The sequence below is a fragment of the Methylobacterium sp. M6A4_1b genome, from assembly GCF_053345175.1.
This window is the reverse complement of record NZ_JBKEZQ010000025.1, coordinates 1-54,542: the sequence shown is the minus strand read 5'-3', so window position 1 is coordinate 54,542 and position 54,542 is coordinate 1. Positions and strand designations below refer to the sequence as shown.

General features: G+C 69.9%; 56 protein-coding genes, 1 tRNA gene and 1 riboswitch (1 of these 58 running past the window's edge). Of the genes, 25 read left to right on the top strand and 32 right to left on the bottom strand.

What is annotated here, in order from left to right; translation table 11 throughout:
• Positions 1–2, bottom strand: a riboswitch (cobalamin riboswitch) (its annotated part extends 144 nt beyond the left edge of the window). This riboswitch is flagged as partial in the annotation.
• 73 nt (positions 3–75) lie between these two features.
• Positions 76–387, bottom strand: coding sequence for a hypothetical protein (locus ACLBWX_RS19125; RefSeq protein WP_447678575.1), 312 nt, complete (start codon positions 385–387; stop codon positions 76–78).
• Between the two features lie 294 nt (positions 388–681).
• Between ACLBWX_RS19125 and ACLBWX_RS19120 the strand changes: the two genes are divergently transcribed.
• Together ACLBWX_RS19120 and ACLBWX_RS19115 are read left to right on the top strand one after the other, a co-directional pair.
• Positions 682–2,979, top strand: coding sequence for an FdhF/YdeP family oxidoreductase (locus ACLBWX_RS19120; protein WP_447678574.1), 2,298 nt, complete (start codon positions 682–684; stop codon positions 2,977–2,979).
• Positions 2,976–3,281, top strand: coding sequence for a hypothetical protein (locus tag ACLBWX_RS19115; RefSeq protein ID WP_447678573.1), 306 nt, complete (start codon positions 2,976–2,978; stop codon positions 3,279–3,281). The genes ACLBWX_RS19120 and ACLBWX_RS19115 overlap by 4 nt, the downstream gene beginning before the upstream one ends.
• Before the next feature lie 31 nt (positions 3,282–3,312).
• Here the strand turns inward: ACLBWX_RS19115 and ACLBWX_RS19110 are convergent, their stop codons facing one another.
• The 9 genes from ACLBWX_RS19110 to ACLBWX_RS19070 form a co-directional block, all read right to left on the bottom strand.
• Positions 3,313–4,197 carry an HpcH/HpaI aldolase/citrate lyase family protein gene (locus tag ACLBWX_RS19110; RefSeq protein WP_447678572.1) on the bottom strand — a complete coding sequence of 295 codons (885 nt, stop codon included), beginning with the start codon at positions 4,195–4,197 and terminating at the stop codon, positions 3,313–3,315.
• A gap of 145 nt (positions 4,198–4,342) precedes the next feature.
• Entirely contained in the window at positions 4,343–4,681 is a 339-nt protein-coding gene (locus ACLBWX_RS19105) for a hypothetical protein (protein ID WP_447678571.1), read from the bottom strand.
• A 42-nt stretch (positions 4,682–4,723) separates the two neighbouring features.
• Complete coding sequence (locus tag ACLBWX_RS19100; RefSeq protein WP_447678570.1) at positions 4,724–5,095, bottom strand: tRNA-binding protein; 372 nt, start codon at positions 5,093–5,095, stop codon at positions 4,724–4,726.
• A gap of 5 nt (positions 5,096–5,100) precedes the next feature.
• On the bottom strand, positions 5,101–5,925 hold the full coding sequence (locus tag ACLBWX_RS19095) for an FTR1 family iron permease (RefSeq protein ID WP_447678569.1): 825 nt from the start codon (positions 5,923–5,925) through the stop codon (positions 5,101–5,103).
• Between the two features lie 49 nt (positions 5,926–5,974).
• Entirely contained in the window at positions 5,975–7,324 is a 1,350-nt protein-coding gene (locus tag ACLBWX_RS19090) for a 4Fe-4S binding protein (protein WP_447678578.1), read from the bottom strand.
• A 142-nt stretch (positions 7,325–7,466) separates the two neighbouring features.
• Positions 7,467–7,805, bottom strand: coding sequence for a cupredoxin domain-containing protein (locus ACLBWX_RS19085; protein ID WP_447678568.1), 339 nt, complete (start codon positions 7,803–7,805; stop codon positions 7,467–7,469).
• A 5-nt stretch (positions 7,806–7,810) separates the two neighbouring features.
• A complete protein-coding gene (locus ACLBWX_RS19080; protein ID WP_447678567.1) occupies positions 7,811–8,374 on the bottom strand; it encodes an iron transporter in 564 nt (187 codons plus the stop codon).
• A 186-nt stretch (positions 8,375–8,560) separates the two neighbouring features.
• Positions 8,561–9,934 (bottom strand): MATE family efflux transporter, encoded by a 1,374-nt coding sequence (locus ACLBWX_RS19075; protein ID WP_447678566.1) that lies wholly within the window; start codon positions 9,932–9,934, stop codon positions 8,561–8,563.
• Positions 9,935–9,965: 31 nt separating this feature from the next.
• Positions 9,966–10,439: a gamma-butyrobetaine hydroxylase-like domain-containing protein gene (locus ACLBWX_RS19070; protein ID WP_447678565.1), complete on the bottom strand. Its 474-nt coding sequence runs from the start codon at positions 10,437–10,439 to the stop codon at positions 9,966–9,968.
• 212 nt (positions 10,440–10,651) lie between these two features.
• On the opposite strand from ACLBWX_RS19070, the gene moaA reads away from it, so the two are divergent.
• A complete protein-coding gene (gene moaA / locus ACLBWX_RS19065; RefSeq protein WP_447678564.1) occupies positions 10,652–11,689 on the top strand; it encodes a GTP 3',8-cyclase MoaA in 1,038 nt (345 codons plus the stop codon).
• A gap of 76 nt (positions 11,690–11,765) precedes the next feature.
• Positions 11,766–12,632, top strand: a complete 867-nt coding sequence (locus ACLBWX_RS19060) for an NAD(P)-dependent oxidoreductase (RefSeq protein ID WP_447678577.1) — start codon at positions 11,766–11,768, stop codon at positions 12,630–12,632.
• 276 nt (positions 12,633–12,908) lie between these two features.
• Here ACLBWX_RS19060 and miaA read toward each other — a convergent pair whose 3' ends face one another.
• The gene (gene miaA / locus ACLBWX_RS19055; RefSeq protein ID WP_447678563.1) at positions 12,909–13,883 is read right to left on the bottom strand and encodes a tRNA (adenosine(37)-N6)-dimethylallyltransferase MiaA; all 975 of its coding nucleotides are present in this window, start codon (positions 13,881–13,883) and stop codon (positions 12,909–12,911) included.
• 18 nt (positions 13,884–13,901) lie between these two features.
• On the opposite strand from miaA, the gene serB reads away from it, so the two are divergent.
• Entirely contained in the window at positions 13,902–14,798 is an 897-nt protein-coding gene (gene serB, locus ACLBWX_RS19050; protein ID WP_447678562.1) for a phosphoserine phosphatase SerB, read from the top strand.
• Between the two features lie 246 nt (positions 14,799–15,044).
• Here the strand turns inward: serB and ACLBWX_RS19045 are convergent, their stop codons facing one another.
• The 6 genes from ACLBWX_RS19045 to ACLBWX_RS19020 all read right to left on the bottom strand — a co-directional run bounded on the left by ACLBWX_RS19045 (position 15,045) and on the right by ACLBWX_RS19020 (position 21,284).
• Positions 15,045–16,583: a DegQ family serine endoprotease gene (locus tag ACLBWX_RS19045; protein ID WP_447678561.1), complete on the bottom strand. Its 1,539-nt coding sequence runs from the start codon at positions 16,581–16,583 to the stop codon at positions 15,045–15,047.
• Positions 16,584–16,689: 106 nt separating this feature from the next.
• On the bottom strand, positions 16,690–17,643 hold the full coding sequence (hflC, locus tag ACLBWX_RS19040; RefSeq protein WP_447678560.1) for a protease modulator HflC: 954 nt from the start codon (positions 17,641–17,643) through the stop codon (positions 16,690–16,692).
• Positions 17,640–18,812, bottom strand: coding sequence for an FtsH protease activity modulator HflK (hflK, locus tag ACLBWX_RS19035; protein WP_447678559.1), 1,173 nt, complete (start codon positions 18,810–18,812; stop codon positions 17,640–17,642). Before hflK ends, hflC begins: the two co-directional genes overlap by 4 nt.
• A 259-nt stretch (positions 18,813–19,071) precedes the next feature.
• Positions 19,072–19,569 carry a dihydrofolate reductase gene (locus ACLBWX_RS19030; protein WP_447678558.1) on the bottom strand — a complete coding sequence of 166 codons (498 nt, stop codon included), beginning with the start codon at positions 19,567–19,569 and terminating at the stop codon, positions 19,072–19,074.
• On the bottom strand, positions 19,569–20,363 hold the full coding sequence (locus ACLBWX_RS19025) for a thymidylate synthase (RefSeq protein ID WP_447678557.1): 795 nt from the start codon (positions 20,361–20,363) through the stop codon (positions 19,569–19,571). The genes ACLBWX_RS19030 and ACLBWX_RS19025 overlap by 1 nt, the downstream gene beginning before the upstream one ends.
• A 93-nt stretch (positions 20,364–20,456) precedes the next feature.
• Positions 20,457–21,284 (bottom strand): CPBP family intramembrane glutamic endopeptidase, encoded by an 828-nt coding sequence (locus ACLBWX_RS19020; protein WP_447678556.1) that lies wholly within the window; start codon positions 21,282–21,284, stop codon positions 20,457–20,459.
• A 360-nt stretch (positions 21,285–21,644) separates the two neighbouring features.
• On the opposite strand from ACLBWX_RS19020, the gene ACLBWX_RS19015 reads away from it, so the two are divergent.
• Positions 21,645–22,304 carry an SspB family protein gene (locus tag ACLBWX_RS19015; RefSeq protein WP_447678555.1) on the top strand — a complete coding sequence of 220 codons (660 nt, stop codon included), beginning with the start codon at positions 21,645–21,647 and terminating at the stop codon, positions 22,302–22,304.
• A gap of 133 nt (positions 22,305–22,437) precedes the next feature.
• Here the strand turns inward: ACLBWX_RS19015 and ACLBWX_RS19010 are convergent, their stop codons facing one another.
• Positions 22,438–23,847: a cytochrome P450 gene (locus tag ACLBWX_RS19010; RefSeq protein WP_447678554.1), complete on the bottom strand. Its 1,410-nt coding sequence runs from the start codon at positions 23,845–23,847 to the stop codon at positions 22,438–22,440.
• 153 nt (positions 23,848–24,000) lie between these two features.
• Here ACLBWX_RS19010 and fumC point away from each other — a divergent pair, with 153 nt between their 5' ends.
• From fumC to ACLBWX_RS18985, 5 genes are all read left to right on the top strand, one after another.
• Positions 24,001–25,413 carry a class II fumarate hydratase gene (fumC, locus tag ACLBWX_RS19005; RefSeq protein ID WP_056467216.1) on the top strand — a complete coding sequence of 471 codons (1,413 nt, stop codon included), beginning with the start codon at positions 24,001–24,003 and terminating at the stop codon, positions 25,411–25,413.
• 14 nt (positions 25,414–25,427) lie between these two features.
• Positions 25,428–25,619 carry a DUF4169 family protein gene (locus ACLBWX_RS19000; protein ID WP_447678553.1) on the top strand — a complete coding sequence of 64 codons (192 nt, stop codon included), beginning with the start codon at positions 25,428–25,430 and terminating at the stop codon, positions 25,617–25,619.
• Between the two features lie 160 nt (positions 25,620–25,779).
• Entirely contained in the window at positions 25,780–26,001 is a 222-nt protein-coding gene (locus tag ACLBWX_RS18995; RefSeq protein ID WP_447678552.1) for a ribbon-helix-helix domain-containing protein, read from the top strand.
• Complete coding sequence (locus tag ACLBWX_RS18990) at positions 25,998–26,258, top strand: DUF4258 domain-containing protein (protein ID WP_447678551.1); 261 nt, start codon at positions 25,998–26,000, stop codon at positions 26,256–26,258. Before ACLBWX_RS18995 ends, ACLBWX_RS18990 begins: the two co-directional genes overlap by 4 nt.
• Positions 26,141–26,455 (top strand): DUF2283 domain-containing protein, encoded by a 315-nt coding sequence (locus ACLBWX_RS18985; protein WP_447678576.1) that lies wholly within the window; start codon positions 26,141–26,143, stop codon positions 26,453–26,455. Before ACLBWX_RS18990 ends, ACLBWX_RS18985 begins: the two co-directional genes overlap by 118 nt.
• A gap of 5 nt (positions 26,456–26,460) precedes the next feature.
• Here the strand turns inward: ACLBWX_RS18985 and ACLBWX_RS18980 are convergent, their stop codons facing one another.
• From ACLBWX_RS18980 to ACLBWX_RS18965, 4 genes are all read right to left on the bottom strand, one after another.
• Positions 26,461–27,843, bottom strand: coding sequence for a heterodisulfide reductase-related iron-sulfur binding cluster (locus ACLBWX_RS18980; RefSeq protein ID WP_447678550.1), 1,383 nt, complete (start codon positions 27,841–27,843; stop codon positions 26,461–26,463).
• A gap of 164 nt (positions 27,844–28,007) precedes the next feature.
• A complete protein-coding gene (glcE, locus tag ACLBWX_RS18975; RefSeq protein WP_447678549.1) occupies positions 28,008–29,195 on the bottom strand; it encodes a glycolate oxidase subunit GlcE in 1,188 nt (395 codons plus the stop codon).
• A gap of 100 nt (positions 29,196–29,295) precedes the next feature.
• Positions 29,296–30,750: a lipopolysaccharide biosynthesis protein gene (locus ACLBWX_RS18970; RefSeq protein ID WP_447678548.1), complete on the bottom strand. Its 1,455-nt coding sequence runs from the start codon at positions 30,748–30,750 to the stop codon at positions 29,296–29,298.
• An 88-nt stretch (positions 30,751–30,838) separates the two neighbouring features.
• Complete coding sequence (locus tag ACLBWX_RS18965) at positions 30,839–31,849, bottom strand: magnesium transporter CorA family protein (RefSeq protein WP_447678547.1); 1,011 nt, start codon at positions 31,847–31,849, stop codon at positions 30,839–30,841.
• A 212-nt stretch (positions 31,850–32,061) separates the two neighbouring features.
• Here ACLBWX_RS18965 and groES point away from each other — a divergent pair, with 212 nt between their 5' ends.
• Both groES and groL read left to right on the top strand, forming a co-directional pair.
• A complete protein-coding gene (gene groES, locus ACLBWX_RS18960) occupies positions 32,062–32,349 on the top strand; it encodes a co-chaperone GroES (RefSeq protein WP_018042554.1) in 288 nt (95 codons plus the stop codon).
• Positions 32,350–32,433: 84 nt separating this feature from the next.
• Positions 32,434–34,077, top strand: a complete 1,644-nt coding sequence (gene groL / locus ACLBWX_RS18955) for a chaperonin GroEL (protein WP_447678546.1) — start codon at positions 32,434–32,436, stop codon at positions 34,075–34,077.
• A gap of 107 nt (positions 34,078–34,184) precedes the next feature.
• On the opposite strand, the gene ACLBWX_RS18950 is transcribed toward groL, so the two are convergent.
• From ACLBWX_RS18950 to ACLBWX_RS18940, 3 genes are all read right to left on the bottom strand, one after another.
• Positions 34,185–34,700, bottom strand: a complete 516-nt coding sequence (locus ACLBWX_RS18950; RefSeq protein WP_447678545.1) for a hypothetical protein — start codon at positions 34,698–34,700, stop codon at positions 34,185–34,187.
• Complete coding sequence (locus ACLBWX_RS18945) at positions 34,690–35,706, bottom strand: ParA family protein (RefSeq protein WP_447678544.1); 1,017 nt, start codon at positions 35,704–35,706, stop codon at positions 34,690–34,692. The genes ACLBWX_RS18950 and ACLBWX_RS18945 overlap by 11 nt, the downstream gene beginning before the upstream one ends.
• A 407-nt stretch (positions 35,707–36,113) precedes the next feature.
• Positions 36,114–36,746 carry a 2OG-Fe(II) oxygenase gene (locus ACLBWX_RS18940; RefSeq protein ID WP_447678543.1) on the bottom strand — a complete coding sequence of 211 codons (633 nt, stop codon included), beginning with the start codon at positions 36,744–36,746 and terminating at the stop codon, positions 36,114–36,116.
• 153 nt (positions 36,747–36,899) lie between these two features.
• On the opposite strand from ACLBWX_RS18940, the gene ACLBWX_RS18935 reads away from it, so the two are divergent.
• Both ACLBWX_RS18935 and ACLBWX_RS18930 read left to right on the top strand, forming a co-directional pair.
• Positions 36,900–37,235, top strand: coding sequence for a hypothetical protein (locus tag ACLBWX_RS18935; RefSeq protein ID WP_447678542.1), 336 nt, complete (start codon positions 36,900–36,902; stop codon positions 37,233–37,235).
• Positions 37,236–37,371: 136 nt separating this feature from the next.
• Positions 37,372–39,483, top strand: a complete 2,112-nt coding sequence (locus ACLBWX_RS18930; RefSeq protein WP_447678541.1) for an ABC transporter ATP-binding protein/permease — start codon at positions 37,372–37,374, stop codon at positions 39,481–39,483.
• Position 39,484: 1 nt separating this feature from the next.
• On the opposite strand, the gene ACLBWX_RS18925 is transcribed toward ACLBWX_RS18930, so the two are convergent.
• The 3 genes from ACLBWX_RS18925 to ACLBWX_RS18915 are packed head-to-tail and all read right to left on the bottom strand — an operon-like array spanning position 39,485 to position 41,083.
• Entirely contained in the window at positions 39,485–40,201 is a 717-nt protein-coding gene (locus ACLBWX_RS18925) for an LrgB family protein (RefSeq protein ID WP_447678540.1), read from the bottom strand.
• Positions 40,198–40,596: a CidA/LrgA family protein gene (locus ACLBWX_RS18920; RefSeq protein WP_447678539.1), complete on the bottom strand. Its 399-nt coding sequence runs from the start codon at positions 40,594–40,596 to the stop codon at positions 40,198–40,200. Before ACLBWX_RS18920 ends, ACLBWX_RS18925 begins: the two co-directional genes overlap by 4 nt.
• A gap of 13 nt (positions 40,597–40,609) precedes the next feature.
• On the bottom strand, positions 40,610–41,083 hold the full coding sequence (locus ACLBWX_RS18915; protein WP_447678538.1) for a tellurite resistance TerB family protein: 474 nt from the start codon (positions 41,081–41,083) through the stop codon (positions 40,610–40,612).
• 214 nt (positions 41,084–41,297) lie between these two features.
• Here ACLBWX_RS18915 and ACLBWX_RS18910 point away from each other — a divergent pair.
• A tRNA-Thr gene (locus ACLBWX_RS18910) sits at positions 41,298–41,373 on the top strand.
• 192 nt (positions 41,374–41,565) lie between these two features.
• Positions 41,566–41,775: a hypothetical protein gene (locus tag ACLBWX_RS18905; RefSeq protein WP_447678537.1), complete on the top strand. Its 210-nt coding sequence runs from the start codon at positions 41,566–41,568 to the stop codon at positions 41,773–41,775.
• A gap of 75 nt (positions 41,776–41,850) precedes the next feature.
• Here the strand turns inward: ACLBWX_RS18905 and msrA are convergent, their stop codons facing one another.
• Positions 41,851–42,369: a peptide-methionine (S)-S-oxide reductase MsrA gene (gene msrA, locus ACLBWX_RS18900; protein ID WP_447678536.1), complete on the bottom strand. Its 519-nt coding sequence runs from the start codon at positions 42,367–42,369 to the stop codon at positions 41,851–41,853.
• Positions 42,370–42,825: 456 nt separating this feature from the next.
• On the opposite strand from msrA, the gene ACLBWX_RS18895 reads away from it, so the two are divergent.
• The 3 genes from ACLBWX_RS18895 (at position 42,826) to ACLBWX_RS18885 (ending at position 44,730) form a co-directional block, all read left to right on the top strand.
• Entirely contained in the window at positions 42,826–43,023 is a 198-nt protein-coding gene (locus tag ACLBWX_RS18895; RefSeq protein ID WP_447678535.1) for an energy transducer TonB, read from the top strand.
• A 329-nt stretch (positions 43,024–43,352) separates the two neighbouring features.
• On the top strand, positions 43,353–43,589 hold the full coding sequence (locus ACLBWX_RS18890) for a DUF2171 domain-containing protein (protein WP_447678534.1): 237 nt from the start codon (positions 43,353–43,355) through the stop codon (positions 43,587–43,589).
• A gap of 193 nt (positions 43,590–43,782) precedes the next feature.
• The gene (locus ACLBWX_RS18885) at positions 43,783–44,730 is read left to right on the top strand and encodes a lipase/acyltransferase domain-containing protein (protein WP_447678533.1); all 948 of its coding nucleotides are present in this window, start codon (positions 43,783–43,785) and stop codon (positions 44,728–44,730) included.
• Between the two features lie 318 nt (positions 44,731–45,048).
• Here ACLBWX_RS18885 and dps read toward each other — a convergent pair whose 3' ends face one another.
• On the bottom strand, positions 45,049–45,600 hold the full coding sequence (gene dps / locus ACLBWX_RS18880; RefSeq protein ID WP_447678532.1) for a DNA starvation/stationary phase protection protein Dps: 552 nt from the start codon (positions 45,598–45,600) through the stop codon (positions 45,049–45,051).
• A gap of 677 nt (positions 45,601–46,277) precedes the next feature.
• On the opposite strand from dps, the gene ACLBWX_RS18875 reads away from it, so the two are divergent.
• Both ACLBWX_RS18875 and ACLBWX_RS18870 read left to right on the top strand, forming a co-directional pair.
• Positions 46,278–47,540 carry a glycosyltransferase family 4 protein gene (locus tag ACLBWX_RS18875; RefSeq protein WP_447678531.1) on the top strand — a complete coding sequence of 421 codons (1,263 nt, stop codon included), beginning with the start codon at positions 46,278–46,280 and terminating at the stop codon, positions 47,538–47,540.
• 26 nt (positions 47,541–47,566) lie between these two features.
• Positions 47,567–48,391, top strand: a complete 825-nt coding sequence (locus ACLBWX_RS18870) for a WecB/TagA/CpsF family glycosyltransferase (RefSeq protein WP_447678530.1) — start codon at positions 47,567–47,569, stop codon at positions 48,389–48,391.
• A 19-nt stretch (positions 48,392–48,410) separates the two neighbouring features.
• On the opposite strand, the gene ACLBWX_RS18865 is transcribed toward ACLBWX_RS18870, so the two are convergent.
• Positions 48,411–49,535, bottom strand: a complete 1,125-nt coding sequence (locus ACLBWX_RS18865; RefSeq protein WP_447678529.1) for a glycosyltransferase family 4 protein — start codon at positions 49,533–49,535, stop codon at positions 48,411–48,413.
• Complete coding sequence (locus tag ACLBWX_RS18860) at positions 49,532–50,311, bottom strand: polysaccharide deacetylase family protein (RefSeq protein WP_447678528.1); 780 nt, start codon at positions 50,309–50,311, stop codon at positions 49,532–49,534. The genes ACLBWX_RS18865 and ACLBWX_RS18860 overlap by 4 nt, the downstream gene beginning before the upstream one ends.
• 221 nt (positions 50,312–50,532) lie before the next feature.
• On the opposite strand from ACLBWX_RS18860, the gene ACLBWX_RS18855 reads away from it, so the two are divergent.
• The 3 genes from ACLBWX_RS18855 (at position 50,533) to ACLBWX_RS18845 (ending at position 54,312) form a co-directional block, all read left to right on the top strand.
• The gene (locus ACLBWX_RS18855; protein WP_447678527.1) at positions 50,533–51,534 is read left to right on the top strand and encodes a lipid II:glycine glycyltransferase FemX; all 1,002 of its coding nucleotides are present in this window, start codon (positions 50,533–50,535) and stop codon (positions 51,532–51,534) included.
• 22 nt (positions 51,535–51,556) lie between these two features.
• Positions 51,557–52,861 carry a lipopolysaccharide biosynthesis protein gene (locus tag ACLBWX_RS18850; RefSeq protein ID WP_447678526.1) on the top strand — a complete coding sequence of 435 codons (1,305 nt, stop codon included), beginning with the start codon at positions 51,557–51,559 and terminating at the stop codon, positions 52,859–52,861.
• Between the two features lie 245 nt (positions 52,862–53,106).
• Positions 53,107–54,312 (top strand): IS701 family transposase, encoded by a 1,206-nt coding sequence (locus tag ACLBWX_RS18845; RefSeq protein ID WP_447678234.1) that lies wholly within the window; start codon positions 53,107–53,109, stop codon positions 54,310–54,312.
• Positions 54,313–54,542 lie beyond the last annotated feature (230 nt).

Below are 54,542 nucleotides of genomic sequence, written 5' to 3'. Positions count from 1 at the left end.
CCCGATGCGCCCTGGCGGCGTCAATGTCCGCGCGGCGATTTCAAAGTCATGTGCCCTGTGCGCGACAGGTCGGTCTCAGACCCGGCCTTCCGGCTTCCGGGCCGGCTCGCGGCGATGTCCGGTCCCGGCCAGGACGGCGCCCCCGGCCGCGAGGCCGAGGAGGATCCACTTCAGCGGAAGCCGCTCCGCCCCTTCGCTGCGCTGGGGCTCGGTCACCATGTGCCCCGGCGACAGCTCGACGCCGGGCTTGCCGTAGGCCTGCGCGTCGGCGATCTGCTCGGCCGACACCGCCCATTCGGCGCCGATCTGGCGATCATGGGCCATCACCGCGACACCGACCGCGAGGGCGACGGCCGTGGCCGCGAAGATCCTCACCGGCGTCCTCATGTCCCGCGCTCCCGCGTTTCGCGCATCCGATCCGGCCAGAGGGTTAGGCGATCCCCCGACGCTTCACCAGGGCGCACGACCCGCGCATCGCGCCCCGCCTTCGGACCTGCGGCCTGGAACGATTTCAACCCGCGCCCAGCGGGCTCTGCAAAAAACGCATGGTACCCCGAACGGCATGACTGGCCTGCGTTCTCGCGCGATTGCGCCCACTCCCCATCGCGATATCGCTGGGGCGCCACGGCCCCGTTTCGCGACCGATCCCCGGGCGCGGGTGCCGCGTTCCAGGACCTGTTCATGGACCATCCGGTCGCGTCTCCCAAGCGTTCGTCCGCCGCCGGCGGCTGGGGGGCGCTGAAAAGCTGCGGCAAGCACCTGCTGGGCAGCCGGGCGCCGCTGTCGGGCGCCCGCGCCATGCTGAAGGCCAACCAACCCGACGGCTTCGACTGTCCGGGCTGCGCCTGGGGCGACCCGGAGCACGGCTCCTCGTTCGAGTTCTGCGAGAACGGCGTGAAGGCGGTCTCCTGGGAGGCCACCGACAAGCGCACGCCACCGAAGTTCTTCGCCCAGCACAGCGTGACCGAACTGCGCGGCTGGACCGACTACGCCCTGGAGGGCGAGGGCCGCCTGACGCATCCCATGCGCTACGACGCGGCGAGCGACCGCTACGTCACCACGACCTGGGATGCCGCCTTCGCGGAGATCGGCGCCACCCTGCGCGGGCTCGACCACCCGGACCAGGCCGAGTTCTACACCTCGGGCCGCGCCTCCAACGAGGCGGCCTACCTCTACCAGCTCTTCGCCCGTCACTACGGCACCAACAACTTTCCCGACTGCTCGAACATGTGCCACGAGGCCAGCGGCATCGCCCTGCAGGCGGCCATCGGCGTCGGCAAGGGCACCGTGCTGCTGGAGGATTTCGAGAAGGCCGACGCGATCTTCGTGGTCGGGCAGAACCCCGGCACCAACCATCCGCGCATGCTCGGCGATCTGCGGCGCGCCGCCCAGCGCGGGGCGAAGGTCGTGGTGTTCAACCCGGTGCGCGAGCGCGGGCTGGAGCGCTTCGCCGACCCGCAGAACACCGTCGAGATGCTGCGCGGCGCCAGCGCCCCGGTGGCGAGCCACTACTACCAGCCGCGGCTCGGCGGCGACATGGCGGCGTTCCGGGGCATCGCCAAGGCGGTGTTCGCGGCCGACGACGCGGCGCGCGCCGCGGCCGGGCCGTCGCTCCTGGATCGCACCTTCCTGCGCAACCACACGGCCGATCACGAAGCCTACAGGGCGGCGGTGGACGCCACGACCTGGGCGGCCATCGAGGACCAGTCCGGCCTGACCCGCGCCGAGATCGAGGTCGCGGCCGCGGTCTATCTCGCCGCCGACAAGGTGATCTGCACCTGGGCCATGGGCGTGACCCAGCACCGCCACTCGGTGGCCACCGTCCGCGAACTCACCAACGTCATGCTCCTGCGCGGCCATGTCGGCCGCCCCGGCACCGGCCTGTGCCCGGTGCGCGGCCATTCCAACGTGCAGGGCGACCGCACGGTGGGCATCAACGAGAAGCCGCCGGCCGCCCTCCTCGACGCTCTGGAGCGGGAATTCGGCTTCACCGCGCCGCGCAAGCACGGCCACAACGTGCTGGCCGCCATCGGGGCGATGCGCGACGGCGCGTCGAAGGCCTTCATCGGGCTGGGCGGCAACTTCGCCCGCGCGACCCCGGACACCACCCTGGTGGCCAGGGCCCTGGCCTCCTGCGAGCTCACGGTCCACATCGCGACGAAGCTCAACCACTCGCACCTCGTTCCCGGCCGCATCGCCTACCTGCTGCCGTGCCTGGGACGCACCGAGATCGACCGCAACGCGAAGGGCAAGACCCAGATCGTCACGGTCGAGGATTCCATGAGCATGGTCCACGGCTCGGGGGGCATCAACAAGCCGGCCTCGGCGGAACTCCGCTCCGAGATCGGCATCATCGCCGGCATGGCGGCGGCGACCGTCGGATCCGCGCGGGTGGACTGGGCGGACCTCGCCGACGATTACGACCGGATCCGCGACCTGATCGAGCGCACGATCCCGGGCTTCACCGGATACAACCTGCGCGTCCGGCGTCCGCGCGGCTTCATGCTGAAGAACCTCGCCGCCGAGCGCAGCTTCGAGACGCCGACCGGCCGGGCCACCTTCTCCGCCGGCCCGCTTCCGGAGGCGACGGAGCACCAGCGGGCGAAGCGCGCGACCGACACCTTCGTGCTCCAGACCTTCCGCAGCCACGACCAGTACAACACCACGATCTACGGCCTCGACGACCGCTACCGCGGCGTCTACGGCGAGCGGCGTGTGGTCTTCGCCCATCCCGACGACCTCGCCGAGATCCGTGCCCGGGCCGGAGACCGGGTCGACATCGTCGGCACCCATGCCGACGGCGTGATCCGGGTGGCAGAGGATTTCCGCCTCGTGCCCTTCGACATGCCGCGCGGATCGCTGGCCGGCTACTACCCGGAGCTCAACGTCCTCGTGCCGCTCTCGACCTTTGGCGCGGAGAGCGACACGCCGACCTCGAAGTCGGTCCTGGTGCGCCTGCGCGCGGCGGCCGCCGCATGAGCGAGCCGCCCGCGGACGCCGAGACGTTCCTCGCGGTCACCGACTCGGTGGCTGCCCTCCAGCCCGGCCTCTCGACCCTGGAGGCCGGCATCCTCGCCGCGCTCCACCTCGAACTCGCCCGCGACAGCCGCAGCTTCGCCCGGGTGTTCGGCATCGAGCACGCTCTCGTGCTGCGCGCGGTCGAGACGCTGGCCGGCGAGGCCGGCCTCCTCGCGCCGCAGGCGCGCAACCCGCGGACCCAGCGCACCCGCTACGTCGCCAGCTCGGCGGGGATTGCGGTGCTGGCGCACCTGCACGGGTGAGCGCGCACGCCCGCGCGCGCGAACCCGCCGCTCAATACCCCTTGGCGGCGATCGCCTCGCGCCAGTTCACAGCCCGGCGGGCCATGCCGATGTGCTGGCGCTCGTACATGCGGCCCTCGATCTTGATCGCACCGCGCTTGGCGTTCTCCTCGCGGTCGAAGGCCTCGATCACGAGGCGGGCGCGGCGGACCTCCTCGTCGGAGGGGGCAAAGCAGGTGTTGGCCGGCTCGAGCTGATTGGGGTGGATGAGGGTCTTGCCGTCGAAGCCGAGGTCGCGCGCCTGCTGGCACTCGGCCCGGCACCCGGCCACGTCCTCGATGTCGTTCCAGACGCCGTCGAGGATGGTCAGGCCCTCGGCGCGGGCGGCCGCCAGGGTGAACATCATCCACGGCAGCATCGGCACGCGGCCGGGGACGAGCTGGGCCCAGGTGTCCTTGGCCAGATCGTTGGTGCCGAGCACGAAGCAGGTCAGGCGGGTGCGCCGGTCCCGTTGCGCCTTGGCGATGTCCTGGATGTTCAGGATCGCGGCCGGGGTCTCGATCATCGCCCAGACGGCGATGCTTTCCGGGGCGTCGAGGGCCTCGAGGTGATTGGCGATGCTCTCCAGCACGGCCGGCGAGGACACCTTCGGCATCAGGATCGCGTCGGGGCGCGCCTCGATCGCCGCCTTCAGGTCGGCCTCGCCCCAGGGCGTCTGGGGGGCGTTGACGCGGATGATGATCTCGCGCTCGCCGTAGCCGCCGCCCTTCACGGCGGCGCAGACCTGCTCGCGGGCGACCTCCTTGGCGTCCGGCGCCACCGCATCCTCCAGGTCGAGGATCAGCGAATCGGCCGAGAGGGTCTTCGCCTTGTCGAGGGCGCGCTGGTTCGAACCGGGCATATACAGCACGCTGCGGCGAAGGCGGAGGTCGGACATGAGGTATTCCCGTGATTTGCGCTGAAGCTTAGTGCAACACGCCGACGGAGACACCCCGAGGATGCCGGAATGGCGTGGCATTCCAGCGATTCTGTTGCACCGCACTGGCCCGAAACGGACGAGACCTTTGCGCCGTCCGACCGGATCAGTGCCGCAAGGGCGCGGTCACGCTGAAGGTCACGGTGTAGTCCGGGTCCTCGATCAGCGCGTCCGCCTCGGTGAGCTGGTAGTGGCCGGGCGAGGCCGGCTCGATCGCTTCGAGGACGGGCGCCACGACGTAGGGCTCGCCGGTGTCGCTGCGCAGGAGGGTGATCCCGATCTCCGCATCGACGGCGGTCACCGGCCCGAACACCTGCTCGCGCCGCAGCAGGGTGCCGTCATGCTGGAGGTGGGTGATGCCGACGAGGAGCGTCGCGCCGATCAGCTGGTCGGCGAAGTCCTGGTCCCAGGCGAGGCCACCCTCGTCGTCCGCCGGCTCGGTCATGCCGCAGGAATGGCGAAAAACCGCCCGCCCGGCAACCCGGCCTCAGAACAGGCGGCTGCCGTTCGGCACCGCCCGGTCGGGGCGGAACAGCACCACGGCGCCCTGGGTATCGGCGAATCCGAGGGTCAGCACCTCGGACAGGAACTTGCCGATCTGACGCGGCGGGAAGTTCACCACCGCGGCGACCTGCCGGCCGGGCAGGTCCTCGGCCCGGTAATGCTCGGTGATCTGCGCGCTCGACCGCTTCGTGCCGATCGCCGGCCCGAAATCGATGACGAGCTTGAGGGCGGGCTTGCGCGCCTCCGGGAAGGGCTCGGCCGGCACGACGGTGCCGACCCGGATGTCCACGGCCAGGAAGGCGTCGAAGCCGATCGCCGGGGCGGCCGGCGCATCGGCCGCGTGGGTGACGTGCATGGCGGTCAGGCCGTGCGGAGCTGGCGGCGCTTGCCGGCGGAGGAGACCTGCATCAGCGCGACCATGACCAGGATGGTGCCGAGGTAGACCAGCACCTGCATGCCGCTCGGACGGTCGGTATAGCCGACGAGGGCATGGAGCACGCGGCCGACGAGGCTGTCCTCGCGCAGGATGGCGGAGGTGTTCCAGAGCGGCCGGTCGAGCACGGTGATCAGGCCCGCATTGGTCAGGAACTGCGCCGCCTGCGCGGCGAGGCCGGCCGCCAGCAGGACGATGAGTCCGCTGGTCACCGAGAAGACGTAGCGGGTCGGGATCGCCGCGAGGCCGAAATAGCTGACCGAGGAGGTCGCGGCGCCGACGGCGACGCCGGCGAGCGCCCCGAACTGGATGTCCGGCCCGGAGGTGCCCGAGGCGACGAGGCCGTAGAGGAACAGCACGAGCTCGGCGCCCTCGCGCAGGATCGCGGCGCCGACGACGAGGGCGAGGCCGGCGGCCGTACTCTGGCCGGTGCGCACCGCCTCGCCGGCCGCGCGCAGCTCGCCCGCGAGTTCGCGCCCGTGCTTGGCCATCCAGGTGTTGTGCCAGATCAGCATCAGCACGGCGACGATCAGCACGCCGGCGTTGAGGATCTCCTGGCCCGCGCCCTCGAAGGCATCGGAGATCTTCTCGGCGAACAAAGCCACCAAGGCGGCGCCCGCGAGGCCGCCGAGGACGCCGAGGCCGATCCAGCGGCCGCGCCCGGCGATGCCGCGCGTGGCGGCCAGCACGATGCCGATGATGAGGCCCGCCTCGATGACCTCGCGGAAGGCGATGACGAAGGCTCCGATCATGCGGAGGTTTCCTTTTCGCGTGTTCGCAGTCGCGGCCGTGACGGCCGCCCTACCAGATCCAGAACAGCAGCGCCCAGCCGGAGACCGAGAGGGCGCAGGCGGCGGCGACGCCCAGCGTCGCCCCGATGCGCCGCAGGCCCCGCGCCGAGAGCCCGGCCACCGACCAGGCGAGCCAGACGCTCCACAGGCTGGTGCCCAGGAGCAGCGCGGCGCGCATCTCGGAGACGTATGGGATGAGGATGCCGTCGCCCCGCAGGAACGTGACGGTGAGGGCCGAGAGGCCGAGGAAGACGCCGCAACCCGCCACCGGGATCAGCGTCTGGGTGAGGTGGTGGAAGCGCGCCCGCGACCAGCCGAGGGACAGGGTGGCCAGCGCCACGAGGCCCGAGAGGGAGAGGCCGAGCACGATCGCGGCGGCGGCGATGTAGCCCAGCAGCAGCCCGCCGTCGAGGACGCTGAGCACGTCATTGTGCTCGGGATAGTTCGTCAGGATGTACCAGGGCAGCGTGGTCTCGAGGGGCCAGGTCGTGCCGCGCTCGATCAGCCAGGTGGCCAGCGCCTGCTTGACGTCGATGAACCAGGGGCTCGACGACCACTGGAAGGCGCCGACGGCCAGGCCCATCATGCCGAACAGGATGAGCATGGTCTGGTCGAGGCTCGGCTCGCCGCCGGCGACGTGGACGATCTCGTGGGTGGGCGAGCGCCGGGCGAGGCGCACGGCGCCGCGATAGCCGGAGCAGCGCCCGCACATGTGGCAGGCGCCCGCGCCGTTCATGGTCTTCACCGGCACCAGGGGCGCGCAGTTGAACGCGTCGCCGCGGGGCTCGGACGCGGTCGCCCCGCGGGGCTTCGGCGAGGCCGCCCAGGCGGCGTGATCGACCTGGAAGCTCACTGGCGCGAGCTTGGCGAGCACGGCGAAGACGCCGTTGACGGGGCAGAGATAGCGGCACCAGACCCGCTTGTTGCGGCCGTAGAGCAACCCGACGAGGATCGCTGCCACGGTGGAGCCGCCGAGCACCGCGAGCACCGGCTTTGGATAGCCGTAGACGCTGACCATCTGGCCGTAGACCGTGGTCCCGGCGAAGGCCACGAAGGGCCAGCCGCCCCAGGTGATCCAGCGCGGCACGGCGCGGCCGAGGCTCCAGCGGCTGGCGAACTCGGTCAGCGCTCCCTCGGGGCAGAGGATGCCGCACCAGGCCCGCCCGACCACCACCATGCTCACCAGCACGAAGGGCCACCAGATGCCCCAGAAGGCGAACTGGGCGAAGACGGTCAGGTTGTTCCACAGATGCGCGCTGCGGTCGGGCAGCGGCAGGAAGGCCGGGACCGCGACCAGCACGAGGTAGATTGCGACCACGCCCCACTGGATGGTTCGGATCGTGCCGCCATGGCGCTGCATCCAGGCCCCGAGATCGGCGAGCTTCGCGTCGATCCAGGCGTCACCCGGCGTGCGGGTGTCGCGCGGCGGGCGGACGTCGTGCGGCTTGAGGGACGTCGAGGCTGCCATTCCGGTTGGATTCGCCAGGGTTACGGGTGCCGCTTCACTTCGCCACCAGGGTGGCCTTGGAGTTGGGGTGGAAATCGTCGAACACGTCGTAGCTGCCGGGATCGACGGTGCGGAAGACGATGGAGGAGGTCGCGCCCGCGGCGAGCGCCTTCTCGCGCTTCAACTCCACGCTCTCGAACTCCACCGGGCTGGTGCCCGTGTTGGTGATCTCGAGCTTGAAGCGGGTGTTGGCAGGGACCTCGATGACGTTCGGGGTGATGGTCCCGTCCTTCATCTCGACCTTGATGACCGGCAGGTCTTCGGCGCACGCCGGCGTGGCGGCGAGGAGACCGGCCGCGAAGGCGCAGGCCAGGATTCGGCGGTGAACGGCCATGGGGCTCAATAGGCTCCCTTCTTGCCGATGCCCGCGAAGGTGAAGTCCTGGATCAGGTCGAAGGGCTTGAACCACTCGGCGACGCCGGTCTCCTTGTCGACGTGGCGGCCGAAATGGCTGTGCGGGCCGGGGGGCGCGACGGTGAGCTTGAGGCGGTAGCGGCCGGGGCCGGAGAGCTTGACGTTGTCGCCGTAGTGCGGACCGTCATTGGCGACCATCGGCATCAGCGATCCGGAGACCTTCGGGCCGGTGGCGGCCTCGCCCTCCAGCTTGGTGATCTCGAAGCTGACCGTCAGCGACGGGACCCAGTCGCCCTCGGCGAAGCCGTTGCGGTTGTCCTTGGCGGCGTGGATGTCGGCCTCGAGGTGGATGTCGGACGCGGACGCGGCGCGCATCATGTCCGGCGGGTCCATCTCGATCGGCTGCAGGTAGACGGCGCCCACCTCGATCCCGTTCTGGATGACGTGCGGGCCGATCGGCGTCTCCTTCGCCTCTGCGCCACTCCCGAGGGAGACGGCGCCGGCGAGCAGGAGGGCCAGGGCGAAGGAGGAGCGGAGATTCTTGCGCATCGTGGCTAGCGCGTAGACCAGACGATAAACCAAGCAAAGAGGCTTTTTCGTCACGTTCCTTAATGAGAACAATTCCAAACTAAGGTTCTACCTGAAGCGCCAAGTAAATCCCGCCCGATGTCCCAGTCTTTCGTCTTGCGCGCGGCCGGGTCCGCAAGTGCCCGCGCGCATGGCGTCCGCCCCGCGTCACGCAGGCGTGAATTCGGCGGCCGGCTTGTCCAGAGGGCGTTCGCCGGCCCGGGAGAAGGTCCGGCGCGTCAGCCCCGGATAGGCCAGCGCCTGGCTGATCCCGCGGCCGGCCAGCAGAATCAGGAAGGAGAGCCACAGGCCCCCGTTGCCGAGGCCGGCGGTATGGGCGGCGAACAGGGCGAGGCCGTAGAGCGCGCTCGCGGCGAGCATCAGGTTGCGCATCGCCCGCGTCCAGGTGGCGCCGATGTAGATGCCGTCGAAGGCGAAGGGCACCGCCGCCAGCAGGGGCGCCAGCGCCGCCGGCAGGAGGTAGAGCCGGGCCATGGCGCGCACCTCCGGGCTGGTGGTGACGGCGTCGATGAAGGCGTTGCCGGCCAGGAGGAAGCCGCCCGCGATGGCGGCTCCGAAGGCGAGGCACCAGAGCAGGCTTAAGGTGGCGGCCCGGCGGAAGCGGGCTTCGTCCCGGGCGCCCACCGCCTGTCCGCACAGGGTCTCGGCGGCGGTGGCGAAGCCGTCGAGGAAGAAGCCGCCGATCATGAAGAGATTCCACAGGACGGCGTTGGCGGCGAGCACCACGTCGCCGGAGCGCGCGCCCAGCGCCGAGAACAGGGTGATGCAGCCCACCAGCAGCAGGGTCCGGATCATCACGTCGGCGTTGACGCTCAGCATCCGGGCGAGCGCCAGGGGATCGCGCACCACCCGGAACGGCACGGCGAAGGGCCGCGAGCCGAGGCGCGCCAGGAGCACGAGCCCGAGGACGGCGCCGGCCGCCTCGGCGATGAGCGTGGCGAGCCCGGCCCCGGCGACGCTCATGTCCGCGTAGAGGACGAAGGCCAGGGTGAGGACGATGTTGGTCAGGTTGATGGCGACCTGCAGGATCAGCCCGAGATCGGTCCGCCCGCGTCCCAGCACCGATCCGAGGATCGCGTAATTCGCCAGGGTGAAGGGGGCGGCGAAGATGCGGATGTGGAAATAGGCCGTCAGCGCCGCGATCACGGCGGGGCTGGCCCCGCTCAGGGAGAAGGCGGCGCGGCCGATCGGCCCCTGCAGCACCACGATCACCAGCCCGACGAGCAGCGCCGCCGCGAGGGCGCGCGCCAGCGTCCGGTCGACCTCGGCGGCGTCGCGGGCGCCCACCGCCTGCGCGGTGAGCCCGGCGGTGGCCATGCGCAGCGACCCGAACGACCAGAAGATCGCGTCGAAGATCACCGCGCCGAGCGCCATCGCGCCGAGGAGCGCGGCATCGCCCAGCCGGCCGATCACGGTCGCGCCGACGAAGCCCAGCAACGGCGTCGTCACGTTGGCGAGCGTCATCGGCAGGGCGAGCGCGAGGACGCGCCGGCTGGTGGCCGGTGGGGCTGAGGGCGTCATGAAGGGGCCTTTCGGACGGCGGTCGATCCGATCAGTGGCAGCCGCAGCCGCTGCCGCAGCTTCCGCCGGAATCGCTCGGCGGTGCGGCCGGCTTCGCGCTCCGGCGCACGGGATCGCGGCTCAGGCCCCGCTCCTCCAGCTCGGACAGGTAGGTCGCCCAGCGGTTCCGGTACTCGCGCCCGAGATCGTAGAGGTAGCCCCAGCCGAAGAGGCCGGTATCGTGCATGTCGTCGAAGGTCAGCTTCACCGCGTAGTTGCCGATCGGCTCGACCTTGAGGATCGCCACGTCGCGCTTGGCCGCGACGACCTTGCGCTCGGAGGGCGAGTGGCCCTGCACCTCGGCCGAGGGGCTCGAGACCCGGAGATACTCCGCCGGCAGGGCGAAGCGTCCGCCATCCTCGAAGGCGACGTTGAGGGTGCGCTTGTCGCCCGAGAGGCGGATCTCGGTGGGCCAGCGCTCGGGAGCGGCCGGGGCCGCGTGCGGATCGACAGCCTGTTGGGTCATGGTGGCTTCCTTCCGGCCGCGTCGGCCGCCGGCCTCGACGCAGATTCCCTTGCACGACGCTGGGCATGTTCGCACGACGCCTGGCATGCATGGCGCCTGCGACCTGCGCAAACTTGCCCGCGACCGTGCGAGACCTCATATGACGTGTCATGCTAGGTTCGTCACGCGACCGCGCCAACGTTTCCCCACCCCGACAGAGCACAGAAATCCGCATGTGGGGTCCCCGCGTCACCGACGATGCCGCTCCGGTCGCTCCCGCGCCCCTGATCGACCCGTTTCAGCGGGCGATTACCTATCTGCGCATCTCGGTCACCGATCGCTGCGACCTGCGTTGCGTGTATTGCATGTCCGACGACATGCAGTTCCTGCCAAAGCGCGACCTCCTGTCCCTCGAAGAACTGGACCGGCTCTGCGCCGTCTTCATCCAGCGCGGTGTGCGCAAGCTCCGCATCACCGGCGGGGAGCCGCTGGTCCGCCGCGACATCATGCACCTGTTCCGGCGCCTGTCCCGGCACCTCGGCACGGGCGCCCTCGAAGAGCTGACGATGACCACGAACGGCACGCAGCTCGGCCGCTTCGCGCCGGAACTCGCCGAACTCGGCGTGCGCCGCGTCAACGTCTCCCTCGACACCCTCGACCCGGACAAGTTCCGCGCGGTGACCCGCCGGGGCGACCTCAAGGTGGTGCTCGACGGCATCGAGACGGCGCGCAGGGCCGGCATCAAGGTCAAGATCAACGCGGTGGCGCTGAAGGGCGTCAACGAGGACGAGATCGCCGACATGATCGCCTGGGCGCACGGCGACGGCATGGACATGACCCTCATCGAGGTCATGCCGCTGGGCGAGATCGAGGGTGACCGCACCGACCAGTTCCTCCCCCTCTCGGTCGCCCGTGCCCGGCTCGAGCACCGCTACACGATGACCCCCCTGCCCGACCGCACCGGCGGCCCGGCGCGCTACGTGCGCATCGCCGAGACCGGCGGACGCCTCGGCTTCATCACGCCGCTGACCCATAATTTCTGCGAGAGCTGCAACCGGGTGCGCCTCACCTGCACGGGCAAGCTCTACATGTGCCTCGGCCAGGAGGACGCCGCGGATCTTCGCGCGGCGCTGCGCGCCTCCCCCGACGACGCCCTGGTGACCCAGGCGGTGATCGACGCCATCGCCCGCAAGCCCAAGGGCCACGACTTCGTCATCGAGCGGGCGCGGCCCGCCGCCGTGCCACGCCACATGAGCGTCACCGGCGGATAAGTCTCCGCATCGGTTTGACGCTCGCAAGCATCGCTCCTAGACCCCGCTCGTATTCAGGATACGAGCGGAGATGATGATGGCGAAGGTCGCGTTTCTGGGCCTCGGCGTGATGGGCGGCCCGATGGCACGCCACCTCGCCGCCAAGGGCCACGAGGTCACCGTCTACAACCGCACCACGGCCAAGGCGGAAGCCTGGGTGGCGGCCCATGGCGGCGCCTTCGCGGCCACGCCGCGCGAGGCCGCGAAGGGCCAGGCCATCGTCTTCGCCTGCGTCGGCAACGACGACGACCTGCGCAGCGTCACACTGGGCGCGGACGGGGCGTTCGCCGGAATGGAGACGGGCGCGGTCTTCGTCGACCACACCACCGCCTCGGCCGAGGTCGCCCGCGAACTCGCCGACGCGGCCAGGGCCGCCGGCCTCGGCTTCATCGACGCCCCCGTCTCCGGCGGACAGGCGGGGGCCGAAAACGCCGCATTGACCGTGATGTGCGGTGGCGAGGCCGAGACCTATGCGGCTGTCGAGCCCGCCATCCTGTGCTTTGCCCGCGCCAGCCGCCTGATGGGTCCGGCCGGCTCGGGCCAGCTCACCAAGATGGTCAACCAGATCGCCATCGCGGGCGTGGTCCAGGGCCTGTCGGAGGCGGTGCACTTCGCCAAGCGGGCGAATCTCGACGTCGAGGCGGTGCTGGAGGTGATCTCCAAGGGTGCCGCCGGCTCCTGGCAGATGGAGAACCGCGGCAAGACCATGAACGCCGCCAAGTTCGATTTCGGCTTCGCGGTCGACTGGATGCGCAAGGATCTCGGCATCCTGCTGGCCGAGGCCCGGCGCAACGGCGCCCAGCTGCCGGTCACCGCCCTCGTGGACCAGTTCTACGCCGACGTGCAGGCCATGGGCGGCAGGCGCTGGGACACGTCCGCGCTCATCGCCCGCCTGGAGAAGTGAGGCGCTTCGCAGGACACGCCCGCACCTAAATGACGTGCATCGAAACGTGGAGACCTCGCACGGGCTCCCCACCTTCCCGGGCAGGGTGATCGCGTAGGCCGATTTGCCCATCGGAAACCCTCGTGCAGCGCTGCGTCATCCCGGGGCCGCGCAGCGGGACCCGGGATCCAGAAATGCGGGTGGCGCAAGACTTCACACCGTCAGCGGTTCTGGATTCCGGGCTCGCCTACGGCGCCCCGGAATGACGGCGCCCCAGCATGTGCGATGCCCCTGCCTTCAAGGCGACGAAGCCCATCCGCGATTTGATTCGAGGCGTGCGTGTATGCGCTCCAGAGCCTCCTCGGGCGGCGTCCAGAGCCAGTCCGTGCCCATCTGGTGCCGGAACCAGGTGAACTGGCGCTTGGCGTAGCGCCGGGTGTCGGCCTGTCCCCGCCGGATCGCCTCTTCCCGGGACAGGTCGCCGTCGAGATGGGCGATCAGGCCCGGCACGCCGTGCGCGCGCATGATCGGCAGCATCGGGTCGAGGCGGCGGTCCCGCAGAGCCGCGACCTCGTCGAGGGCCCCCGCGGCGATCATCGCGGTGAAGCGCGCGTCGATGGCCCGGCGCAGCGCCTCGCGCTCGGGCGCCAGGAACAGCTTGAGGAGCGGCAGGCCCGCGAGCGGGCCGGGCGTGCGGGCGCCGTGGAAGTCCGCGATCGGACGGCCCGTGGCGGCGAACACTTCGAGGGCGCGCATCACCCGCGCCCGGTCGCTGGGGCGCAGGATCTCGGCCCCGGCCGGGTCGAGCGCGGCGAGATCGGCGTGAAGGTCCTCCGTCGCCCGGCCCTCGGCCCGCGCGCGCAGGGCCGACCGGACGTCGTCCGGCACCGGCGGCAGTTCCGACAGCCCCTCCTCCAGCGCCCGGAAATACAGGCCGGTGCCGCCGACGAAGATCGGCAGGCGGCCCGCCGCGCGCAGCGTCCGGATCAGCGGCTCCGCCTCGCGGGCGAAGTGCCCGGCCGAGTAGTTCACCGCGCCGTCGACATGGCCGTAGAGGCGGTGGGGCGCCAGCCCCTCCTCGGCCGCGCTCGGCCGGGCGGAGAGCCGGCGCAGGTCGGCATAGACCTGCATCGAGTCGGTGTTGATCACCGCGCTCCCGAGTTCGCGCGCCAGCGCCAGGGCGAGACCCGACTTGCCCGAGGCGGTCGGCCCTGCGATGAGGATCGCCGCCGGCAGGGTGTGCGCGTGCGCGCGTTGCGTGACCGGCGGCACTGCGTGGAAAGCTCCCGGATGACCCTCGTCGCGATCCTGATAGCAAACGAGAGCCGCCCCGCCATCACCGATGCGGTGCTGGCCGAGACCCGCGCGGTGATGCGCACGGAGCACCAGCCCCGCATCCTGCATGGGGAGGTCGCCGCCGAAATCCTGGTGCCGGGCGCGGAGGCGGATGCGCCGGCCCTCACCCGCCGCCTGCGCGCCGCCCTGGGCGCCGAGCCGATCGACGTCGCGGTCCTGAGCGCCGGGCCGCACCGGCGCAAGCGCCTGTTCCTGGCCGACATGGACTCGACCATGATCGAGCAGGAATGCATCGACGAGCTCGCCGACACGATCGGCCTGAAGGACCACGTCGCCGAGATCACCGAGCGGGCGATGCGGGGCGAGATCGCCTTCGGCCCGGCCCTGCGCGAGCGCGTCGCCCTCCTGCGCGACGTCCCCGTGGACAAGATCGCCGCGCTGATCGCCGAGCGCATCACCCTGACGCCGGGCGGGCGCACCCTGGTGCAGACCATGAAGGCGCACGGCACCCATACCTGCCTGATCTCGGGCGGCTTCACCCTGTTCACCGGGCCGGTTTCCGTGAAGATCGGGTTCGACGAGGCCCACGCCACCACCCTCGGAATCCGCGACGGACACCTCACCGGCGAGGTGATCGAGCCCATCGTCGACCGGGAGACCAAGCGCGCGACCCTGATCGCCCTGCGCAGCCGCTTCGGCCTCGACCCCGCCGACACCCTGGCGGTGGGCGACGGCGCCAACGACCTCGACATGATCGGCGAGGCCGGCCTCGGCGTCGCCTTCCGGGCCAAGCCCAAGGTCGCGGCCGCCGCTCAGGTCCGGATCGACCACGGCGACCTCACGGCCCTGCTCTACCTGCAGGGCTATGCCTCGGCCGAATTCGTGGGCTGATCGGCCCCGGCATGCCGGGGCGCCGCAGGCGAGCCCGGAATCTCGAACCGCCGACCCTGCAAGACCTCGCGCCGCCTGTGTTTCCGGATCACGGGCTCCGCTGCGCGGCCGCGGGATGACGGGGAGCGACGGGACATGCTTCGGCTGGCGAATCGGCCGGATGCGAATCGGAGTAGCCCCACCAAGCAAAACAAAACCGCCGCCCTCTCGGGCGGCGGCTGGATGTGTCCGAATGGCGTCTGGGGATCAGTCGATCCCGAGGGCCACGAAGCGGACGTCGCCGGAGGCGCTGGCGACCAGGAGCAAGACGGATTTGCGGCCGTCCTTCTTGAGCTGGTCGATGCGCTTGCCGACGTCGGCGGGCGCGTTGACCGCCTCCTGGCCGACCTCGACGATGACTTCGCCCGGCTTGATCTGCTTGTCGGCCGCCGTGGAATTGGGATCGACGCGGGTGACGAGGACGCCCTTGAGGCCGTCCTTCAGGCTGTAGCGCTTGCGCGCCTCGTCGGTGATCCCCGAGAGGTTGAGGCCGAGCACCTGACGCACGGCGCTCTCGGCCTCCGGCTGCTTGACGCTGGCGAGCGTCGGCTTCTCGGTGTCCTCGAGGCGGCCGAGGGTGACGGACTTGGTGGTCTCGGCGCCCTTGCGGATGACGAGCACGTCCACCGTCTTGCCGACCGGCGTCGAGGCGACGATCCGCGGCAGGTCGCTGGACGACTTCACCGCCGTGCCGTTGAACTTGACGATCACGTCGCCGATCTCAAGGCCGGCCGTCTTGGCCGGGCCCTTCTCGTCGACGCCCGCGACCAGGGCGCCCTTGACGCCGTCCTTCATGTCGAGGGCTTCCGCCGTGGTCTCGTCGACGTTCTGGATGCGCACGCCGAGCCAGCCGCGGCGGACCTCACCGAACTCGCGCAGCTGGTCGATGACCTGCGAGGCGTTGTTCGACGGCACCGCGAAGCCGATGCCGACCGAGCCGCCGGTGGGCGACAGGATCGCCGTGTTGATGCCGATGACCTCGCCGTTCATGTTGAACAGCGGACCGCCGGAATTGCCCTTGTTGATGGCCGCATCCGTCTGGATGTAGTTGTCGTAGGGGCCGGACTCGATGTTGCGGCCCCGCGCCGAGACGATGCCGGCCGAGACCGAGCCGCCGAGGCCGAACGGGTTGCCGATGGCGATGACCCAGTCGCCCGGCCGCATCTTCTCGGAATCACCGAACGGCACGGCCTTCAGCGGCTTGCCCGCCTCGGGCTTCACCCGCAGCACCGCGAGATCGATCTTGGCATCCTTGCCGATGATCTCGGCCTTCAGCTTGGTGCCGTTGTGCAGGATGACCTGAATGTCGTTCGCGTCGCCGATGACGTGGTTGTTCGTCACCACGATGCCGGAGGCGTCGATGATGAAGCCGGAGCCGAGGGAGTTGGACTTGCGCTGCTGCGGACGCGGGCGGTCCGCTTCGCTGCGGTCGCCGCCGCCGCGCTGTCCGCGCTTGTTGAAGAATTCCTCGAAGAGGTCCTCGAACGGCGTGCCCTGCGGAAGCGGCGAGCCGGAGCGGGCGTTGGGGCGCGCCTCGACGGTGGTCGAGGCCGAGATGTTCACCACCGCGTCGGTTACCTGGTCGGCGAGATCGGCGAGGGATTCCGGCCCCTTGGCGAAGGCCGGCGCCGGGAGGCCGGCCACGGCGACGGACGTCGCCAGCGCCGCGGCGGCGAGGGCGGAGCGCAGGCTGCGCTGGAGCGCTCGGGAACGGGGCGCCCGGACGGCGCTCGCAACGGGAACCATGGTCGACCTCATCTGTGTCAGGACGGTCTTAGATCGTCCGCGCCGTTCCCCGATCAAGAGTCCGGCGGCGAACCAGGGTCCGCCGCCGGCATGGGATCGCGGTCCGTCAGCGCATGCTGCCCGTCGTGCCGGGCTCGGCCGGCGCCCGCGTGCGGGCGGCCGGGCTCGTCGGGGACCGGCCCTGGGGATCGCTGAAGTAGCGGAAGAAGTCCGATGACGGGCTGATCACCAGCCGGGTGTCGGAGCCCTTCAGCCCGGTCTCGTAGGCCTGCATCGAGCGGTAGAAGCTGAAGAAGTCCGCATCCTTGCCGTAGGCCTCCGCCAGGATCCGGTTCTTGTCGGCGTCGCCCTGGCCGCGCAGGGTCTCGGCCGTCTGGTTGGCCTCGGAGAGCACCACCGTCACGTCACGGTCGGCCTTGGCCTTGATCGTGACCGCGATCTGCTCGCCGTTGGCGCGGATGTCGGCGGCCTCGCGCTGGCGCTCCGTCGTCATGCGCTTGTAGACGGCGGAGCTGTTCTGGGCCGGCAGATCGACGCGGGTCATGCGCAGGTCGACGATCTCGACACCGAGTTCCTTCGCCTGCCGGTTCACGTCGGCCTGAATCTGGTTCATCAGCTCGGCGCGCTGCGTCCGCACGATGGCGTCCCGGGTCGAGCGGGCGAGCAGGTTGCGCAGGGCCGAGTTGGTGAAGCTCGCCAGCAGGGTGTTGGCGCGGGCGATGTTGTTGGCCGACTGGTAGAACTTCAGCGGATCGATGATCCGGTAGCGCGCGAAGGCGTCCACCTCGAGGTTCTGGCGATCGGTCGTCAGCAGGGTCTGCACCGGCAGGTCGAGGTCGAGCACGCGCTTGTCGAACACGACCACGTTCTCGATGAACGGCACCTTGAAGTAGAGGCCCGGCTTGTCGGTGCCCGTCTGGTTCAGGACGGCGCGGACGCCGCCGAAGCGGAGCACCAGGGCCTGTTGCATCTGGCCGACGGTGAAGACCGAGGCGTAGAGGCCGACCACGAGGGCGGCGGCCGCGATCATCAGGCCGGTGCGGAGGGCTTGGTTGTTCATCGGGCCACTCCACCGGCAGCGTTGCGGGGACCGAATTCGGTGAGCGGCAGCACCGGCAGCACGCCGGCGGCGCTGCCGCCGGTGCCCGTGCCGGACCCGTTCTGATCGATGATCACCTTGTTGACCGAGCCCAGGACCCGCTCCATCGTTTCGAGGAAGATGCGCTCGCGGCTGATCACCGGCGCGCCCTTGTAGGAATCGTAGACCTGGGTGAAGCGCGCGGCCTGACCGGTCGCCTCCGCCGTCGCCTGGGTCTTGTAGGCCTCCGCCGCCTGGACGATCCGCTGGGCCTCGCCTCGGGCCTGCGGCACCTTCTGGCTCTCGTAGGTGCGCGCGTCGTTCTTGGCGCGCTCGGCATCCTGCTGCGCCGCGTTCACGTCGAAGAAGGCGGGGCGCACCTCGGGCGGGGGCTGCACGCTGACGAGCTGGACGAGCTCGATGCGGACGCCCGCGCCGTACTCGTCGAGGGCCTTCTGGGTGATCTCGCGGACCTCCTGGGCGACGCTCGACTGCTCGTTGGTGAGGATCGGCTGGATGTTGCGACGGCCGACCACCTCGCGCATCGCGCTCTCGGCGATGGCCTTGATCGTGCCCTCGGGATTCTCGAGGTTGAAGACGTAGTCCGACGCCTTCAGCGGGTTGACGCGCCACTGCACCTCGAAGTCGAGATCGACGATGTTCTCGTCGCCCGTGAGCATCAGGCTCTCCTCTGGCTTGTCGACGGTCCGGGTCTGGTTGCCGAGGCCGGCGCGGTAGCCGATCTGCACGCTGTTGACCTGGCCGACATTCGGCTTGAGCACGGCGCCGATCGGGGCCGGGAAGTTGTAGTTCAGGCCCTGGCCGGTGGTGCTGAGGTAGCGCCCGAAGATCGTCTCGATGCCGACCTGCTGCGGGGCCACGGTGTAGAAGCCGGTCGCGAGCCAGACGGCGACCACGATGCCGCCGGCGATCAGGAGGCCGCGGCCCCCGCCGAAGGAACCGCCCGGGAGCACGCCGCGCAGACGGTCCTGGCTGCGCCGCAGGAGTTCCTCGAGGTCGGGTGGGGTCTTGCCACCGCCGCCACCGCCGCCGCCCCACGGGCCACCCCCGCCGCCATTGCCGCCGCCGCCTCGGCCCCAGGGCCCTCCCCCGTTGCCGCTACCGCCGCCGCTCTGATTGCTCCAAGGCATGCTCGCCGATCTCTCCTGTTCCAGCAGCGTCTGCGCCGCGCACGAAGCCCACCCGCGCTCCCGTCCCGGCCTCCGTCAGGAGGCGGGCCGGAACTCCCCCGCGTGGACAAGAGTATTGATCTCGTCGTGACCCGACCCCGGCACCTGCGTGGGCGCGCGTGATCCTGTCAAGTTTGCCACTTGGGCATCGGATGCGGGAAAGACAACCGCAGCGGCCGCCATTGCGCAATGGGTCGCGGTGCCATGGTTTACGGCCCGATCACGCCGCGCGCTCCAGATCGACGAAGCTGAAGGCGCAGGCGTCGTGCTCGCCGGGCGGGTGCGCCTCGCGATGCGTCTCCCGGTAGCGGCTCCGGTCGAAGGGCGGGAACACCGTGTCGCCCTCGGGCGCCAGGTCGACCTCGGTGAGGTGGATGCGCTCGGCGAGGGGCAGCGCCAGGGCGTAGATCTCGCCGCCGCCGGCCACCATCAGCTCGCCGGCACCCTCGGCCGCCGCGAGCGCGCCGGCCCAGTCATGCGCCACCGCGACCTCGGGCACCGCGAAGCCGGGATCGCGGGTGAGCACGATGGTGCGCCGGCCGGGCAGCGGCCGGCCGATCGACGCGAAGGTCTTGCGCCCCATCAGCAGGGGCTTGCCCATGGTCAGGGCCTTGAACCGGCGCAGGTCGCTGCGCAGGCGCCAGATCAGGTCGTTGTCGCGCCCGATGACGCCGTTGCGGGCGACCGCCGCGATGATCGTGATGCGGGGGGCCGGCATCAGACCGCCACCGGCGCACGGATCGCCGGATGGGGGGCGTAGCCCTCCACCGCGATGTCCTCGAAGCGGAAGTCGAACAGCGAGGTCACGCCGGGGTCGAGCACGAGCCGCGGCAGCGGCCGCTGGTCCCGCGTCAGCTGGAGCCGGGCCTGCTCCAGGTGGTTCACGTAGAGATGGGCGTCGCCCAGCGTGTGGACGAAGTCGCCGGGCTCCAGCCCCGTCACCTGCGCGATCATCGCGGTGAGCAGCGCATAGCTCGCGATGTTGAAGGGCACGCCGAGGAAGACGTCCGCCGAGCGCTGGTAGAGCTGGCACGAGAGCCGACCCTGCGCCACGTAGAACTGGAACAGGCAGTGGCACGGCGCCAGCGCCATCCGGTCGAGGTCGGCCGGGTTCCAGGCCGAGACGATGAGGCGCCGAGAATCCGGGTTGCGCCGGATCTCGTCGAGGACCCAGGCGATCTGGTCGACGCTGCCGCCGTCGGGCTTGGCCCAGGAGCGCCACTGCCGCCCGTAGACCGGCCCGAGGTCTCCGTTCGCATCCGCCCACTCGTCCCAGATGCTGACGCCGTTGGCCTGGAGGGCGCGCACGTTGGTGTCGCCGGTGAGGAACCACAGCAATTCTTGGATGATCGAGCGCAGGTGGAGCTGCTTCGTGGTGACGAGGGGGAACCCCTGTCCGAGGTCGAAGCGCATCTGGTGCCCGAACACCGAGAGGGTGCCGGTGCCGGTCCGGTCGTCCTTGCGGACCCCGTCCTGCAGGATGCGTTCGAGTAGCTGGTGATAGGCGTGCATCGCGGCTCCCGGGCGGGCACCCGGAATACCCCGAAGCGCCGGGGCTGGCGAGGTCGCGGGCCGGGGCGTCAACAGGTCGTGCCGGGCGCGCGCTCAGCCCAGGGCCGGTCCGAGCACGTAGGCGATCATCGCGAGGTTGCTCCAGGCGTGCAGCACGATGCCCGGCCAGAGCCGGCCGCTGCGCCAGCGCACCCAGCCGAGGATCAGCGCCAGGGGGATCAGCGAAACCGGACGGGCGAAGCCCGCCGGCGTGAGATGGGCGCCGGCGAACAGCAGCGCGGTCGCCAGGATCGCGCCCCGCGCGGCGAAGGTCTCCCGCGCCCGGGCGAACAGGGCGCCCCGCATCAGCAGTTCCTCGGCCACCGGCGCCAGCACGATCACGTAGGCGAACCACAGGGCCGCCGCCGAAGGGGTCAGGCCGGGCGACAGGGCGGTGTGCCGGCCGATGGGCATCCGGAACAGCTCGGCGCTGCCGGTCACCCAGGTGATGTGGATCATCGGCCAGACCAGCAGGATCGCGGCGAAGCCGCGCGCCGACAGGCCCGGCGCGCCGGGTCCCCAGGGCGGCGGCACCGGCGCCGCCAGGGCCAGGGTCCGGCGCCACGCCGCTCCGTCGCGCCAGCGCACGGCGCCGACCACCAGGAGGGCGAGGACGACCTGGCGGACCACGTCCACGGCGAGCTCCCGCAGGGCGAGCTGGCGCGGATGCAGGCGCGGCCGCTCCCCGCCGAGGACCGCGATGCCGTCGATCCAGTCGCTGCCGACCCGCACGATCACCAGGGCGAGGAGGGTCGCCACCGCCAGCGCCAGGAACGCCGCGAAGGCCAGTCCGACGAGCGCCGTCACGGCGCCGAGGCCGGTCCGGACCCGCGACGGACGCGGCGGTGCGAGGGCCGGCCGCACGGCCTGCGGATCGGACACCGGCGCCCCATCATCGGGCTTCAAATGCTGCGGCACTCCCACTATATTCGAGGCGTTGGCCGACGGGCTCGGCGAGGGCGGAGATCCGGCGGCGCCGGGGCGAGGGTCGAGACCGGAACGGTAACCCGGTCGCGCCGCTCCGGACCACGGGCTTTTGGACGCAAGGGTCCGGGGCGCGACGGTCCGAGGCTCGACAGGCTCCGGGTTTTGGCGGAAGCTTCCGTCCGCGACAGGGATCTCGGCCGTTCAGGCAGGGTTCCGGGAGGGCCGGGCACCGGTGCTCCCATTCGATTTTCATCCGACCCGGAGCGCCATCGCGGCGTGAGACGGCGGGCAGTGACCGGGCATAAGCGACCGCAGATGGCAGACGACCTGATCCGCTACGATCTCCTGGTGCAGGACGCCCTGCGCGGCGTGGTGCGCAAGGTGCTGACCGACGCGGCCCGCGAAGGGCTCGCGGGCGAGCACCACTTCTACGTCTCGTTCCGCACCGAGGCGCCGGGCGTGCGCATGTCGCAGCGCCTGCGCGAGAAGTATCCGCAGGACATGACGATCGTGCTCCAGCACCAGTTCTGGGACCTCGGCGTCAACGAGCACACCTTCGAGGTCGGCCTGTCCTTCTCGGGGGTGCCCGAGCGCCTGCTCGTGCCCTTCGACGCCCTGACCGGCTTCTTCGACCCGTCCGTCCAGTTCGGCCTGAAGTTCGATCTCAGCGAGGGCGCGGAGGCGGTCGCCACCGAGGAGGAGGCCGAGGACGCGGCGGTGCCCGGCGGCAAGACCCCGACCCGCGGCGCCGCCTCGGAGCCGACCGAGATCAAGCCGAAGAGCACGGGCCTCGCCACCATCGGCGGCTCGGTCCCGAAGATCGGCGCCGGCACGCCTCCGACCCCCGCCGCGGCCCAGGCCGCCAAGGCGGAGGACGGAACGGAGTCGAAGCCCCCGGCCAACAAGAAGGCCGAGGACGGCACCGAGACCAGCGCCGAAGTCGTCAGCCTCGACGCCTTTCGCAAGAAGAGCTGAGCGGTCGGCACCACGTCATCCCGGGCTCCGCCGCGCGGACCCGGAACGACGGCGCGGTGCCGTCGAGGCGGGCCTCACTCTCGCGCAGAGGATGTCGATGCGGAACGGCCCGAGCCGGTGCCGATCACCCCCCTCACCCCCGCGGGTTCACCGTCATGTGCAGCCCGTGTTCCGGCCGCAGCGTCACCCGGTGGAGCGGGACCACCGGAGCGTGGTCGTCGGCCAGGGTGAAGCGGGCGGCGCGGGCGATGTGGGCCAGCACCACCACGGCCTCCTGCAGCGAGAAGCTCTGGCCGATGCAGACGCGCGGCCCGGCCCCGAACGGCAGGTAGGCGAAGCGCGGAATCGCGGCGCGGGCCTCGGGCAGGAATCGCTCCGGCATGAAGGCGTCCGGCTCCTGCCACAGGGTCTTGTGGCGGTGGAGCACGTAGGGCGCCACCATCACCAGGGAGCCCTTGGGGATCTTGATCCGGCCGATCCGGTCCTCGGCGATGGCCTGCCGGCTCAGGAACGGCACCGGCGGGAACAGCCGCATGGTCTCCTCCATCACCGCCCGGGTGTAGGGCAAAGCCTCGGCGTCGAAATCCTGGCCCGCCGGCACGGCATCGACCTCCGCCTCGATCCGCGCCTGGGCGGCGGGGTCCTGCGACAGGCAGTAGAGGGCCCAGGTCAGGGCGTTGGCGGTGGTCTCGTGCCCGGCGGCGATGAAGGTGACGATGTTGGCCTTCACCTCGAGGTCGGTGAGGCCCTTCCCCGTCTCCGGGTCCTGCGCGTTGAGGAGGAGCGTCAGCAGGTCGGCCGGCGCGGAGCCCTGCGCGATCAGGGCGCGGCGGCGATCGATCAACTCGTCCACCACCTCGGCGAAGAAGCGGATGGCGGGGCGCGCCCGCAGGCGGCCGATGCGGGGCACGAAGCCCGGAACCCCGAACACGTCGAGCGGATCGATCGGCCCGACCGATTCGAGGAAACGGGTGATCGCCCGCCCCAGGGCGTCGGGGTCGCTGGCGAGGCCGTGGGTGAAGATCGTCCGCTCCAGCACGTCGAGCGTCACGCGGGTCATCTCCAGCGCGACGTCGATGCGGGTGCCGTCGCGGCGCGCCAGCCGCCGGGCGATGCGGGCGCCGGCCGCGTTCATCGGGGCGTTGAAGCCGAGCACGTGCCGGGCGGAGAAGATCGGCGCCAGGGTCCGGCGCTGCAGCTTCCACTCGTCGCCCTCGGCGGTGAGCAGCCCGTTGCCGAGGCCGGGGGCGAGGACGCGCCGCTGCAGATCGTCCTTGCGGTAGTTGGCGGCGTTCTCGACGTAGAGGTAGCGGATCAGGGCCGGGTCGCTCACCACGGTGACGCGCCCGAGGGCGCCGTCGGCGGCGACCACCGGCTTCTCGAAATGCACGTCGAGCCAGGTCGTCAGCGGGTTGGCGCGGGCCGCCTTCAGGAAGCCGAACAGGCCCGGCTGCTCGCGCAGGGGCTTCGGGACCGCCGGCCGGAAGCGACCCGGCGCGGCAGGGTCGACACGGGCTTCGGCGAGGGCGGCGGCACGCGACATCGAGGACAACTCCGGGACCCGGGGGGCCGATCGAGAGGGGCTGACAGGCATGACATTTCGGCGCCGGGCACACGGCCGGCCGGACATGCGCCATCGCGGTTTGATTGCGTGCGGTTTAAGTAGGGTCCGATTTAGCCAGACGAAGAGGCCACGATGTCGCCCACCGAGACGCCCGCCACCCGCACCGAGTCCGACACCTTCGGCCCGATCGAGGTCCCGGCGCATCGCTACTGGGGCGCGCAGACGCAGCGCTCGATCCAGAACTTCAAGATCGGCACGGAGCGGATGCCGGCGCCCCTGGTGCACGCGCTGGGCATGGTCAAGCAGGCCGCCGCCCTGGTGAACCAGGATCTGGGCGCCCTCGACCCGAAGGTGGCCCAGGCCGTCGCGGCCTCCGCGGCCGAGGTGGTCTCCGGCGAGCACGATCAGGAATTTCCTCTGGTGGTCTGGCAGACGGGCTCCGGCACCCAGTCGAACATGAACGCCAACGAGGTGATCGCGAGTCTGGCCAACGAGTTGCTGGGCGGCAAGCGCGGCGGCAAGTCGCCCGTCCACCCCAACGACCACGTCAATCGCGGCCAGTCCTCCAACGACGTGTTCCCCACCGCGATGCACATCGCGGTCTCGCGCGAGATCAACGACCGGCTGCTGCCGGCCCTCAAGCACCTGCAGGACGCGCTCCAGGCCAAGTCCGAGTCGTTCGCCTCCATCGTGAAGATCGGCCGCACCCACCTGCAGGACGCGACCCCGGTCTCCCTCGGCCAGGAATTTTCGGGCTACGTGGCACAAGTTGCCCTCGGCACCGAGCGCGTGAAGGCGACGCTGCCGGGCGTGCTGGCGCTCGCCCAGGGCGGCACGGCGGTGGGCACCGGCCTCAACGCGCATCCCGAATTCGCGGAGAAGTTCGCCGCCAAGGTCGCGGAGCTGACGGGCCTGCCCTTCACCTCGGCCGCCAACAAGTTCGAGGCGCTGGCGACCCACGACGCCCTGGTCTTCACGCAGGGCGCCCTCACGGCCCTGGCCTCGGGCCTGTTCAAGATCGCCCAGGACATCCGCTTCCTCGGCTCGGGTCCGCGCTCGGGCCTCGGCGAGCTCTCGCTGCCGGAGAACGAGCCGGGCTCGTCGATCATGCCGGGCAAGGTCAACCCGACCCAGTGCGAGGCCCTGACGATGGTCTGCGCCCAGGTGATCGGCAACGGCACCACCGTGAGCTTCGCCGGCAGCCAGGGCAATTTCGAGCTGAACGTGTTCAAGCCCGTGATCGCCAATGCGGTGCTGCAGTCGATCCGCATCCTGGCCGACGCGGCCGTGAGCTTCACCGACAATTGCGTCGTCGGCATCAAGGCCAACGAGGACAAGATCGCCGACCTGATGAGCCGCTCGCTCATGCTGGTGACCGCGCTCGCCCCCTCGATCGGCTATGACAAGGCCGCCGAGATCGCCAAGACCGCGCACAAGAACGGCACCACCCTCAAGGAAGAGGCCCTGCGGCTGGGCTACGTCACGGCCGAAGAGTTCGAGCGCGTGGTGCGCCCCGAGACGATGCTGGCGCCCAGCGCCGAGTGAGGGAGCCGGCCGGCATGGCGGAGATCATCAACCTGCGCCAGGCCCGCAAGGACCGGGTCCGGGCGGAGAAGGAGCGACAGGCGGCGGACAACCGCGTCGCCTTCGGCCGCCCGAAGAAGGCCAGGACCCTGGCCGAGGCCAAGAAGGCGATCGAGGTCTCGCGCCACGAGGGCCACAAGCTGGTGGGGCCGGATTTGGAAGGGTGACGGCGATGCCGGGTGCGCATCCCCCTCTCCCCTCCGCGGGAGAAAGCGGCCTGCGAATGCGGGTCGGGAGAGGGGGCGACCTCTCCGGAGATGGCACTGCCCCTCTCCCGGTCGCTCCGCGCCCCCCCTCCCCCTCCGCGGGGGAAGGGTTCGGGCCGCGATGACGTCCGGCGTCACCAAGCGCTCGGTGATGATCGCCGGGCACCGCACCAGCGTGTCCCTGGAGGACCCGTTCTGGGAGGCGTTACGCCAGATCGCGGCGGCGCGCGGCCAGTCCGTCCAGGCCCTGATCGGCACCATCGACGCCGGCCGCGAGGGGCAGAACCTGTCGTCCGCGATCCGGGTGTTCGTGCTGGCCGAGTTTCAGGCCGGCACTCGGTGACGCGGATCATTCTCATCGATCACGCCGATCAACGCTTGGCACGTCGGAATCTCGAACGAGCCTGGATCGAAAGGACCGTGACCGCGTCCGAGATGGAAGAGCCTGATCCCGATCATCCCGGGCGGGTCCGCGCATTCCGATCCTTGCCCGAGCGGGACGGTCGCGTGCTTCGCGTGATGGACGAATTGATCGGCGGCGAGCTTCACGTCATCACCGTCATCCTCGATCGGAAGCAGACCCGGAGGACGAGTCGCTGAAGACCAGCTACGATCCTTCGGCGAATGCGCTCGACCTCGACTTCTCGCATGAGCCGATCGTGGAGAGCGAGGCGGTCCGCCCCGGCATCATCGTCGAGCTCGATGACGAGGGGCGGGTCGTCGGGATCGAAATTCTCGACGCGACCATGCCCACGGCGCGCGGCGCCGACCTCAAGGCGCTGTCGGACGCCGCGTAAATCCCCTACTCGGCCGCCAGCATCCGGCGCTCCGCCAAGCCCTCCAGGGCCGCCGGCTTCGGCCCGCCGGTCGCCCAGTCCAGCAACTCCGCCGTGTGGACGATCGGGATCGCGGTGCCCTTCCCGATCTGTGTGGCGCAGCCGATGTTGCCGGTGGCGATGAGGTCGGGGCGCATCCGCTCGATGTTCGCCACCTTCCGCTCGCGCAGGCGGTTGGCGATCTCGGGCTGGAGGATGTTGTAGGTGCCGGCGGAGCCGCAGCAGATGTGGCCCTCGGGCACGTCCTTCACGGTGAAGCCCGCATTCTTCAGGAGGTTCTTCGGCTCGGTGCGGATGCCCTGGCCGTGCTGCATCGAGCAGGCCGAGTGGTAGGCGACCACGAGGTCGGTCTCGACGATCGGCGGCATCAGGCCGATCGTGGCCACGTATTCGGTGACGTCCTTGGCGATGGCGGACACCCGCTTGGCCTTCTCCGCATAGGCCGGGTCCTCGCGGAACATGAAGCCGTAATCCTTGATCGTCGTGCCGCAGCCCGAGGCGGTGACGAGGATCGCGTCGAGGCCGGCGCCGTCCATCTCGGCGATCCAGGCGTCAATGGTCCTTCGCGCCTGGGCATGCGACGAATCCGCCTTGCCCATGTGATGGGTGAGCGCGCCGCAGCAGCCCTCCCCCTCGGCCTGGACCACCTCGACGCCGTGCCGGGTGAGGAGACGGATCGCCGCCTCGTTGAAATCGGGACGCAGCACGCTCTGGGCACAACCGCGCAGCAGGGCCACGCGACCTCGACGCGACGGTGCGGTATACCCGTGCAACGCCGCGCTCGCTTCGAGCGCCCGCGTCTCGGCCGGGAAGGTGCCGGGTCGGTCGGTCGGGTTGCGGTTCGGCAGCTGGGCCGGAGCGAGGTCGAGCATGGCCGCGAGGCGATTTCCCACCCGCGGCAGGCGCGCCACCAGGGGCCGGAACGGAGCGCCGACCTTCGCGCCCAGGAGTGCCAGCCGGAAGCGGTTCGGGTAGGGCAGCACGAAGGCCAGCACGCTGCGGAGCAGACGGTCGCTCAACGGACGCCGGTAGGTTTCTTCGATATGCGTCCGGGCATGGTCGACGAGGTGCATGTAATGCACCCCCGAGGGGCAAGTCGTCATGCAGGACAGGCACGAGAGACAGCGGTCGACATGCTTGACCACCTCCGGCACGGCCGGCTTTCCACCTTCCAGCATGTCCTTGATCAGGTAGATCCGCCCACGGGGGGAGTCGAGTTCATCGCCGAGGAGCAGGTAGGTCGGGCAGGTCGCGGTGCAGAACCCACAATGGACACAGGTCCGCAGGATCTTCTCGGACGCCGCCATGGCCGGGTCCGCAAGCTGCGTCAGGCTGAAATTGGTCTGCACGGCGTGTCCTCGGGTCCACCCTCGTGCCGTCCATCGGGTCCGGCCCGTGTCGGCATCGTCGTTCTTGGCGTCCTCTGTCTAAAGCGTCTCGCGCCGGTTGCCGAGCCTTGGAATCGCTCCGAACAGCGCCCCCGCCGCGACCTCGTCCCGCACCGGCCCCCGGTTCAGATGCCGGCGTACATTCGCCCCGGATTGAACAGGCCCTGGGGATCATGCGCCGCCTTGATCCCGGCAGTGATCCGCCTCAAGGGCTCCGAGAGCGGCTCGAAGGGCGGAACTGCGGCGCGGACGGCATCGGGCGCACGCACCAGGGTGGCGTGCCCGCCCGCAGCCCGGACCGCAGCCCGGACCGCTTCCGCGCCGGCATCGCCGGCCGCATCGGTCGCGAGCCAGATCAGGCCGCCGCCCCAGTCGTAGAACCACCGGGCCTCGCGCTGTGTGCCGATCGCGGCTGTGACGACGGGAGCGCGGCTCGGCGCGGTGGAGATCCGCCAGATTGCGGCATCGCGCGGCTCGGCGAAGGCGGTCGCGTCGCGAATCCGCGCCCAGAGGGCGGTCCCGGCCTCGCCCTCGACGATCTCGGGCTGGCCGAAGCGCTTGAGCAGGCGACGCAATTCGCCGAGCCGGTAATCGATCGACTCCGAGAAGCCCTCGATCCGCATCAGCGTCCGCGCCGGCCCGACCTCGACGCCCGCGGGCAGATGCGCGGCCCCAGTGAGTTCGAAGGGCGAGCCAAGGGCCGCGCTCAGGGCTGCGATGGCGCGGGCATCATCGAGGTCCGGAAAAACGAGGGTCGCGACCCGCTCCTGCACGGGGAGCACCTTGAAGGTCACTTCCGTCAGGAGGCCGAGGGTGCCCCAGGAGCCGGCCATCAGCTTCACCAGGTCGAGGCCGGTCACGTTCTTCATCACCCGGCCGCCCGACTTGATCGCCTCGCCGCGCCCATTGACGAAGCGCACGCCGATCAGGCTGTCGCGGGCGGCGCCCGCATTGATCCGGCGTGGACCGGAATTGTTGGCGGCCGCCACGGCGCCGAAGGTCGGCTCGCCGGTACTCCCCATGAGGGGACGATGGTCCATCGGCTCGAAGGGCAGCATCTGGCCGCGGCCGGCGAGCAGCGCCTGAACCTCGGCCAGGGATGTGCCGGCACGGGCGGCGACGACCATCTCGGCCGGCTCGTAGAGGGTGACTCCGGTCAGCCCGGCGCTGGAAAGGGTGACCTCGTCCTGGGCCGGCCGACCGATCCCGCTCTTGGTCGCACCGCCGACGAGGCGCAGTCGCTCCGCGCTCGAAGCCGCCGCGCGGACGACCTCGGCCGCCGCACCCTCGTCGTGAGGCTCATATGCACGCATCGTTTCCTGCCCGATCCGGGGTGCTCTGCGGCGCCCTCGATCCTGTTCCTAGGCGATCACCTTAGAGGAGCTTCGCCGCGATGGCATCCGGCGCGGACCGCTATTCGGCGTGCGCCGCTTCCACAGGAGGTCGCGCGAAGCGGGCTTCCACGTGCCCGCGTAGGCCAGCGATGTCGAAGAGCCAGACCAGCGCGCCATAGATCACGATGCCGAGGGGCACACCGATCATCAGGACCTTGGTCGGCTCGATGTGGCGCAGGGGCAGAAGGCAGAGCCCCATTGCCGAACAGGCTATGCCGGCCGCCAGGATCTCCCACCATGGCAGGCGCAGGCGGTCGGGTCCGGTCAATGCGCGCCAAGCCAGGAGCAGGGTGGCGGCGGCGAGCCCGAGGGTCTGGGCGATCGCGACGCCTTCGGGTCCGAGCCGGGGCGGCAGGACCCACAAGCCGAGTGCGTTGAGGCCGAGGCCGACCAGGGCCGCGGCGATCACCGGCCGGGTCCGGCGTCGGATCTGGAAGATCGGGTTGAGCGCGAAGTTCATCATTGCCAGGCAAAAGAAGCCCGGCACCATCAGCCCCGCATAGGCGGCGAAGGGGCCGCGATAGGCTTCCGGCACCACCAGGGCCTCGAGGGCCGGGAGGACCGCCCAGAACCCCACTGCGCAGGGCAGCAGCAGCGCCACCACGACACCGATGTTGAGCCCGACCTGGCGTTCGGCGGCGGCCCGGCCCTCCTCCTCTTCGACCCGGACCGCGAGCTGGAACAGCAGCAGGTCGAGGGCGGTCCCAAGGGTGCCGATGCTCCGCGTCGTCACGTCGGCGGCAAGAGCGAAGTAACCGGCCTCCGCGAGCCCCGAATGGGCGGCGATGCTGCCGCGATTGAGGAACGGCATCAGCTGATAGATCGCGTTGGCCGCGATGAGCGGCAGGCCGTAGGCGACGAAGAGCCGCCAAGCTTCGCGCAGCTTCAGCCGCACCCGCGGGGTGACGGGATCGCGCAGCGGGCGGTGCAACAGCAGGATCGCGAGGGCCTGGCTGACGCCTGCCGCCGTCAGCACCCAGACCGGCTGGGGAAAGAACCAGGCGGCGCCCGCCATCAGCACGAAGGCGAGGCCATTCTTGACCGCCACGAGATTGAAGTAGAGCCCACCGTCGAAGCGGGCGCGGGCGAGCGCAGCATGGTAGTCGAACACCCCGATGCCGAGGGCGGCCACCGCTGCGCCTGCCGTGATCGCGAGGCGGCTCCCGGCACTAGGCTCGATCGTCAGCCCCAATCCAGCGCAGATTACGGCCGCGGCGAAGAGCGCCAACGCCAGGACTGCGTAGGCCCGATCGAGGCCCTGCCGGATCCAGGGCTCGTCGAGGCGAACACGGGCCGAGTAGAACCGCGTCGCCGAGAGGCGCAGCCACTCGAACAGGACGGTGTTGGCCACGATGGCGCCGGCCGTCGCGAGGGCGAACAGGCCGAAATCCGCAGGACCCAACAGCTTGGCGATGAGGAGGCCGAGAATGAAGTTCAGGCCGGCATTGAGGACGAAGGCAGCGATCACGGCCATGGCGCGGACGGGTCATCCTCGAATGCCGGCTGAAGGGGCATCGCCATGCAACGCTCTAGCGAGCGCGGGCAAACATTCCGTCAATCGGTCACAACCAGCCCCGGATGCGGAAGAAAACGATCGGAATGATGGCACTCACCAGGATGAGGCCGAGACCGTAGGGATAGCCGTAGGCCCATTCCAGCTCGGGCATGTGCTTGAAGTTCATGCCATACATCGAGGCGATCAGGGTCGGCGGGATGCCGACGACTGATGCCACGGTGAGCACGCGGAAGGTGTTGTTCTGCTCGATGCTGATCAAGCCGAGGGTCGCGTCGAGGAGGAATTGGACGTTCTCCGAGAGCCGGATCTCGAACTCGTCGAGGGAAGCGATGTCGCGCCGCACAGCCTCGAAGCGCGGGACCTGCTCCTCGCCGAGGATATGCGCGCACTCGTTGGCCACGAATGGCACGATCCGTTCGAGACCGAGGAGGCTCGAGCGGATCTTGCCGAGGGTCTTCCCGCGCCGCCCGATGCCACGCAAGATCCGTCGCAAGGCCAGATCGCGACGGCGCGGCGTCTGGCTCCGGAGCTTTGTGTCTCCGGCGGGCGCACCGCTGCGGACGTCGAAATCGAAGATCCGCGTCGAGAGTTCGTCGAGGTCGGCGCCCATATCCTCCAGGGAATCCGCGAGGCTGTCGACGAGCTCTTCCATCAGGAGGAGGAAGATCTCGGTGGAGGTGGTGCCAGGCCCCTCGCCGGTGTCGATGCGCTTCTTCACCTCCGCGAAGGCGCGCAACTCGTGGAACCGCACGGTGACGAGGCGGTCCCGGGTCAGCACAAATCCCAAGGGCTTCAGCTGCGTGTCGAGCTTGTCGAAGGTCACCATCGGCGTCGAGAGCGAAAAGCCGGTCTTCAGCCGCCGCAGCCGGCTCGAATTCTCGACCTCGCTCAGTGCCCTGCGCGATGGCACCCGGATGCCGGTACAGGCTTCCACCCGCTCGGCCTCCTCGGCACTCGGATCATCCAGATCGATCCAGACCACTTCCGACGGGTAAGCGGCCTGCGGCGCCTGCGCCTGAGGCTCCACCGCGCCCTGCGGACCATGAAGCTTGATCATCCGCGAAGGACTTTCCGTCGGCTTGTGGAATCGGGGATGATCCTGTCGCCGGATCGTCGTCCGAGCCTGCGACAGTCTTGACTCGAACGGCGCCCGCGCCTAACTCGGCGCCATCGTTGGCACTCACCCGAGGCGAGTGCTAACGGCCCGGGTTGAGCGCGCTGCCGCGCCGCATCAACGCCATCCACGAATTTGAAGCAAGAGGGCAGCTCATGAAGTTCCGTCCGCTGCACGACCGTGTCGTCGTCCGCCGCATCGAAGGCGAAGAGAAGACCAAGGGCGGCATCATCATCCCGGATACCGCCAAGGAGAAGCCGCAAGAGGGCGAGATCGTCGCCGTCGGACCCGGTGCCCGTGACGAGGCCGGCCGCGTGAACCCGCTCGACGTCAAGGCCGGCGATCGTGTCCTGTTCGGCAAGTGGTCCGGCACCGAGGTCAAGATCGACGGTCAGGACCTCCTGATCATGAAGGAATCCGACATCATGGGCGTCGTCGCCTAAGTCGGTTTCGGTTCTCCCCCCTTTCACGAGCCCTTCGAGGGCGCCATCCGGCGCCTCGGGGCCCATCACTGACAAGGATCTGACATGGCAGCGAAAGAAGTCCGCTTCGCCTCCGACGCTCGCGAGAAGATGCTCCGTGGCGTCGACATCCTCGCCGACGCGGTGAAGGTCACGCTCGGCCCCAAGGGCCGCAACGTCGTCATCGAGAAGTCCTTCGGCGCACCGCGCATCACCAAGGACGGCGTCACCGTCGCCAAGGAGATCGAGCTCGCCGACAAGTTCGAGAACATGGGCGCCCAGATGGTGCGCGAAGTGGCCTCGAAGACCAACGACATCGCGGGTGACGGCACCACCACTGCCACCGTGCTGGCCCAGGCCATCGTCCGCGAAGGCGCCAAGTACGTTGCCGCCGGCATGAACCCGATGGACCTCAAGCGCGGCATCGACCTCGCGACGAAGGCCGCCGTCGAGGACATCACGAGCCGCGCCAAGAAGGTCGCTTCGTCCGAGGAAGTCGCCCAGGTCGGCACCATCTCGGCCAATGGCGACACGGAAATCGGCGAGATGATCGCCCACGCCATGCAGAAGGTCGGCAACGAGGGTGTCATCACCGTCGAGGAAGCCAAGACCGCCGAGACCGAACTCGACGTCGTCGAGGGCATGCAGTTCGACCGCGGCTACCTCTCCCCGTATTTCATCACGAATGCGGAGAAGATGGTCGCCGAGCTCGAGGACCCCTACATCCTCATCCACGAGAAGAAGCTCTCGTCGCTCCAGGCAATGCTGCCGGTTCTCGAGGCCGTGGTGCAGACCGGCAAGCCGCTCGTCATCATCGCCGAGGATATCGAGGGTGAGGCGCTCGCCACGCTCGTCGTGAACAAGCTGCGCGGCGGCCTCAAGGTCGCGGCCGTCAAGGCTCCGGGCTTCGGCGATCGCCGCAAGGCCATGCTCGAGGACATCGCGATCCTGACCCAGGGTCAGATGATCGCCGAGGATCTCGGCATCAAGCTCGAGAACGTCACCCTCCCGATGCTCGGCCGCGCGAAGCGCATTCGCATCGAGAAGGAGACCACCACGATCATCGACGGTCTCGGCGAGAAGTCGGACATCGAGGCCCGCGTCGGCCAGATCAAGGCGCAGATCGAGGAGACCACCTCGGACTACGACCGTGAGAAGCTCCAGGAGCGCTTGGCCAAGCTCGCCGGCGGCGTCGCGGTCATCCGCGTCGGCGGCGCGACCGAGGTCGAGGTCAAGGAGAAGAAGGACCGCGTCGACGACGCGCTCAACGCCACCCGCGCTGCGGTGGAAGAGGGTATCGTCCCCGGCGGCGGCACCGCCCTGCTCCGTGCCCGCGAAGCCGTCCGCGCCCTCAAGAGCGACAACCCGGACGTCCAGGCCGGCATCAAGATCGTGCTGAAGGCCCTCGAAGCCCCGATCCGCCAGATCGCCGCCAATTCCGGCGTCGAAGGCTCGATCGTGGTCGGCAAGATCACCGACAACACTTCCTCGATCACCTTCGGCTTCAATGCCCAGACCGAAGAGTACGTCGACATGATCCAGGCCGGCATCGTCGACCCGGCCAAGGTCGTGCGCACAGCCCTCCAGGACGCCGCCTCCATCGCCGGCCTCCTTGTCACCACCGAAGCCATGATCGCCGATGCTCCGAAGAAGGACAGCGGCGCCCCGGCGATGCCGGGCGGCGGCGGCATGGGCGGCATGGACTTCTAAGAAGTCCGAACCGCACCGGATCGGAATGGGGGTCGCCGCGAGGCGGCCCCTTTTTTCGTCTGCGGCACCCCATCGGCAGCCCAACGGTTGGAATTGCGGGAGGCGTGTCAGGCGCCTTTCTTCCGGCCACGTGCCGCCTTCGTCGTGTTCGGGCGCGATGCGGCCTTCCCGGTCCGATCGTGATCCCTTCGGTCCCAGGATGCCGCGAAGGCAGGACTTCCGAGGGCACGCGTGATACTCGCGGCCCCGGCAGCGGAGCCGGACCGGCGCTGCGGAAGGGCCTTCGCTCTGACTGCAGGCTCGGCACCGCCGGCGAGATCGGCGAGGCGGCGTCGCAGCCAGTCGGCTTTGGCGAGCTTCGCCTCCGCGTGATGCCTGTCGAGGCGTCCGATCAACGCCCGCGCCTCGGCCTCTGTGAGGCCGTCGACGATGAGCGCGTAGGTTTCGGTACCCAGGCACTTGCGCACCCGCCGCAAGCCATCGAGCGTCAGGCTCTTGGACTTGAGCTGCTTCACCACCAAGCCGCGGACAGTCCCTGCAAGGTCAGCCCGAATGTCCGGGAAGACCTCCGGTGAACGCGCGATCGCCCCGAGGGCAACGAAACCATCCACGTCAAGCGCCATCGAAGCCCCCTTTCACTTCCGCGACCAGCGGGATGAGGATGTTGGAGACATGGATGCCGTATTTGCCCGAGAACGTCGGCGGATCCCGGCGTGGCATGAGCGCTCCGGCAAGCGCCGCCGCTTGGGGAATGCGCGTTGCGAAGAGGCGGAACCCTGCATCCTCGGCGTTCGCCTCCGCCTGGAGCCGCGCCAGCGTGTGCTGGTGCTGGCGGACCTGAGGCTGAAACCGCGTCACCAGGACGTGAGGCTGACGCGCAGGTACGACCGAGTCGTGCCGTCGATCCTCGTTGCCCCATACCGTCTGAATGAAAGCATCGAGCCCGTAGGTCGACAGGTAATCCGGGATCGATGTGACGATCACGAGATCGGCCCCTCGGATCGCGACCTCGGTCATCGGAGAGATACCAGGCGCACAATCGAAGAGAATGTAGTCGTAGCGCTTTGCGAGTGGTACGAACTCGTCCTCGAAGATCGTCCAAAGCTTTCCATCGATGGCACGCATCGAGAAGTTTCGTGCAGTGAGCTTGTAGATGATTTCGCGCTCGACCAGCCGGAGGTAGGGGCCGGCCGGGAGCAGCGCGAGAGCGAGAGGCTCGTTGCGGTGCATCGTGACGCTGATCTGATTCCGGATGCGGGGCGCCAGGAGTGGCTTCTCGCGGCTCACGAGCTTGAGGGCGAGATAAGCCTCCAGGGTTCGGCCCCTGGCAATCATCTCGGCCAGCACCGTTTCCCCGGCGAGGCAGACCGAGACGCTGGCCTGCGGATCGAGGTCGACGACCAGCACCGAAGCTCCGTCCGCGGCCAGAGCCTCGGCCAGCATGACCACCGTCGTCGTCTTGCCCACGCCGCCCTTCATGTTCGCGACGGCGATCAGCCGGCCGCTCCCCCGTGGCCGACGCATGGTTTCGCTCATGCCCGTTTCTCTCCCAAAATCGTCTCCCATCGCTGTCGGTCGGGACGGCGAGCCGCAAACCGAGGGATCGGGCGAACCGGACACGCGAATCACGCGGGCGGTTCAGGTCGATGCGTCGCATGTCAGTCTCCAGCGGGCATCTCCTGCCGGTCACGTCAACGCACGGTTGTCAGGGCAAGGAAGGTGTCGGTTGAGAGGGGCGAAGCGGGCTTGCGCTTACGCCGCATCGGCAGGCTCGCACTTGCGCCACCTGCGATCTTCGCCGCGCATGGAGGGGCGGCCGACGGCGCCTCGGCGCGGGCACAATGCTGGACCTGCCCCGCTGGAATCCGGGTCGACAGGGACGGGCATGGGCGGCGGGAAGCCAACCCGGACCGGGAGGATATCCGACGTGCAAGCGGTCGGTCGTGCGACCGAGATTCGATCGATACGGTGCGCTGCCATGAGGCGCCGAGCCCCAGTCCCTCGAGACCGGGTCTCGGCGGGGTTCCTGCGCGGACTTAACGGCCGAAGATGCCCTTGAGGAACTGCGCGGTGCGGTTGCGCTTCTTCTTGCGTTCAAGCTCGTGGGCGTCTCTCACCCACGCGACCTGCACCACCCGGCGCTCACCCTCGAACGGCTCGTGGCCGTGCCAGGAATTGTCGGCGCGCAGGAAGGCGAACATGGTGCCCATGGTGGGCGGCACCTCGACGGCGAAGGGCTCGTAGTTCTTGCCGTCGTAGAGTACCCGCAGTCGGCCGGCCGCCGGAGCGTCCCAGGCGTCGTTCATGTAGATCAGCATCGTCATCACCTTGGACGGGCCATCGGTGTGGATCGAGCCGTACTTCGGCTGGCTGCGCCTCATGATGGTGGTCAGGCGTGGGCATGAGACGAGATCGATGCCGAACTTCTCGCCCATAATACGGGAGAACTCGTCGCTCTCCAGTTCGTCGATCAGCGCCTTGAAGCGACCCTTGAGTGCGACCTCGTCGACCGTGAGATAGCCGGGCTTGGCGATCGCGGGGAAATCCTGGCGGATCTCGTCGACGGCCTCCGGCTTGAGCACGTCGTTGCCGAGGAAGAAGCTGTAGGGCTCGCGGGAGACCGGGGCGGCCCGCACGGCATCAAGGTTGAGGATCGACAATCCCGTCATGGCTTCGACGTTCGTCCGTTCGGGCGCACCGGGCCGGGTTCGGGCGGTCGCGCACTGGGTGGAGCGCCCAGGCGAGGGCGCAATCCCGGTGGATAAAGCGTCCGATTGCGGCAAGCGGACGGCAACCCCTTTCCGCGCCACGCGGAAACTGCCATGCTTGGCCGTGTCGAAACCAAAAAAGTGGCGCCGAGTATCGTGACGAGACGCCTCGCACTCGCCATCTGCGCCGCCCTGGCGACGCCGGCGAGTGCCCAGAGCCCCCTCTCGATGATTCAGCGCATGACCTGTGCCGACGCGATGGCTTTGGTGAAGAGCCGGGGGTCCGTCGCATTCAGTTCGAGTGGCCCCCTCGAACGCTTCGTGCGCGACCGCGGCCAGTGCGGTCTCACCGAAATCGCGGAACTGCGCTTCGTGCCGACACGCGACAATCCGGAATGCCCGATCGGCTATCGATGTCGTGAGCCGGAATTCGGCGATTGGGATTGGTAGGCAAGGTCGGCGGCGCGAGGATAGTCCGCCGCAGCAAAGCGCCACGATCTCGCCACGACCCGCCTGCAATGCCGGTGCGGTGGCGCTCCCCCGGGGCTCGGCGCCTGACAATTCCAGGAAACGAGGGGAGACGCGCGTGGCCGTATTGAGGACTGGCCTCGGCCTGCAAGCCGCCATCACGGCGCTCTTCGCCCTCGCGCTTCTTCTCCTGCCCGGCGTTTCCGCCCCCCTCTACGTCAGCCTCAGCGGGCTTGCCATGGCGGGCATCCTGCTCGGGTCGAGCCGTCTTTCGTCATACCTGAAGGTCTTCGTCTCGGTCTACGGCATCGGCTACCTGTTCCTGGCCGGGGCCAAGCAGCTCGCGGTCATGGGCTTCCTGCCTCCGACGCTGGCCGCCCTCCTGCCACCGAGCTTCGCCGCCACCGGCGCCGTGGTGTTCGCCGGCATCGTCCTGGCGATCTCGCACTTGGAGCCGATCCGGGCGATCACGCTGATCGCGGACCCCTACTTCGCGACGACGGATGCGCCGACCCGGGAGATCGGGCCGTTCCGCCTGTTCGGCAGCACCGAGGGAAAGGTCGGCCAGCGCCTCGTCGCTCTGTCGATCTTCATCACGTTTGCCCAGGTTGCCCTGCAACTCCGCCTGAACTTCTGGTTCCGCGACCTGTTCAACGCCCTGCAGGAATACAACGCCGACGCCTTCTGGTACCAACTCGTCTGGGTGTTCGCGCCGCTCGCCACAGTGTGGGTCGTGGTCGGCATGTTCGACACCTTCGTGGACGCCACCCTGCACATCCGGTGGCGCACCTGGCTGACGCGCAGCTTCTACGGCCGCTGGCTGGATGCCGGGACGCATTATCGGGTCCCCTTCACCGGGGAGAGCGCCGACAACCCGGATCAGCGTATCCAGAGCGACATCAATCTCTTCATTTCCCAGACCACGACGCTCTCCATCCGCCTCCTGTCGCAGGCCGCGACCCTGGTCTCGTTCATGGTGATCCTGTGGGGCCTGTCGCGCGATTTCGTGCTGCCCTTCACTGATACCGTGGTGCCGGGCTTCCTGGTCTGGCTGGTGGTCGGCTACGCCGTGGTCGGCACCTGGCTGACGCACGTCATCGGACGTCCCCTCATCGGACTCGACTTCCGCCAGGAGAAAGTGGAAGCCGACTTCCGCTTCTCGCTCGCCCGCACCCGCATCTACGGCGAACAGATCGCGCTCCTGCGCGGCGAACGTGCCGAGACGGTACGTCTCGGCAGCCTGTTCCACGCCATCGTCGACAATTACCTCGACATCATCGTGCGACGGATCAAGCTCGGCAGCTTCACCCTGTCCTACAGCCAGATCAGTGTGGTGTTTCCCTACATCCTCGCCGCGCCGTCCTACTTCCTCAAGAAAATCACCCTGGGCCAGTTTCAGCAGACCGGCGATGCCTTCGGCAGCGTGCAGTCGTCGCTGTCGTTCTTCATCAACTCCTACGTCACCATCGCGGCCTACCGCGCCAACACGAACCGGCTCTCGTCCTTCAAGCAGGCCATGACCAAGGCGGAGGCGATCGGCGGGACCGGCGAGGGCCTGTTCCAGGGCAACGACACCAAGGGCGACGTCACCGCCGCGAAGCTCAGCCTCGGCTTGCCCGACGGGCGCGAGATCGTGGCCGCGGACAACCTGACCATCACGAAGGGCGGCGCAACGCTGCTCACGGGGCCGTCCGGCTCAGGCAAGTCGACTCTGTTCCGCGCCATCGCGGGAATCTGGCCCTTCGCCAAGGGCCGGATCGACCTGCCCAAGGGGCAATCGGCCCTTGTCCTGCCGCAGCGGCCCTACATCCCGTTGGGTACCCTGCGCGGCGCCGTCGTCTATCCCAATACCACGGACATGTTTCCGGACGAGGCCATCCGCGACGCCCTGGTGGCCGCACAGTTGCCGACGCTCGTCGACCGCCTCGATGAGGTGGATGCGTGGGATCAGCGCCTCTCAGGCGGCGAGCAGCAGAGGCTGGCCGTGGCCCGGGCCGTCCTCGCCAAACCAGATTGGCTGTTCCTCGACGAGTCCACCGCCGCCCTGGACGAGCCGAGCGAGGCGGCGATCTACAGGATGCTGCGCGAGCGCCTACCGGGCACCACGATCGTATCGATCGGCCACCGCTCGACTCTGCATGACCTGCACGACCGGCGCCTCGATATGCAGCCGGCCAATGATGGCCGGTTCGTGCCTCGGGACGTGACTGCGTCCGTCGCCGCCGAGTAGCTCAGCGCAGGAACGTCACCGCGATCGGGGCCAGGATCGCGGTGAGGAAGGCGTTCAAACCGAGGGCAATGCCCGCGAAAGCGCCCGCCACTTCATTCACTTGGAAGGCGCGCGCCGTGCCCACACCGTGAGCGGCGAGACCGGCCGCGAAGCCACGGGCCCGCATGTCCCGGATGCGCAGGACGTTCATCAGGGGTGTCACGAGAATGCCGCCGGTCATGCCGGTGAGCATGACGACGACGGCGGCCAGTGTCGGATCGCCGCCGAGCGTCTGGGCGATGCCCATGGCGACGCCCGTCGTCACGGATTTCGGGGCCAGTGAGATGATGACGTCGCGCGGGATGCCGAGGGCCTCGCCCAGCAGAAGTGCCGAGGCGAGCGCCACCACCGAGCCGACCAGGAGGGCTGCCAGCATCGGCGCCAGGGATCGCAGCACGGTGGCGCGATACTCATAGAGCGGGATTGCCAGGGCCACGGTAGCCGGTCCCAGCAGGAAATGGACGAACTGGGCGCCCTCGAAGTAGGTGGCGTAGGGGGTCTTCGTGAGTTCGAGCACGGCGGCGGTGAGCGCGATGGCGATCAGGACCGGGTTCGCCAGGGGATGGCGCCGGGTCGCCTGAGCAATCCGGTCGGCGACCAGGTAGGCGAGGAGCGTCACGGTCAGCCAAAGCAGCGGCGTCCGCGAAAGGTAGACCCAGACGGCGAAGTCCCCGGTCATGAGCGGGCTTTCGGCTTGGCGAGCCAACGCGAGACCGCCACGAAGGTCAGCGCCGTGGCGGCCAGGGTGGTGATGGTCGAGACCAGCACCACCAGCGCCAGGGCGATGCCGTGCACGGCGAGAACATCGAGGCGCCCCACGATTCCCGCGCCGGCGGGCACGAACATCAGCGACAGATGGGCGAGCAGCCCCTTGCCGGTACTCTCCAGGCGGCCGTCCACCAGGGGCGGCGCGAGCGCGCGCTCAGCCAACCGAGGCGCCCGATCCCGCAGCACCAGGAACAGCAGCAGCAGCGCCATGCCGATCAGGGGGCCGGGTATCGGCAGATCGGTCGCCCGAGCCAGCGCCTCGCCGATGAGTTGCGCCAGCAGGATCAGGGTGAGACTGAGGATCATCAGGGCGGCGTGCTCAGCCGAGGGCGACCCGTCCCTCGGCAGCGCTGCGCCGGGCCTCGCCGATGGCAGCCTCGTCGAGGCCCAGGAGCCCCCCGAGGCGCTCGACCAGGGCCTCTTCGAACTCGTGGACGCTGCCATCGGCGCCGGCCACGGACCATGCCATGGCGAGGAGCCGCGCCCGCCGCTCCGGCCCAACCTCATGGCCGATCATCTCGACGAGCTGCGCCATGTCGCGTGTCTGCGCGTCGAACGTGGCGGCCCGCGCGATCAGTGCCTCCGCCTCGGTCCGGCTCTGCGTGAATCGACCTTCCACGAGGCGGCCGAGGCGCTCGGTCTCCTCTGGCGCCAGGACGCCGTCGGCCCGTGCCACATGCACAAGGAGGGCAATGGCCGCGAGACGCTCATCGCCCTCCTCGGCAACCGCGTCACGACTTCCGAGGCCGAAGGATTCGGCGGCATAAGCGCGAAGGCGGGCGAGCAGCGACATGACAATCCTCGAAACGCCTTGAATCCTTCGTGGGCGACCGCCGGGCCGTCAAGCAGACGGCCCCCCGGACATCACGATGCCCCGGCACCGTGTCCGCGCTGCATCGCTTTTCCCGCCGCACCGGGGCCGGTCCAAGCTTGCCATCCGACGCCGCGATCGATATGACCCTCCCCCGAACGGTCCCCTCGGACACGAGTCTCCGACCCGGAACCGCGCCGCAATAGCTCAGCTGGTAGAGCACCTCATTCGTAATGAGGGGGTCGGGGGTTCGAATCCCTCTTGCGGCACCACCGTTCCTCTCCTTCGTTTGCCCGAACATGCCTACGAGCGCGCAGCGCTTAGCCGGTCGTTTTCGCGGCTTCGGCAAGCCTGTCCGGCTGCCTTCAGGGAGGAAGCCTCGCACGGGGTGCAGCCGGAACATCATTTGGGACCAGGACTTGGTCTTACGTGCCGGCACTCCTGCCGGACCCCGAGGAGCGACCATGTCGAGCGATACCGAGACTCACCGCGACCTGATCAACGGACTCAAGACCGCGATGGGCAAGGGCGACGGGTCCTTCGAGCAGGCGGTGACGCGCGCTTTCGAGCACGTGTTCGACCACCTCGATCGCCTGAACTCCCATGTTTCGCTCGGCGGCCCCGAAGGACAGGATCGCCTGCTGCGGCCGGGTGAATCCGAAACCCTGCGATAGGGCTCCAGACCGCCCGGCCGGACGTCTCACGTCTCGGCATCCCCGCAACCGGACAGGCGGCGGGGATGTCTGCGATCAGTTGCTCTCCATGACGGTCGCCCGGACGGGAAGCCGCCAGTTCGGACGGACGAAGTGGCAGGTGTAGCCGTCGGGGCGTCGTTCCAGGTAATCCTGATGCTCGGGCTCGGCCTCCCAGAAGGGGCCTGCGGGAGTCAATTCGGTGACCACCTTTCCAGGCCAGAGGCCGGATGCATCGACGTCGGCGATCGTGTCTTGCGCGACCCGCCTCTGCGCGTCGTCGGTGTAGTATATCGCCGAGCGATAGCTCAGACCGCGATCGTTGCCCTGACGGTTGGGCGTGGTCGGATCATGGATCTGGAAGAAGAATTCCAATACGCGGCGAAAACTCGTCCGCTCGGGATCGAAAACGATCTCGATGGCCTCGGCGTGGGTACCGTGGTTACGGTAAGTGGCATTCGGAACGTCCCCGCCCGTATAGCCGACGCGGGTCGACACGACGCCTTCCTGGCGCCGGATCAGGTCCTGCATCCCCCAGAAACACCCTCCTGCGAGGACCGCGCGTTCATGGCTCATGGTTGACTCCGGCTCGAAGCGTGATGGCGATGAGCGATAGATAGGAAGCCGATCGGCGATTTGCCGCCACGCGGCGATGTCGCGGCCCTTCTGACCCGGCACGCCCCGCCCCGCTTTCGCCGCCTGGCCGCTCCGCTGTGCCTGAGCGCACATCCACTCGGTCGATGCGGGTGCATCACGAACACGGCCGCCATCGCCCCCTCGGCGGCCAGAACCAGCGGCGCAGCGGCTTATCGGCCCTGCGCCGTTTGCTTTCATTTCGGGAGTTCGCCAGTGAGACCAGGCCCGCTCGTCCGCTGGTTCGGTCTCGGCGCGGCTCTCCTGATCGGTTCGGCGGTGCAGGCGCGCGAACGCACCCCGCCCGCAGTGAGAGCCTAGCTCTCCGACGTCATCGCGAAGATCGATGCCGCCGATCGTGGGCGGACCGCCCCGGCACGGAAGCGCAGGACCGGAACGGTGGTGGTCCGGGTTCAGATCGCCGCCGACGGCTTCGTGAACCGGGTGGATGTCGAGGAGAGTTCGGGCGTGGCCGATCTCGATCAACGGGCGCAGCGTCTGGTCAGGACGGCCGGCCCCTTCGGCCCCCCGCCGACGCCGCTGCTGACCCCGGCCGGCACGACGGATCTCAGCTTCCCGATCCGCCTCGACCGCTGACGCTGCGGGCGTGGGTATACCAAGGAGGTCGTGTCGAGGTCGCGCCGCTGGAACGGCCGCGGCACCGGGCGACGTAGCGACCGAAAAAGAGTGCGAAGACCTTCGCCGGAACGATGTCGACGCGGTTCGAGATCGCCGGGGGCCGGCGGGTCGAATCGGCCATGAATCCGAACCGACCGGATTTCGAGCTTGACCGGGATCGCCGGCACGATCGGGGTGAGCGGCGGGCCGGCACGGCCAGGCTGAAGCCTCGTGCCGAAGCGCCCTGCGATCGAACCTCGGCCGCGCCGGGTCGTTGAGGGTACAGGGTCGCGGAGCGGAAAGGCCACATGCCAGAGACAGCGGAAATCAGGGCGCACATGGAAGTCCGGTCGTCGGACGGGCTCCATGTGGGAACGGTCGACCACATGGAGGGCGATACCCTCATCAAGTTGACCCGGTCGGACCCCGCTGCCCAGGGCCGCCACCACCTGCTGCCGCTGGCCTGGGTCGAGCGGGTGGACGAACACGTCCACCTCAACGCCACGGCCGCCGATGTCCGCGGCTACTGGGAGGATGCCGGCTGAGCGGCGTCCGCCCCCGGGCGACCTTTCGTCCGCTCGCCCGCCCCGCGGTCGGCCCTAGATCAGGTAAGCGTCGGGGTCGCGAAGATGCGCGGCAGCGAAGATTCGCGTGAGTCGAAAACTCGCGTGAGCCGAAACTGCATGATCGAAGACTTGCGACGGCACGGCCGCCAGAATCAGGAAACGCTCGGACACCATGGAACGGCCTCGCGTCATCGTCGGGATCCACGGCTTGGCCAACAAGCCGCCGGTCGATGAGAAGACGCGCTGGTGGCGGCAGGCCATCGCCGAGGGCCTGGCGCGGAACGAAGGGCTCGCGGATGCCGCCTTCGACCTCGCCTTCGTGTACTGGGCCGACCTGCGCTACGAGGCGCCGCTCGCCAGCGAGGCCATCGCCGAGCCGTACCGGCCGCAGGCGGCAGCGGGTCCCCTCCCCGCCGAGGCCGACGCCCCGAGCCTGACCGGCCAGGACGTCCTCGCCACCCTCTATGCCGGGATCGACCGCATCGAGGAAGCCACCGGGATCACGCTGGTCGACGACGTCATCCTGGAACACCGTTTCGACGACCTCTGGCACTATCACGGCGAGCGCGCCTTCGCGGCCGAGGTCCGGACCCGCCTGAGCGAGCGGCTGGCGCAGTTCCACGACCACCGCATCCTGCTGGTCGCCCATTCCATGGGCTCGGTGATCGCCTACGACGTGCTGCGGCTCCTGGAGCGCGACCGGCCGGACCTGCGGATCGACCACCTCGTCACCGTCGGCGCCCCGCTCGGCCTCGCCAAGGTGAAGATGAAGATCGCGGCCGAATTCGGCGAGACCCGGGTTCCGAACAACCTCGGCCAATGGACCAATCTCGCCGACGGCAACGACATCGTCACGCTCGCCGGCACCCTGGCGGAAGATTTCCGGCCGAACGATTCCGGCGTCGCGGTCGAGGATCACCGGGTGGTGAACGACTACCGCCGGCCCACCGGCGAGGCGAACCACCACAAGTCCTACGGCTACCTGCGCACGCCGGAGTTCTCGGCCATCGCGCGCGGATTTCTGGAGGCCGGCACGGCGGCACGCGCGACGGAAGCGGCCGTGACCGGGCATTCACAGCCTCGGTCGCTGGCGCATTCGGATTGGAGCAACGCCGAATGAGCGCGGCGCGGGCACTCGTCTCACGACGCGGGGGAGCGCGGGCTGCGAGGGTCGACGGCGCGTCGGGTTCGGCGCAACCGACCCGACCAAATCTCAGGCTCCGCTTCCCGGCCCGGGGTTGAACCCGGTCCTGCGGAGCGATTATTGGGCGCGCCGATTCGGCCCTGCCTTCACCGGCCCGGCGGGCAGACGGGCGCCGCGCGTCTCATGGAAACCATGCCCGACCGATCGGAATTGCCCCGGAATTCCGTGTCCTCCGCCCACGAAAAAGGGGGCGCCTCGCGGCGTCCCCCGAATCCGTCGACGTCGGGCCGAAGCTCAGCGCTGGCCGGCGTGGTCGCCGTCGCGCAGGGTGCCGGTCGGCTCCTGCACGTGGGCCTCGAGGAACCAGAGCTGCTTGTCGACGCCGCGCGACACCTCGGTGAGCAGGTCGGCCGTGCCGGCATCGCCCGCCTCGTCGGTGTCGTCGATGTTCTGGCGCACGGCATTGGCGAAAACGCCGTAGCGGTCGATCAGCGCGGCCAGGTGGTCGGCGATCGCGTAGGCGTCCAGGGGATAGGGCTTCAGCTGCGAGGCCGAGGCGACGGCCTGGGCGGTGCCGCGCGCGGTGCCGCCGAGCTGGGTGATGCGCTCGGCGACCTTGTCGTTGTAGTCGTCGAGTTCGGTCCGGAAGCCGTCGAGCATCTCGTGGATCCCGATGAATTGCGGGCCCTTGAGGTTCCAGTGGGCCTGCTTCACGTCGAGGGCGAGGTCGATTCCGTCCGACAGGCGCGCGTTCAGCACGTCGATCGAAACCTTCTTCGCATTGGACTTGGTGCCGTTCTGGGTCTCGTGGAGACGCTGATTACCGGCTTGGGTCTTATCGGCCATTCGGATCGTCCTTCTAGTCTTACAGCAAGCCTCGTAGGAGGCGCGTCGCGCAACCCGCTCCAGGGGCGGTGGCGGCGCCGAGCCTCAGATTTCGGCTGAGCTTGATCCCGGGCAAGCGGCGGCTGGCGCCGCTCGCACGGTCAATCTGCCAAACAACGACAGGCCCCGGTCCATGTTCCTGCCGATCTGGCAGCGCGGGGCCGTTCCGGGTGAATCACGGACCAGACATGCGACTCCCGCATGGACCCAACTCCCCCTGACCGCTCGTCCGGCGGCGCGAACGACGCGGGGTGCAGGCTATCGTCAACCATAGATTGATGTCGCCGCCTCCGGCGCGAACGACGGAGCCAGGACCGCGTTGGCCGGTGGTGCGACGGTGAAATCGAGGGGCGCGCGTTCATCTGACTTGACGTATGTCCGTTCTCGCCGCCGACCTCGATTCGTCCGCCGCTCCGAGTCTCTCCGCCGCTCCTGGTCTTTCGGGCGACCGACACCAAGCCCCGGATGTCCAACGTGGTAAGATAAAGGTGAACGGCGATGCGGCGCGATCCTTGGAAGACGGTGACAATTCTTAAGACGAGCAGGCCTAGTCTTGCGAAGGTTCGGCGGCGGCCTCACGCTCGTCATTCACTTCGCCGGCAGCCGCGCTGCCACCGTACCGGGTATGGCATGTCGCGATGATGCGTTCAGAGGTCGCTCGAAACCGTCCGGGTGGCGGTGCTTCCGCGCCGGCCGCGCCCGAGGCCGCGCGCCACGACGCGCCCCTGCGCATCCTCGTGGTGCACAACCGCTACCAGGTGCGCGGCGGCGAGGATTCGGTGGTGGCCCAGGAGGTGGCGAGCCTGCGCCGCGCCGGGCAGGCCGTCGAGACGCTCTTCTTCGACAATGCCAGCATCCGCACCGGATGGGACCGCCTGCGCACGGCCTACGAGGCGGCGCACGCGCCGCGCGGGATCGCCGCCGTGGTCGAGGCGGTGCGCGCGTTCCGGCCCGACGTGGTGCATGCGCACAACGTGTTTCCGCAGGTGTCGCCGGGCATGCATGCGGCCGTGCGGGCCGAAGGGGCCGCCACCGTCCAGACCCTCCACAATTTCCGTGTGACCTGCGCCAACGGCATCCTCATGCGCGAATCCCGACCTTGTGAGGATTGCGTGGGCGGCTCCCCCTATCAGGCGGTGCGGCACGCCTGCTATCGGGGCTCCCGTTTGGGATCGCTGGCGGTGGCGCGGATGATCGACGTGCACCGGCGGGCGGGCACCTGGCAGCGGGACGTGGACCGCTTCATCGCGCTCACCCCCTTCGCCCGCGCGCGCTTCCTCGCCGCCGGCCTCCCGGAGAGCCGCATCCGGATCAAGCCGAACGGCCTCGCCGATCCGGGCCTCGACACCGCCGGTCCGCGGGCCGGCATCCTGTTCGTCGGGCGGCTCGTGCCCGAGAAGGGCGTCGGCACCCTGATCGAGGCCGCGGGGCTCGGCCGCGCGTCCGTGACGGTCATCGGCGAGGGTCCCGAGGAGGCGGTCCTGCGCCGCGCGCCCGGCCTGACCGTCCTCGGCCCCCAGGACCGGGGCGCCGTTCAGGCGGCGATGGCGCGGGCAGCCGCTCTGGTGGTGCCCTCGCACTGGTACGAAGGCCTTCCCATGGTCATCGCCGAGGCGTTCAGCCTCGGCACGCCGGTGGTCGCCTCGCGCATCGGCGCCCTGGCCGACCTCGTCGCCGACGGCGAGACCGGCCTCCTCGTGCCGCCGCGCGATCCCGCAGGCCTCGCCCGCGCCCTCGACCGGATCGTCGACGACCCCGACGCCGCGCGGGCGATGGGCCGCCGGGCGCGCCTCGCCTACGAGCGCGACTGGACGGAAGCCGCCGTCACCGCGCGCGCGCTGTCGATCTACCGCGAAGCCGTCTCGGCCCGCTCCTCAGACACTGCCCGGGCCGCCGCATGACGCGCCCCCTTCCGACGGACACCGACATGACTGCGCGCGCCTGGGGCCACGATCCGGATGTCCCGCACTTCCTCCTCGGCGGCATCCCGGTCTCGATCACCGACATGGGCGGCCTCGTCGCGGCGCTCCGGCGCCGCCTGAGCCGGCGCACGCCCGCCCCGGGCACCTTCGTGGTCTTCCGCGACGCGCACGGCATCGTCCGGGCCCAGGACGAGCCGGATGTGCGCGCGGCCCACGACGCCGCCCTCCTGGTCTGCGCCGACGGGCGGCCGCTCGCCTGGGTCGGGCGCCTGCGCGGTCACAAGGCCATCGCCCAGGTGCCGGGCATCGAATCGGTCGAGGCCGTGTGCCGGGCCGGGGTCGAGGCGGGCTGGCGCCACTTCTTCCTGGGCGGCGGACCCGGCGTGGCCGAGAAGCTCGCAGCCGAGATGTCCCGGCGCGCGCCCGGCCTCGCGGTGGCCGGCGCCGAGACCCTGCCCTACCGGCCCCTGACCGAAGCGGAGGCCGAGGACCTCTACGGGCGCCTGCGCGCCAACGGCACCCAGATCGTGTGGATCGGGCTCAGCACGCCCAAGCAGGAACTCTTCATGCAGGCGCACACCCCGTACCTGCCGGGGATCGTCGCCATGGGCGTCGGGGCGGCGTTCGACGTGAACATCGGCACGATCCCGCGGGCGCCGCGGGTGATGACCTGGTGCGGCCTCGAATGGCTCTTCCGCCTGATCCAGGAGCCCCGGCGCCTGCGCGCCCGCTACGCCCACGTGGTGCCGCGCTTCCTCGCCATCGTGGCCTTCGACCGCGCCCGCCGGACCAAGCGCGCCGCGCCGCCGGACGGCGTCCCGCTGTTCTGAGCCGGCCCCGGCGCCGGATTCAGGCGATGGCGGGGCCGAGCGCCGCGCGGTAGGCCCGCGTCGCGGCGTCGAGGGAGAACCGCGCCAGGGCCGGCACGGCCCGGCCGCGGAAGGCGGCCCGCCGGTCGGGATCGTCGAGGAGCGCCAGGGCCGCGTCGGCCCAGCCCTCCACGTCCATCGGACGGACCTCGCCGCAAGCGGAGGCCGCGACGAGTTCCCGCGCCGCGCCCGAATGGGGCGAGGCGAGCACCGCCGTCCCGCTCTGCAGGGCCTCCTGCAGGACGATGCCCCAGACGTCGCCCCGGCTCGGGAACAGGAACAGCCGCGCCGAGGCGTAGACCGCGCCGAGATCCGCCTGCTGCACGAAGCCGTCGAACCGGGTCGCGACCCCGGCCGCCGCCAGGCGCGCCTCCATCTCGGCGCGCAGGGGACCGTCGCCGGCGACCCGGACCCGGAGAGCCCGGCCGCGGGCCGCACAGGCGAGGACGACGTCGGTGAAGAAGCGCGCGCCCTTCACCGCCTCGTTGAGGATGCCGCAGAACAGGAGGTCGTAGGGGCGGTCCGCATCGGGCGTGCCCGCCGCCGGGCCGGCATCCCAGGCCGGGAAGAGCGGGGCCAGCGCGAGGCGGTCGGCGGGCAGGCCGTAGCCTTCGAGGAGGGCGAGGCTGCCCGCGCTCGGCCCGAGGCCGAAGCGCGCGCCCGGCACCAGCATCCGCCGCATCGCCCGGTGGGGCCGCGAGCGCCGCCCGGGATCGGTCTCGGGCACGCCGTCGGTGCGCAGGCCGTAGGGCACGCCCAGGGCGCGCGCGGCCGCGGCGGCCATCAGCATGGTGGGGGCGAAGTCGTTGACCACGAGGACGCTCGGGCGCAGGGCGGCGAGGCGGGGCACGATGGCCGGGTTGACGTAGAGGTTGCTCACCGCGCTGCGGTACCAGCGCAGCCCGGGCACCACGGCGAAGCGGTAGGCCTCCGGCTCGGGCATCTCCCATTGCCGGGCCGCCTCGCGGGCGCTGCAGGCCAGCACGTGCAGGGGCCGGTCGAGGGCCGCGCCCAGGCGCTCGTAGAGGCGGTGCATGTACGGCGCGCGCGCGCCGATCACGATCACCACGGGGCCGTCGCGGCGCCCGGATGCGGTTCGGCTCATCGGGCGGCGCGCGCCCGCCCGCCCAACAGGGCATCGATCTGGTAGAGGCCCCATTCCGGCTCGAGGACGTGGCGCGGCATCAGCATGAGGTCGTCCGGGCCGCGGGCCACGCCCCGGCGGGTGGTGTGGAAGCTGCGGTAGCCGGCCTCCCGGGCCAGCGCCGTGTCCCGCGCCGGGTCGAAGTCGGTGCCGGCCACGCCCCAGGGGCAGGCGAAGTCCCGGACGGCGCGGCCGGTCAGCGCCTGCAGGTCCCGGCGCGAGCGGGTCAGTTCGGCGCCGATCTGCGCCGCGTCGAGGCGCGCGAGGTTGCGGTGGGTGGCGGAATGGGAGCCGACGTCGAGGCCGGCGGCGAGCCAGTCGTCCACCGCGGCGCGGTCCATGTAGCCGGCCCGGTCCGCGTCCGGGGGCGTGTCGATCCAGTCGCTGACGAGGAACAGGATCGCGGGAACGCCCAGGCTGCGCAGCACCGGGAGCGCCACCGCGTGGGTGTCGGCGTAGCCGTCGTCGAAGCTGACGAGGAAGGAGCGGCTATCGGCGGCCTCCCCGCGCGCGACGAGCTCGGCCGCCCGGTCCGCCGTGACGAAGGTGCCGTGCCGGCCGAGGAAGCGCAGCTGACGGGCGAAGCACTCCTGTCGGCCCGGGGCGACATGGTGATAGCAGAGGGTGTAGAGCCCGGGCGGCGCCGCCGCCATCGACCGCGACAAGGCCCGCACCCGCAGGGCCGCCTCGCGCAGGACGGGCGTGTCGCGGAGGAAATGTTCGAACGTCCTGGGCATGACGCGACCTTAACAGATCCGCGGCTGATCAGCAGCGACGGGACGGACATCCCCGGAACCATCCGCCAACAGCGTTAAATTAAGGATCTTTGCAGTCTTGCCCGAAGACGAGCGCCGCGCGAGCGGGGATGAGACGAATTCCACCGTAAGAAGGCGCCTCGATCGACCGATCGACAAGACGGACATACGGGTTCGGCGGACCTGCGAGGCATGACACTCCGATGAGCGCGGCACTGACCATCCGTCCCTGCCCGGATCCGGCCGTCTGGGACGAAGCGATCTGGTCGCTGCCCCGCGGCAACGTCTTCGCGTCGTGGATGTGGGGCGCCTACAAGGCCAGGATCGGCTGGGACGTGACACGCCTCGTCGTGCGCGATGCGAGCGAGACGCCGGTGGCGCTGATCCAGTATCAGGTGAAGCGGCGCGGCTTCGTGCGCTTCCTCCTGCTCCAGGGCTGCCCGCTCCTCACCGAGAAGGGCGAGAAGCACGCCGACGCGGTGGTCGCCCTGTTCCTCGCGCACCTGACGCTGGGCCGCCTCGACCTCGTGGCGGTGAGCTTCGAGCATTTCCAGTCCGACGCGATGCTCCTCGCCCTGCTGGGTCACGGCTTCGTGCCGGCGCAGTCGGCCAAGTACTTCACCCTGGAACTCGACCTGACGGGGGGCACCGAGCCGCTGCTCCAGGCGATGGACCAGCGCTGGCGCAAGGCCCTGCGCAAGGCCGAGCGCAATCCCGACCTCACCACGCGATTCCTCACCGATGTCGACGAGCGCCTCGCGGCCTTCGACGTCTTCTGGGAGATGTACGGCGCGCTCCAGGCCCAGAAGGGCTTCCGCGACAGCCTCAACGGGCCGCTCTTCCGCGACCTCGTCGCGCGCGATCCCCACCACCGCATCCTCGAGGTGCGCGAGAAGGGCGAGCGGGTGCTGATCCGCATCGCCCACGTCTCGGGCCAGCGCTTCACCGATTTCTACACCGCCTCGAACGACCGGGCGCGGGCCTGCGCCGCCCCGACCCTGGCGGTCTGGCGGTTCGTCGAGCAGGCCCATGCCGAGGGGCGCCGGACCTTCGATTTCGGAGGCATCGACCCGGCCAACAACCGGGGCGTCTTCGAGTTCAAGCACGGCCTGAGCAAGACGCCGGCCCTGAGCGGCCCGCGCTGGATCTATGGCCGCACCCCGCGCCTGCGGGATGCGGCGGCGGCCTTCCTGTCCTATCGCTGAGCGACGCGTCCCCCGGAGGTCGATGGTCCCGCAAGCTCCCGTGATCCAGCCCGGCGGCGACGAGGCCGGGCTCGTCGCCCGCGCGCGGCGCTTCGCCCGGCGTCCGGCCCTCGCCTCCCTGCTCGACCAGGCCGTCGTCAGCGGCTTCGGCTTCGTCAGCGGGATCGCCACCGCGCGCCTGGTCGGCATCGAGGAATTCGGCCTCTTCGTCCTGATCCTGATCGTGACGGCCTTCGCGCAGGGGCTGCACAACGCCCTGGTGACGGCGCCGATGATGACGCTGGCGGCGCGGGGGCGCCGGTCGGCCCCGACCTACGACGCCACCGTCCTGGCCGCCGCCCTCCTCGCCTCGGTCGTGGCTGCGGCCGGCGTCGCCCTGGCCCTCGTCGTCATCTTCGCCCTGCGCCACCACGCCGTGGAGACCGGCGTCGTCGTCGCCGGCGCCGCCCTGACGGTGGCGCAGAACCTCCAGCTCACCGTGCGCCGCACCCTGTTCGCCCGCGGGCGCGGCCTCGTCGCCGTGGCGATGGACACCGCCCGGGCCGCGGCCTTCCCCCTGGCCCTCGCGGTCGCCTGGTGGTCCGGCCGCGTCCTCGACGCGGCCCTGGCCACCGCCCTGCTGGCGGGCACCGCCCTCGTCACCGCCGCCCCCCTCGCCTACGGCATCTGGCGCGCGCCGCGGCGCCCGCTGCGCCTCGTGCCGGTGGCGCGGCGGCACTGGGGCATCGCCCGCTGGATGTTCCCCCTGGTCTTCGTCACCTTCGGGCAGGAGCAGATGGCGTGGATCGTCGCCGGGATCGCGCTCGGCGACGAGGCGATCGGCGGCCTGCGGGCGGCGCAGTACCTCGTCGGCTTCGTGATCATCCTGCTGACCGCGACCGAGAACATCCTCCCCACGGCCGCGGCGCAGGCCTTCGAGACCGGCGGCGACCGGGGCCTGCGCGCCTATCTGGAGAATGCGACGCTGACCCTCGGTCCCGTGGTCGCCCTGCTCCTCCTCGCCATCGCGCTCCCGGCCGGGACCTGGCTCGCCCTCGTGTTCGGGCCGGCCTTCGCGGACTACGCCGCCAGCGTGCGCATCCTGGCGCTCGCGGTCGCCTGCATCTTCCTGCGCGATATGGTGACCCAGTATTTCCGGGCGATCCAGGACACCGGCCCCGTCTTCCGGGCCTTCGTGGTCAGCCTCGCGGTCTCCCTGGCGATCATGGTCCCGCTGATCGCCTGGTACGGGATCACCGGAGCCGCCCTCGTCATCACGATCGGGCACGCGGTCTCGGCCGCGCACCTGATCCTGACCATGCGCCGGCGCTCGGCCCGGGGCGGCTGAACCGCCGGATCCGGGCGCCGCGCGCCCTCGGCCGTCGGGGTCAGGCCGCGAGGGCCTTCACCCAGGAGAACAGCGCCGGCTGCGTCTCGCGCTCCATGCCGGACAGGGCCGCGCTCAGTCCCGTCTCCCGCGGCAGGACGCCGAAGCGCCGGTTGAACGCGCGCGAGAACGCGCTCTCGCTGGAGAAGCCGGTGGCGTAGCATTACAGTTGCGTTTCCGACGAGGTTCTGAATCTCTGCCTCACCATGATTCGCGCATCATGGACGACCGGGACCTCTGTCGAGGCGACGCTGGAGTTGTGGGCCTCGTCGCTGCGAGACGTGAAGGGGCGCATGCGGCCCCTGTTCACCCAGGAGCGGGTCGCCGCCTCGGCGGGCGCGTTCCTGGACGGACTGCTCGGCACGGAGCGGCGCAAGACCGGTTGGATGCGGGCGGAAGCCGCGGGCGATCCTGGGCCTTGGCGTCAACAGGCCGTGCTCGGTCGCGGACGCTGGGATGCCGACACCCTGCGCGACGTGGTGCGGGATTATGCCCTGGAGACGCTGGCCGACCCAGATGCGGTTCTGGTCCTCGACGAGACCGGCTTCCTCAAGCAGGGCAAAGCCTCGTGCGGCGTGCATCGTCAGTACACCGGCTCGGCCGGCAAGATTACGAACTGTCAGATCGGCGTGTTTGCGGCCTACGCCTCACGGCACGGTCATGCCTTCATCGATCGGGCCTTGTACCTGCCCAAGACCTGGACTTCGGATCCGGCCCGGCTGGCCGCCGCCCACGTGCCGGAGGGGACGGCCTTCGCGACCAAGCCGGGGCTGGCTCTGGCGATGATCGAGCGGGCGATGGCCGCCGACGTGCCGTTTTCCTGGGTGGCGGCCGATACCGTGTACGGGGTCGGCGACATCGGACAAGCGCTACGCCGGGCGGGCAAGGGCTACGTGCTCGGGGTCAAGAGTGATCACAGGCTCAATTCCTGGATCGACAAGCCACCGGTGGCGGGCACCGCCGAGGCGATCGCGAACGGCCTTGCTCCGACGGCCTGGACGCGTCTGTCGGCGGGCGACGGGACGAAGGGCGCGCGGCTGTACGACTGGGCCTACTGCGAACTGGCCGACCTCGATGGTGCCGACGACCAGACCGGCCTGTGGACGCGGGGGCTCCTGATCCGGCGCAGCCTGGCTGACGACGAGCGGTTCTACTTCACGACCTGGTGCCCGGCCGGCACGCCGATCCAGACCCTGGTCGACGTCGAGGGACGGCGTTGGAGCATCGAGGATGCGTTCGAGACGGCCAAGACCGAACTCGGGCTCGCTCACAACGAGACCCGCTCCTGGCACGGCTGGCACCGACACGTCAGCCTGGTGATGATGGCCTTTGCCCTGCTGGCGGTGATCCGCCGTCACGCCAACGCACCGCCCCCAAAAAGACCGGCTCGGACGAGACCGCGCGCCCATTGATCCGCTGGTCAGTGCAGGAGATCCGCCGCATCGCGGTCCGTCTCGCGCAGCGGCGCATCCAGCCCGCTCACGTCATCGCATGGTCGCTCTGGCGACGGGCGCATCAGGCCGCCGCCCGCCAAGCCCATCTCAAACGCCGTACCGCACACCCCAAACGGCGACGACAAGGCCCGAAGCCCAGGACAGCCACCCAACAGACATCACACACCAAAACGCAACTGTAATGCTAG

Bases quoted from the DNA above. Each gene is read 5' to 3' on its own strand.
- ACLBWX_RS19125 (WP_447678575.1), bottom strand. From the start codon at position 387: ATGAGGACGCCGGTGAGGATCTTCGCGGCCACGGCCGTCGCCCTCGCG.
- ACLBWX_RS19120 (WP_447678574.1), top strand. From the start codon at position 682: ATGGACCATCCGGTCGCGTCTCCCAAGCGTTCGTCCGCCGCCGGCGGC.
- ACLBWX_RS19115 (WP_447678573.1), top strand. From the start codon at position 2,976: ATGAGCGAGCCGCCCGCGGACGCCGAGACGTTCCTCGCGGTCACCGAC.
- ACLBWX_RS19110 (WP_447678572.1), bottom strand. From the start codon at position 4,197: ATGTCCGACCTCCGCCTTCGCCGCAGCGTGCTGTATATGCCCGGTTCG.
- ACLBWX_RS19105 (WP_447678571.1), bottom strand. From the start codon at position 4,681: ATGACCGAGCCGGCGGACGACGAGGGTGGCCTCGCCTGGGACCAGGAC.
- ACLBWX_RS19100 (WP_447678570.1), bottom strand. From the start codon at position 5,095: ATGCACGTCACCCACGCGGCCGATGCGCCGGCCGCCCCGGCGATCGGC.
- ACLBWX_RS19095 (WP_447678569.1), bottom strand. From the start codon at position 5,925: ATGATCGGAGCCTTCGTCATCGCCTTCCGCGAGGTCATCGAGGCGGGC.
- ACLBWX_RS19090 (WP_447678578.1), bottom strand. From the start codon at position 7,324: ATGCAGCGCCATGGCGGCACGATCCGAACCATCCAGTGGGGCGTGGTC.
- ACLBWX_RS19085 (WP_447678568.1), bottom strand. From the start codon at position 7,805: ATGGCCGTTCACCGCCGAATCCTGGCCTGCGCCTTCGCGGCCGGTCTC.
- ACLBWX_RS19080 (WP_447678567.1), bottom strand. From the start codon at position 8,374: ATGCGCAAGAATCTCCGCTCCTCCTTCGCCCTGGCCCTCCTGCTCGCC.
- ACLBWX_RS19075 (WP_447678566.1), bottom strand. From the start codon at position 9,934: ATGACGCCCTCAGCCCCACCGGCCACCAGCCGGCGCGTCCTCGCGCTC.
- ACLBWX_RS19070 (WP_447678565.1), bottom strand. From the start codon at position 10,439: ATGACCCAACAGGCTGTCGATCCGCACGCGGCCCCGGCCGCTCCCGAG.
- moaA (WP_447678564.1), top strand. From the start codon at position 10,652: ATGTGGGGTCCCCGCGTCACCGACGATGCCGCTCCGGTCGCTCCCGCG.
- ACLBWX_RS19060 (WP_447678577.1), top strand. From the start codon at position 11,766: ATGGCGAAGGTCGCGTTTCTGGGCCTCGGCGTGATGGGCGGCCCGATG.
- serB (WP_447678562.1), top strand. From the start codon at position 13,902: ATGACCCTCGTCGCGATCCTGATAGCAAACGAGAGCCGCCCCGCCATC.
- ACLBWX_RS19045 (WP_447678561.1), bottom strand. From the start codon at position 16,583: ATGGTTCCCGTTGCGAGCGCCGTCCGGGCGCCCCGTTCCCGAGCGCTC.
- hflC (WP_447678560.1), bottom strand. From the start codon at position 17,643: ATGAACAACCAAGCCCTCCGCACCGGCCTGATGATCGCGGCCGCCGCC.
- hflK (WP_447678559.1), bottom strand. From the start codon at position 18,812: ATGCCTTGGAGCAATCAGAGCGGCGGCGGTAGCGGCAACGGGGGAGGG.
- ACLBWX_RS19030 (WP_447678558.1), bottom strand. From the start codon at position 19,569: ATGCCGGCCCCCCGCATCACGATCATCGCGGCGGTCGCCCGCAACGGC.
- ACLBWX_RS19025 (WP_447678557.1), bottom strand. From the start codon at position 20,363: ATGCACGCCTATCACCAGCTACTCGAACGCATCCTGCAGGACGGGGTC.
- ACLBWX_RS19015 (WP_447678555.1), top strand. From the start codon at position 21,645: ATGGCAGACGACCTGATCCGCTACGATCTCCTGGTGCAGGACGCCCTG.
- ACLBWX_RS19010 (WP_447678554.1), bottom strand. From the start codon at position 23,847: ATGTCGCGTGCCGCCGCCCTCGCCGAAGCCCGTGTCGACCCTGCCGCG.
- fumC (WP_056467216.1), top strand. From the start codon at position 24,001: ATGTCGCCCACCGAGACGCCCGCCACCCGCACCGAGTCCGACACCTTC.
- ACLBWX_RS19000 (WP_447678553.1), top strand. From the start codon at position 25,428: ATGGCGGAGATCATCAACCTGCGCCAGGCCCGCAAGGACCGGGTCCGG.
- ACLBWX_RS18995 (WP_447678552.1), top strand. From the start codon at position 25,780: ATGACGTCCGGCGTCACCAAGCGCTCGGTGATGATCGCCGGGCACCGC.
- glcE (WP_447678549.1), bottom strand. From the start codon at position 29,195: ATGCGTGCATATGAGCCTCACGACGAGGGTGCGGCGGCCGAGGTCGTC.
- ACLBWX_RS18970 (WP_447678548.1), bottom strand. From the start codon at position 30,750: ATGGCCGTGATCGCTGCCTTCGTCCTCAATGCCGGCCTGAACTTCATT.
- ACLBWX_RS18965 (WP_447678547.1), bottom strand. From the start codon at position 31,849: ATGATCAAGCTTCATGGTCCGCAGGGCGCGGTGGAGCCTCAGGCGCAG.
- groES (WP_018042554.1), top strand. From the start codon at position 32,062: ATGAAGTTCCGTCCGCTGCACGACCGTGTCGTCGTCCGCCGCATCGAA.
- groL (WP_447678546.1), top strand. From the start codon at position 32,434: ATGGCAGCGAAAGAAGTCCGCTTCGCCTCCGACGCTCGCGAGAAGATG.
- ACLBWX_RS18950 (WP_447678545.1), bottom strand. From the start codon at position 34,700: ATGGCGCTTGACGTGGATGGTTTCGTTGCCCTCGGGGCGATCGCGCGT.
- ACLBWX_RS18940 (WP_447678543.1), bottom strand. From the start codon at position 36,746: ATGACGGGATTGTCGATCCTCAACCTTGATGCCGTGCGGGCCGCCCCG.
- ACLBWX_RS18935 (WP_447678542.1), top strand. From the start codon at position 36,900: ATGCTTGGCCGTGTCGAAACCAAAAAAGTGGCGCCGAGTATCGTGACG.
- ACLBWX_RS18925 (WP_447678540.1), bottom strand. From the start codon at position 40,201: ATGACCGGGGACTTCGCCGTCTGGGTCTACCTTTCGCGGACGCCGCTG.
- ACLBWX_RS18920 (WP_447678539.1), bottom strand. From the start codon at position 40,596: ATGATCCTCAGTCTCACCCTGATCCTGCTGGCGCAACTCATCGGCGAG.
- ACLBWX_RS18915 (WP_447678538.1), bottom strand. From the start codon at position 41,083: ATGTCGCTGCTCGCCCGCCTTCGCGCTTATGCCGCCGAATCCTTCGGC.
- ACLBWX_RS18905 (WP_447678537.1), top strand. From the start codon at position 41,566: ATGTCGAGCGATACCGAGACTCACCGCGACCTGATCAACGGACTCAAG.
- msrA (WP_447678536.1), bottom strand. From the start codon at position 42,369: ATGAGCCATGAACGCGCGGTCCTCGCAGGAGGGTGTTTCTGGGGGATG.
- ACLBWX_RS18890 (WP_447678534.1), top strand. From the start codon at position 43,353: ATGCCAGAGACAGCGGAAATCAGGGCGCACATGGAAGTCCGGTCGTCG.
- ACLBWX_RS18885 (WP_447678533.1), top strand. From the start codon at position 43,783: ATGGAACGGCCTCGCGTCATCGTCGGGATCCACGGCTTGGCCAACAAG.
- dps (WP_447678532.1), bottom strand. From the start codon at position 45,600: ATGGCCGATAAGACCCAAGCCGGTAATCAGCGTCTCCACGAGACCCAG.
- ACLBWX_RS18875 (WP_447678531.1), top strand. From the start codon at position 46,278: ATGATGCGTTCAGAGGTCGCTCGAAACCGTCCGGGTGGCGGTGCTTCC.
- ACLBWX_RS18870 (WP_447678530.1), top strand. From the start codon at position 47,567: ATGACTGCGCGCGCCTGGGGCCACGATCCGGATGTCCCGCACTTCCTC.
- ACLBWX_RS18865 (WP_447678529.1), bottom strand. From the start codon at position 49,535: ATGAGCCGAACCGCATCCGGGCGCCGCGACGGCCCCGTGGTGATCGTG.
- ACLBWX_RS18860 (WP_447678528.1), bottom strand. From the start codon at position 50,311: ATGCCCAGGACGTTCGAACATTTCCTCCGCGACACGCCCGTCCTGCGC.
- ACLBWX_RS18855 (WP_447678527.1), top strand. From the start codon at position 50,533: ATGAGCGCGGCACTGACCATCCGTCCCTGCCCGGATCCGGCCGTCTGG.
- ACLBWX_RS18850 (WP_447678526.1), top strand. From the start codon at position 51,557: ATGGTCCCGCAAGCTCCCGTGATCCAGCCCGGCGGCGACGAGGCCGGG.
- ACLBWX_RS18845 (WP_447678234.1), top strand. From the start codon at position 53,107: ATGATTCGCGCATCATGGACGACCGGGACCTCTGTCGAGGCGACGCTG.